We start from the raw sequence: 57,077 nt of genomic DNA, 5'->3' as shown, positions 1-57,077 counted from the left end.
GGTGTCGGAGTCAAATTTTCGAATATATAATATGCCAGCGTAAAAGTCTAAGGATTGTTTCACCGTAGCGAATGCGACCTCACCAATTTTGGTTTCCTTGTCCACTCCCTGGATTTCTTCATTTAGTTTACTTGACTCGGCAAGCACCCAATTGAAACTTTCGATATCTTTTTTCGTGCGCTGTATATCGATATTGAGTTTTGATGTTTCTTTTGCTCGCTTGGTTAACTCTCTAACAGCGCGTATAATGCGGTTGTAGATATATAAAAAGATCAATAAGGGGAGTGCTACGAAAATAAAACATCGCATTTTTAACCGTGCGATCTGTTGGGTGACATCGGTAGTCATGTTATTTCGCTCACGGGTAATACTCGTTTGCAAAGACAAAAAGGATTTGTTGATTTCTGAACGTTCTCGAAGGATCTTATTCTGGGTTTGCTGCAGGTCTGTGTTTTGGACAGAATCGACACGTAGGGACTCTTCGGTGATATGCTGTAACGACTGAAGATCACTTAATAGACTACTGTTGGAGTCGATATTCGCTTTTAGATTGGTAAAGGATTGTTGAATTTGCGCGCTAAGTCTTGTGAGGGCTGTTAAATCGACTTGCGAATGGTTTAATAGATAGCTCGTTTTGGTTTGAATCCCGGTAAAAATATCTGCATCTATTACGTCAACCGCATGCTCGATTTTGTGGAAACGTTGGCGCTCGAATTCGAGTTTTTTAAGTTCTGTTGATACGTTATTGAAAAAATATATCGTAGTACCAATTATAAATAAATAGGCTATAATGACTCCTATGAACAATTCCCACTTTAGGATTGATTCGTTTTTTAGTTTCATGTCAATAAAAAATTACATCCTTGTTAATCGAAGATACAAAGTTCTTTTAAAGAAAGTTCTTCCTTGGTAATCATAAATTTAATGATTTGTACGACTTTTTAGGGAAGGGGGGGCTCCATGCATAAAAAATTAATAATGGCGGGACAGAAGTTCTTTTATCGGACTAACACAAAGAAAGGGTGAAGGGGAAGGAATTATCCACAATAACCTGAAATTTAATTTGGGATTACGGTTAATGAAATGCGGATTATTGGGATAAAAATTTTATCTTTAGCCTATTACTTAAAACCGTAAATTTATGGATCCAGGAATTAGTTTGATATTGATTATCGTTGGTGGTGTGGTTGCATTTTTTCTGTTGCTTTACCTGTTACCGGTTAACCTTTGGTTTACCGCGCAACTTTCCAACGTAAAAATAAGTTTGTTAAATTTGGTGTTAATGCGTTTGCGTAAAGTGCCGCCCTCCCTTGTTACCAATGCAATGATTATTTCTTCCAAAGCAGGACTCCGGTTAACCTCGAATGAAATTGAAACACATTATTTGGCTGGTGGAAATGTGAACAAAGTGATTAAAGCGCTTATTTCGGCAGACAAAGCGAATATACCGTTAGATTTTAAATTAGCGACGGCTATCGATCTGGCTGGGCGCGATGTGTTTGACGCGGTTCAATTGTCCGTTAACCCGCAAGTAATTAATACGCCGCCCGTTGCTGCAGTTGCAAAAGACGGGATTCAACTTATAGCAAAGGCTCGTGTGACGGTACGTGCAAACATTAACCAACTTGTTGGTGGTGCTGGTGAGGAAACGATATTAGCTCGTGTTGGTGAAGGTATTGTAACCACGATAGGTTCAGCGGTGGACCACAAAGCTGTTCTTGAAAATCCCGATGGCATTTCTAAGACGGTGCTGTCGAAAGGTCTCGACTCGGGTACCGCGTTCGAGATTTTGTCCATAGATATTGCAGATATTGATATTGGGGAGAATGTAGGAGCGAAGCTGCAAACGGATCAGGCAGAAGCCGATCTTAAAGTTGCAAATGCAAGAGCTGAGGAACGGCGTGCGATGGCTGTAGCGACGGAGCAGGAGATGCGTTCCAAGGCTCAGGAAGCCAGAGCTAAAGTGATTGAAGCAGAATCGCAAGTGCCGTTAGCAATGGCTGAGGCGTTTAGAAATGGAAATTTGGGTATCATGGATTATTACAAGATGCAGAATATTCAATCGGACACGGAAATGCGTGGCTCAATTGCGAAGCCGCAAGGTGGTAGCAATAAAGATAAATCGTAGTGTGATTTTATTATTTATACGAAGGCCGATTGATTTTAACAAGTCAATCGGTTTTTTTATGAACATTATTGACAATAGCAACGTGTGGTGTGGATTGCCGCGTGCTTTTTCGCGACTAAAAGCGACTTTATTAGGATTAGAAAACAGAGGAAATGCATCGCAGAAAGAAGAAGTGAACGATCGAAGGGGTGCGTATTTATGCGTGTTTGATGTCTGAGTTGTACTTAAAAATGCGTAATAGACGTGTTTAGATTCTGGTTTTCGTTTAAAGCCTTGGAAATGAATGGTGTGCCTTCTGTTTGTAATAAAGTTGTTGTAAAAACAAAACCCTGACGATGGGCGCCAGGGTTTGCTACTAACCAATTATAAACCTAAATTATGAAAAGACAATTTTATACGTACCCAGTGATGAATCATTGAATACAATACAAAGGTACATCAATTAGCGACATTGTCAAACGTTTTGTCTAATATAGTTTCCCGCACAACTACTTTCTGACATTTTACTGATATTATGGCTAGAACTGATAAGAAAGTGACGGAATTGAATTAAGTGTATAAACATGTTGCGTGTGTTTGCGTCTTTTTATTTATTTTTGATGATATGGTTTTAAAAAAATTCGAACAGATTAAAATGTTGTTTCTCGACGTTGACGGCGTACTAACCGACGGCAGGGTGATGGTTACTGAGCAAGGAGAACAATTGCGCGCGTTTTCGATAAAAGATGGCTATGCCATGCAACTTGCGATCAAGGCGGGACTGGAAATAATTGTAATCAGTGGCGGTAGATCGCAAGGGGTAAAACATAGACTTAGGGGACTCGGATTAACCAATATTTATTTAGGCGTGGGTGACAAATTTCAACTGATGAAAGAAATATTGCAGGAACGATCATTCCGTTTGGAACAAGTTGCTTTTATGGGCGATGATATTCCAGATCTCCAATGTATGCAATATGTTGGTCTGGCACTATGTCCCCAAGATGCAGTTGAAGATATCAAACGGGTTGCAGCCTATGTTTCGCCGTTTCCGGGTGGGGGAGGTTGCGTGCGTGATGTGATCGAAAAAATGCTTCGGCTACAGGATTTATGGTCAAATGGGTTGGGTATTAAAAGTATTTAAGGGATATGATTTTGGAAGCATTAAAAAATATACGGGTGGTATTGGGGTCGAAATCGCCTCGCCGAAAAGAGCTATTAGCAAAATTAGGAATAGATTTTCAAGTATTGGTCGCCGAAACCGACGAATTTGTCAATCCTACGTTATCATCTGAAGAGGTTGTGGTTGATATCGCTCAAAAGAAGTTAGAAATGTTTCGTGGCGAGGAATTTTTTGAATCATTAGTTATTACCGCCGATACGGCCGTGGTTCATAAAAATGCGCTTCTGGGTAAGCCTAATGATGCCGATGATGCCTTCGCTACCCTAAAACCTATGCAGGGACAAACGCATACCGTTTACACGGCAGTTGCATTAGCCTATCGGGCGAAAACACGTACTTTTCTAGAGGAAACTATAGTTGAGTTTTACCCGCTCTCGGACCTGGAGATCCAATATTATATAGAAACATTTGCACCTTTAGATAAAGCTGGATCCTATGGAATTCAAGATTGGATAGGACTGATTGGTATTAAACGTATCGATGGCTCCTATGAGAATGTCGTTGGACTTCCCACGGCGCGGTTGTATCAAGAATTAAAAGACATTTTATCTTGAAGAGTCCGTAATCCTACTTACCGATTTGATTCGATAGACTGTCTGTTACTCAAATCGTTTGTAAGCTTCACCAAGAATCTACGTGTAATTAGGGGGATCCCGGTATTCAAATATTAACTCCACATGATTCGGGGAAAGAAAAAGTGTTAGCCGGGTGCAGCGGTTTTGGGACCTCTCGATACAGCGCAACGCCTGATCACATTAGTAATCAAGGGCATTGCGCCTAATTGTTCTTATTTGATCGTATAGCGTATTCCTGCATAAAATAGTCTTCCAGAAATAGGTCCCCACAACAAGTTCGTGTCGAAATAGTCGCCAAAAGGGTCATCGAAAGCTAGAATAGGATCTTTTTGGTAAAAGTTTGTTAAGTTTTCCCCACCGACATACACAGTGAAGTTTTTGCTCGCGCCCAGTGATTTGCTTACCTGGGCATTCATTGTGAGATAACTATCCGAATAATCGGATAACTGGTACCGTTCGGGATTCCCTTGCGTGGACGGAAGCCTTTTTTTACCAACAGCATTGAGTGTGTAATCAAAGCTCCAGCCTGTGTGTAGATTATATGCTAGATTCATGAAACCGCGGTGCTTTGCTGTTAACGCTTTTTGTAAACGTCCTTTTTGATAATCGGTCTTCACGTCCAGTAATCGGTAAGCAAAACGGGCTTCTAGATGCGCTACGGGCATAAACCGGAAATCCGTTTGAAGACTATTGGAATATGATTTTCCGGTTAAGTTATAAAAAGAAACTGCGCTGGGATCTTCTAGATCGACTAATACTTGGTTGCTGAAACGGTTGTGAAATAATTCAACTGAAATTCCTGCTTGCCGTCCCAGTAGCTGAAATTCTTGGTCGGCCGTAATTCCAGTATTCCACGAAACTTCTGGATCGAGTCCATATGCGGTACCATCTGTGGTTGACAGCTCTGTTAGATTGATCGATCGACTCGAAGCAAATATCCCCATGTTTTCGGCAAATATATTCGCCGTACGTTGTCCTCTTCCTGAACTTAAACGAAGTGTCATCCCCGTGGTGGGGGCGTAGCGGACGACAGCTCTTGGTGTGGTAAACCATCCATAGATGCTATTGTAGTCTTGGCGAAGGCCGAGGATGGCATCGAAATTTTCGGTTGGCGCGTACGTATATTCCGCAAATGCACCGGAAACAGTTTCCGTCCTTTTAAAGCGATTATTTAGAATCGATTCATTGTATTTGTCGTAGGAAACAGATAACCCGGCTCTATATTTATGTTTTACACTACCGATTACATCCTGATATAAGAAGTTGGCGTAACCACTCTGCTGCTCATTATCGTATGTGGTCAACCCAAAATAGCTATCCTGCTCGTAGTGTGATCCCGAAAGTTGAAGTCCGATGCTGCGTAAGCGGTGATTGGGGAAAATATACCCAATCTTGGCAAATCCTTCTACACGCTTAATATCAAAGCCAAGTCCATAGCGGTTGGTCGTCAATTTATCGGTGTTTTCATTGAAATCAATCTCGCCGCCGGTGCGATCATCGCGAAGGTATTTTACTCCAAATTGTGCGATCAGTCCCTGCCCATTTTCGTATGTCCAGCGATTTACTCCAGAGAAAACATTACCTGCGGGAATATCTCTATAGCCGTTATCACTAAAGTTTACATCTTTTTTGAACATAAAATTGTCGTGTAGTAGCATGCCTACCGACCATTTATCATTTATTTTATGCGCTAGGTTTAGGTTGACATCACCACGGCCCATATTGTTTGCATACAAATTAAAGTGAAGCTGGTCCGTGTTATTAGGCTTCTTAAGTTCCACATTAATTTGCCCAGACATACTTTCAAATCCATTCGCAACAGAGCCCATTCCTTTGCTGATTTGGATAGATTCAATCCAGGGGCCCGCCATGCTGTTTAACCCGAGTGGTCCGGCAAAACCACGTGGTCCTGGCATGTTTTCAACAGTTAGTTGCGTATAAACGCCGCTTAACCCCAGCAGCTGGATTTGCTTGCTTCCGGTGACAGCGTCACTATTGACAACGTCAACGGATCCATTTGTTTCGAAGCTCTCACTTAGGTCACAACACGCGGCTTTGAAGAGTTCCTTTGCAGTGATCGTCTCAACGCGATTGGTGTTGAGTTTAGAAATGTAGTTTGTTCTCTGCGCGCTAGAAACGACGACCTCTTCAAGCACGTTATCCTTTGCATGGATTACGAGAATATCGTGTAAGTTTTTTACAGTTATTGTATCGGCCTGCATTCCTACAAAACTGACTACAATGGTCTCGAATCCCGGTTCATGTTTAAGCTCGAACACACCACTTTGATTTGATTGAATTGTAATATTTGGGTTTTCAAGCCAGCTGATATTGACACCGGGGATTGGGGTTAACTCGGCTTTATCGTTTTCTTTTACAACCACACCACGTAACATGTGTTCGTGATCGCTATGTTCTGTAGGGTGCTCATTTGCTGCAGCGCCTTCTCGTTGGTATTTGCAGCAGTCTGGTAAGGCGAGATAGGTGTCGTCAGGTGCTTTGAAATCGTCTGTATCATGACCTTGTTGAGCGATGGCTTGTTTTATTTGCGAGGCATTTGTTGTCGAGCCGTCAAATGTGACGGTTGTTATGCCGTTTGTTAGCTCCCATTCGACTTCTTTAACCCCATCGATACGTGCTGATTCTTCGATGCGTTTTTTACACATTTTGCATACCCCACTGGTAGGAAATGAAATCGTTTGGATGCCTGTGCTTGAAACACCAAGTGCCATCCCGGTATGGTCATTCCGTGGTAAACGTTCATACAGACAGCATTCGTGAAGCTTTTCATAAACGTCGTTTTCCGCACGTATCTCATCGGTGTCATGCCCGGCTTCGGCAATAGCTTGTTTAATAGCGGTAGCGGTAGTTTTTGATGAATCGAATTGAATGTTTGCCATTTGGGTCGCTGCGGTCCATTCTGCCGAGGCAACGCCTTTTATCTTTGCAGCTTTTTCAATTCGCTGTTTGCAAAGGCCACAGTTTCCTGCGACTTTAAAAGATATATTGGTTTCTGTTTGCGCATATGTTGATAGTATTAAAAACAAAGACAACACAGATAAAGTCAGTCTTAAGAGATGTTTCATATTATTTGAAATTCAAGTAAATTGTCCATTATTAAGGAGGTAGTCCCCCACAAGTGACTAAAATCTACGAGAAATCAAATTCTGAAATTACAATGAATAAGGTAAGTTGGTGGATGATGCCAAGCAAGGAGCTTTGGTAATTCCGGTTTGTTCCCGGGGCTGTGCGTGCCAATAAATTGTTGAAACAGCGATACCCAATAAACAGACGTGATCGCAGGGGAGAAGTTTAAAAAAGAAAGTGCCGTGGCCGAATTCTCAGCTTTAAGCTTCTTTAGTTCAATTTTGACGTCCTTGCAACAGTCATGTTGCCCCGTTGTGTCACAATTATGGTTTTCGTGGGATTCAGTAGCATGGCCTGGATGTTCTGCGCACATGGGGCATTGCTTGTGCGCCGCGATGGACTCTTGTTCTTGGATACTAAGAACAGGCGTGCCGTGACAAAAATGCATATATACAGTCGCTCCTGAACACGTTACCGTATAAAAGAATAAGAGGATATATGCAATTAGTCCGCGCATGTACGCAAAGGTAGTAAAGAAAATGTATTTATTCAACTTGTTGAACCGCTGTTCTCTGGAGGCAACGTTGAAAATATCAAAATAGATTGTGGATTGTGGAAAAATAAATTTTTACGGGAGCTTAAGTTTAAATACATTTATACTTAACTAAATAAACCGTACCGTTATGGAAAAATTACTTTTTGAACCAGAGATCTCTTTAGCTTTTGCAGTGATACTTCTTGTTTCCGCTGTTGTGGTGTTTCGAGTATACTCTAAATTTGTTAAACATCACAAAATGTTCCGGTAGCTACAAGGCATTTGTTAATTGTCTTTGCTATAGTAATACAAAAAACGCTATCACTGATAATTGCGCTTTTTGTATTGGTACTAGAAGATTCTTTGTGCGTTCCTTTGTTCTGCCTTTTCACTAAGGAGCCGGGAAGATAATATTATTGATGAAACCTTCGATCTTATCCTGATAATTTTGTTGTCCAAGTATGTTTACGAATGCAGTGCCTATGATAGCGCCAGTGGCGTAATCAGTTGCTTTTTGAAAAGTCTTGGCATCGGATATACCAAAACCGATGACTAGCGGACTTTTTAACTTCATGGATTTTAAACGCTCGAAATATAATTCCGCTTGGTTATTTACGTGAAGATTTTTACCAGTAGTTGCATTCGAAGATAGAAGATAAATAAAGCTATTCGATAAGTTGTCTATTTTTCGAATTCGCTCATCCGATGTTTGTGGTGTAACTAAAAAGACATTGCTAATGCCGTATTTCATGAACGTTTCTTGATACAGTTCTTCGTACTCATACAGTGGTAAGTCCGGGATGATAACCCCCGTGACGCCGACTTCACGGCATGATTTACAAAAATTTTCTACTCCAAATTGAAGAACAGGATTGAAGTACCCCATCAAAAAAACAGGGATCGTTACACGGGTGGATAATTCTTGTAATTGATCGAATAGAGTTTGTACAGTCATTCCATTCTCCAGTGCTGTTTGAGAGCTTCGTTGAATAACCGGACCATCGGCTACAGGGTCGGAGTAAGGGACGCCTATCTCTAGGAAATCAACTCCAGATCTTTCTAGTTGTTCTGCGATATCTAAGGTTGAATCTAATGTGGGGTAGCCTGCGGTGTAATAAATAGATAATAAACGCTTATCGGTGCCTGTGTTGATTATGTTTTCTTTTTGCATTTTCTTAAAGTCCAAAATATTTTGTGTAATTGTCAAGGTCTTTGTCACCTCGACCTGATAAGCAGACGACGACCGTTTCTCCGCCTCTAAAACTCATTTTTTCCAGGTAGGCTAATGCATGCGAACTTTCTATGGCCGGTATAATCCCTTCGAGCTGCGTCAATCGTAAACCGGCTTGCATTGCCTCATCATCGGTTATGCTAACATAGGTTCCACGACCACTTTTAAACAACCAAGCGTGCTGCGGCCCGATACCGGGATAGTCTAGTCCGGCAGAAATAGAATACGGTTCTATTACTTGTCCATCAGCAGTCTGCATGAGAAGCGATCGACTACCGTGGAGAACTCCTTCTTTGCCCAGCGCCGTGGTCGCGGCAGATTCTCCACTTTCTACGCCATGGCCCGCAGCTTCAACGGCTATCAGTTTTACGTCCTCTTGATCGAGGAAATGGTAAAACATACCCGCAGCATTCGATCCCCCGCCCACACAGGCTAAGACATAATCTGGGGAATCATTTTGTGTTTTTTCTAAAAGTTGTCTTTTTGTTTCTTGGGAAATAATCGACTGGAATTTCGCTACCATATCTGGGTAAGGGTGCGGACCTACAACGGACCCTATAATATAGTGTGTGTCTACTGGGTTATTTATCCAATCTCGTAGCGCTTCATTTGTCGCATCCTTTAGTGTACGGCTACCAGATTGTGCCGCGACAACTTTTGCGCCCATCATCTTCATGCGTGCCACATTTGGTGCTTGACGAGCGATATCTACTTCGCCCATGTAGACAACGCATTCAAGCCCTTTTAACGCGCAGACTGTAGCGGTAGCAACACCGTGTTGGCCGGCACCCGTTTCAGCGATGATTCGCTTCTTTCCTAACCGTTCAGCGAGTAGGATTTGTCCGACCGTATTGTTTATTTTATGTGCTCCTGTATGGTTAAGATCTTCGCGTTTTAAATAGATATTTACACCGTAGCGCTGTGAAAGGCGTTTTGCTAGGTATAACGGAGAAGGGCGTCCTACATAATCGTGTAATAATTCATTGAATTCTTGTTGGAAGCTTTCTTCCTGTATGATTTCAAGGTATTTCCCTTGGAGCTCTTCCACGTTAGGATAGAGCATTTCGGGAATATAGGCTCCTCCAAAAGGTCCGTAATAGCCTTTTTTATTTACTTGGTACTTATTCATAAACTATTCGATTCAGTGCTTTTTGTAGTTCTTTAATATTTTTTAATCCGGGCGTTATTTCAAATCTGGAATTTAGATCCAGGCCAATTAACCTATTGTCTGTGATCAGGCTTGCCGAACGAATATTTTCAGTTGACAATCCGCCGCTCAAAAAATACGGTGTGGATAGATTATAACCTTTTAATATTTCCCAGTCAAATGTCCGGCCAGTTCCCCCATACTGCTTACTTTCGGTATCGAAGAGAAAATAGTCTACGTGCGTGGAGTATTGTGTTAATTTCTCCCAATCGAAATCTTCGTGAATACCAAATGCTTTAATAACTTGAACGCCCATATGGCGGACTTGTTCACAAATTTCCGGGTTTTCCGCACCATGCAGCTGCACGAGCTGTAATCCTGCTTCCTTTATTTTTTTCTGAATCTCGGTTACCGTCTGGTTAACAAAGACGCCTACCTTTCGGATTGACGTCGGTATCTCTACCTCTGGCATTTGTTTAACGCATCGCTGTGACTGGTTATAGAAAATAAAACCAATGTAATCAATCGGTAGTTTTGCGAGCTCGCAAATGTTATCGGCATCTTTCATGCCACAGACTTTAATTTGTAAAGCCATGTTAGTTTTTTATTAATTTTTGGAAACTTGATAGCGCTTTCAACCCCATTAGTGAATCTTGTGCTTTAGCGTAACAATCACTAAAGCTCTTCTCGGGGTGTATCGTTTTTATCGCAAAAGCCGCGTTTGTAGACACGACTTTATTTTGAATATCGTTTCCCTCCCCATGGATTATTGTGTGGAATATCTTTGCCGCTTCTTCAACGGTATCGCCCCCGGCGAGCGAAGCTGCCTGAATGGGTTTGAGCTCAAGATCTTCCACTTTATAATACTTTTCTCCTTGATTGTCGATGATTTTGAAATCACCGGTTAAAGAAATTTCGTCGTAACCGTCTAAGGCGTGAATTATACTGTATTGTTTGTCGGTGCTTTGGTATAAATAATTATATAGTCTGGCAAGCTCTAAACTAAATACACCGACAGCCTGATACTTGGGGCTTGCTGGATTTGTTAATGGTCCCAACATATTAAAGAATGTTTTTACACCAAGTGCTCGGCGTATAGGTGCTACAGTTTTCATCGCAGGATGGAACAAAGGAGCATGAAGGAAACAAATATTTGTTTCGTCCAGCTGACGACGTAGCTCACTCACATTAGTGGTGAATTTGTATCCCAGATATTCCATTACGTTGGACGAGCCACAGCCAGAGGAAACGCCGACGTTACCATGTTTTGCAACCTGATAGCCTGCACCAGCAACTATGAACGATGCGAGTGTCGAAATGTTGAATGTATTTTTGCCATCGCCTCCTGTGCCGCATAAATCGATTAGATCATAACCCGGTAATTCGACTTTATTACACAGATCATACATTGCCTGCCGGAACCCGCTGAGTTCTTCCACCCGAATACTACGCATGCCGTAGATTGACATAAAGGCTGCAATCTGATGGGAATCGTATTTTCCTGTCGTAATATTTGTTAATATCTTATATGCTTCCTCTTGAGTAAATGTTTTGTATTCAAATAAATGTGCTAATATCTTCTTCATGACTTTGATGGACTAAAATAAAAAAGCTTGCCTAATTTAGGCAAGCCACTATTCTTTGAGATGAAAAAAATCAAGCAATAGGTTTTTGCCACAACATTAATTGTTGTGCCACCACCACGCTTTATTTTTCATTATTAAATTCATTATTTTTCTGTTAGTGACAAATTAACAATATTTATTACTTAGCTCCAAATATTTATCAAAAAATTAATAGGTTACGAAATGAGCGAGGTTGTTCCCTTTAGATACTAGTGTAAACGAACCGATCTTACCGTTTTCTAAATATACGGCAAGCATTAGCCGGTCGTTGTAGTAAAGGAAATACATTTTACTCGTCGGTTTGCCTTCCGGATCGATATCACGTTTGTCCCTACGAGAGAGCTTATCAAATGGGACGTAGTCGATCGTTTCTATATTTTTGGTTTGTAGATTTAAGCGTATTTCGTCGATACTCGCTTCCAAGTAATCATATTCTTCGTTCGTAAGTGATTTTTCGATTTGAACGTGTTTCGCTAGGATGACATCGGCTCTAGTTTCTGGGACTGCGATATCATTGAGAAACGCTTTCACAATGAGAACGTCATCTTTACTTGTTTGTTCTTGCTGCGCATTACTTGACGAAACGAGGAGAATTATCAGTGCAAGCGCGAATAGTATTTTGTTCATGTCATTCCTTTAAAAATAAGACACGAAAAATGTCCTAAGGATTAATTTGCTATTTTTTTAATAACAATTGCGGCCGGCGTACAGCAGGACAGCCTAATTTTTTTGCCTGTTTTTGGTAGATAATTATATAAAGTAGGCCCAGTGGGCGTGTGGAAGGCCGTTAAAAATAAAAAACGCCTTCGTGGGCGCTTTTTATTTTTTAATATTCGTCTTCGTTGAAAAAGAAGTCATCCTTTGTAGGATAGTCTGGCCAGATCTCTTCGATGTTTTCATAAGGCTCCCCATCATCTTCAAGTGCTTGAAGGTTTTCAATCACTTCAACAGGAGCGCCGGAACGAATAGCATAATCGATTAACTCATCTTTGGTTGCAGGCCATGGAGCATCTTCTAAATGAGATGCCAATTCTAGTGTCCAATACATACTCTAATTTATTTAAATTGCTATTTTCCGCAAAAATAACATAATTATTAAATAAAACAAGTCAAAACAATGTTATGAAATTGGTGTATTTTTAAATTGCTGGTTATAAGTTGTTTAAAATTATAATTTTTAAAAATCGGATCCCTTTTCCTTTAGTGGATCTAGGCGGGGAACGATCGATTTGATTGACGGGTTGGGATAATCGTCTTCAATCAGACCGTCGCGCATGCGAACGATGCGGTGAGCATGTTGTGCAATATCTTCTTCATGGGTAACCAAAATAATGGTATTGCCTTTTGTGTGGATATCTTCGAGTAAGCCCATGATCTCAATCGAAGTCTTCGTGTCGAGGTTTCCTGTAGGCTCATCGGCCAAAATAATAGAGGGGTCATTGATAAGTGCGCGTGCGACCGCGACGCGTTGCCGCTGACCACCAGACAGTTCGTTAGGACGGTGATCAACTCGGTTACCTAGGCCGACATTTTCTAATGCTATCATCGCACGTTTTCCGCGCGTGGCTTTGTTAAATCCAGCATAAATTAAAGGGAGTGCAACATTTTCCAGTGCCGTACTTTTGGGCAAGAGGTTGAATGTCTGAAACACGAATCCGATTTCTTTGTTGCGTACTTCGGCAAGTTCATCTTCGGTCATTTCCGAAACATTAATTCCGTTCAGTGTATAGGAACCACTCGTAGGGGTGTCAAGACAGCCTAAAAGATTCATTAATGTAGACTTTCCTGAACCTGAAGGGCCCATTAAGGCTACGAATTCTCCTTTTTTGATTTGCAGGGAAACGGATTTAAGGGCGTGAATTTTTTCAGAACCAATAATGTATTCTCTGCCAATATCTTCAATTTCTATTAAAAAGCTGTTGTCCATTTGATTGGGAATATAACTGCGATGAAGTTACAAAAATATTGCGAAAAGCTCTCTCCTTTCTAAATTCGTGTTTGCGTATATTAGTTATTTTTATCCCAAACTTCCTTCATGCGCAAAAAAACGGATCGCTCCAATGCAGTATTACTCTGTTTGTCATACTCTTTTACCTCTAGTGGGGAAAGTACTTTTACGTGTATCGTTCCCGGTTTGGAACCATGTTTTTTACCGTCGTCCCATAATATTTTCCATGCATCTTGGATCACAATAGGAAGGATCGGAATCTTGTTTTCTGTTGCTAAACGAAACGCTCCGGATTTGAACGGATGTAAATTCGGCGGAAATCCATCGTCGATCTTGCCTTCGGGAAAAATTACCACCGATTTGTTGTCTTGTAGGTGTTCACTAGCTTTTTTGTAGGCTCGGAATGAAGACATTTTACTGCCACGTTTCACAGGAATATCAATCGTTTTAAAGAATACCCGCGTCACTGGATTCTGCAGCAATTCCTCCTTACCCATAAATGATATTGGGGCATGGCAGAGGAAAGGTATAATTGCAATGTCGAGTAGTGAAGTGTGATTAGGGCAGAGCACATAAGTTTGATTCCAATCGATTGGTTGCTCGTATTCGACTTCAATTTTGAAGCCTACAAAAGAAAGGCTTCGTATGCATAGAAAGCGACGAATCGATGCAATCTTTTCGAAGTGCTTTACCGGGTTTTTCGCGAGAAAATATAATACGGGGAAGCAGCAGCAGAACACAATGAAAACGGATCCTAGGTATAACAACCGATGAAGATTCTTAAGTAGTTTTTTCATATAGGCATTCCAAATCGCGGTATCTTGGTTTGTGTTTGCGCGAATAAATTAAAAAAGGCATTACAAGCGAATAGCTTGTAATGCCTTGAAAATTATTTACTTAATTCGGCGTAATATTTGAAAAATGCAGGGATTGTTTGAATACCCATAAGGTAATTTTCGACACCATATTTTTCATTTGGAGAATGAAGGTTGTCACTATCGAGACCGAATCCTAACAAGACCGTTTTTACGTTTAATTCTTTTTCGAATAGCGCTACAATTGGAATGGAGCCTCCACCACGGGTAGGGATAGGTTTTTTTCCAAAAGCTTCTTCAAGCGCTTTCTCAGCCGCTTTGTATGCGATACTATCCGTTGGCGTTACAACAGGTTCGCCGCCATGATGCGGTGTTACTTTCACCGTAACATATTTTGGAGCAGTTTTCTCAAAGTGATTTTTGAAAAGTTCGGTAATTCGATGCGAATCTTGATTGGGAACCAGACGCATGGAGATCTTTGCAAAAGCGCTTGACGGTAATACCGTTTTAGCTCCTTCACCAATGTAACCTCCCCACATTCCATTAACTTCTAAAGTAGGGCGAATACCGGTGCGTTCAATTGTGGTATAGCCATCTTCGCCCCAAAGTTCCGCTACCCCTAAATCTTCTTTATACGTTTGAACGTCAAATGGCGCTTGGTTTAACGCCACGCGTTCTTTTTGACTTAGTTCGACCACATCATCATAAAAACCGGGAATCGCAATGTGATTGTTTTGGTCATGCAGCGAGGCGATTAGTTTTGCGAGTATCGTAGCGGGGTTTGCAACAGCCCCACCGTACACACCCGAATGTAGGTCTCGATTTGGTCCGGTTACTTCAACTTCGACGTATGAGAGCCCTCGTAAACCCGTTTCTAGCGATGGTTGTTCCAGGCTTATCATAGAGGTGTCCGAGATTACGATTACGTCATTTTTTAAACGCTCACGGTTTTCTTTAACGAACGTCCCTAGGTTTACTGAACCGACTTCTTCCTCACCTTCAATCATGAATTTAACGTTACAACTTAATGCGTCGTTAGCCGTCATATATTCGAAAGCTTTAACGTGCATATAAAACTGCCCTTTATCATCGGCCGCTCCGCGCGCATATATTTTACCTTCGCGAATTGTCGGTTCAAAGGGGGGGGTATCCCATAGTTCGAGGGGGTCGGCGGGTTGGACATCGTAATGCCCGTATATCAATACAGTCGGCAGGGTCGGATCGATTATTTTTTCACCATAAATAATCGGATTGCCAGCTGTTGGACATACCTCCACAATATCGGCCCCAGCAGATCTTAATTTTTCTGCAACAAAATCAGCAGTTTTGATGATATCGTTTTTGAATTGAGGATCTGCGCTCACGGACGGGAATCGTAGCAACGCGAATAACTCTTCTAAAAATCTATCCTTATTGGATTGGACATATTCTTGTATTGTTTGCATGTTGTTGTGTTTTTACAAAGCTACCAATTAAAATTTAATCTTCTCGGCAGCTTAATACGTGCTCGAATTGCGTTAACGCACAATTACCAAGGCGCAATAAATGTTAAATAGTGTTATATTGTTTCTATTTTGATTGATTATTTTTGTAGTTTAGTACTATACTACATGTTAACTTGATTTGACCCGAATAGACCAATGAATAAGATCCTTTTCGTATTATCCGTATGCCTATTTTTTGTGCAGCAGCACCTCAATGCTCAATCTTTAATAAAGGGCGAAGTCGTCGAAGGAGGCGATATAACAAAAAAGTTGTCGAATGCTTCAATTGTACTATTAAACGCAAAAGATTCGATCTTACTTGATTTTACAAGAGCAGATGAGAATGGAAAATTTTCAATAGCTATACCCGATACTACCGCGAGCTTATTAATTGTGACCTACCCTAAATTCGGAAGTTTCTATCAGGAATTTTCAGAGCCTGGAGACGTTAATATTGGCCAAATAGCTTTATCGAGTGTTGATCATTTAATCGAGGAGGTTATAGTTACGGGGAAAGTTCCTGTTGTGATAAAAGGCGATACGATCGAATATGACGCGTCTAGCTTTACTGTAGAAAAAAATGCGAAAGTGGAAGACCTGTTAAAAGTTTTACCTGGACTTTCGGTTGATGCTGACGGAAAAATTACTGCCCAAGGTAAGACAGTGGAGAAGGTATTGGTAGATGGCGAAGAGTTTTTCGGCGACGACCCTACCCTTGTTACACGAAATATCCGATCGGATATGGTTGATAAGGTACAGGTTTATGAAAAGAAATCAGAAGAGGCTGAGCGGACGGGAGTAGACGACGGTTCAAGGACACAAACAATCAATGTAACACTCAAAGAGGATGCAAAGAAGGGGATATTTGGGAAAGTAGAAGGGGCCGCGGGTAAAGACAAACAGGAAGACCGATATCTTGGAAAACTTGCTATAAATAAGTTTAATGGAAGTCAAAAAATTGGAGCTTTCTTCCTAGTGGCGAATGATGGTAATGTGGGACTGGACTGGGCCGAAGAAGAAAAATTTGGATTATCAGGTGATAATTTGCAGGTTTCCGAAGATGGAGGGGTATATTTTACCGGTGGATCGTGGGATGAATTCAGTAGGTGGGATGGACGGGGGAGTCCTAAAGCGCTAAATACCGGCTTTAACTTCAATGATAACTTAGATGATGGTAAACATAAAATAAATATTGGGTACAAATATGGTACCATTGAAAATCAGCTTGAGGAGGGGAATATTGCGCAAAATAATTTAGAAAGTGGACAGATAAATACGACGAATTCGACCGATCGTCATTCCGACCTGGAGAAACATCGTTTTAATGGCAAGTATGACTGGAAGATCGACTCATTGAGTACTATAACGTTTAAAGTCTCTGGTTCCACCGGAAAGCTAGAGGTCAATGAGAATACCTTCGCCTCGACGATGAACGCCGATATGGATCTTGTCAATACTAATCAGCGGGCACAAAGCACGACATCTGAAAATTCGAATGTTTCATACGACACGTACTATACCCGAAAATTTAAAAAAGCGGGACGATCGTTATCCTTACGTTTAGCGGGAAACCACACCGATGATGACGGGGAAAGTTTATTGCAATCGTTGACTTCTTTTTATGAGAGCGGTCAAGACTCTACTTCGACTACGATCGATCAACTAAAAGATATAAAGAGTAATTCCAATAATCTACGCACTTCGGCGACTTACACCGAACCATTGACAAAAGCTTTAAGCTCGTCGCTCGGCTATGAATATAATAACTCTCGCTCAAGCTCCTCGAACGACTCCTACAACCAAGACAATGACGGGAATTACACCGAATTCGATACGGAATTTAGTAATGATTTCGATTACCGGACGATTCGTAATGCGGTAAATTTAACGCTCAAATACAAAGTGGAGAAAATAGATGTAACCTTTAACAATTCGTTTCGCAATGACAATATGTTTCAAGAAAACAATTACGAGGGCATTTCTGTTAATAGGGACTTTTTCACATACAACCCGAATGTACGTATAACATATAATATTACGAAAAACAAATCGATTGGCGGGAATTACTCCAGATACAATAATTTACCTTCGCTTTCTCAAATACAGCCTTTGAAACAAAACACGGACCCGCTAAACATAATTATCGGTAACGAATCCTTAACACCGTCAAATACCGATAACTATAGTCTCTATTTTAACAATTATAATATGTTGAAAGGCTTTTATCTATATGTGAATGGGGGCTGGCGGCAAACGAGAAATTCAATTCAACAAAATGTCGATATTGATCCCCAAACGGGTGTGCGTTATTTGACATACCAAAACCTGGAGGATTATGTTGATAACAATGGCTGGGCATGGGCAGGAATGGGATTTGATTTAATAAAAAAGCACAAGATCAAAGGGAGCGTAGGTGTTAATGCAAATTATCGTAATAATTACAATTTTATCAATAGCGATCTAAATGAAAACACTAACTTCGATTATGGTTTTGATTTTAGCGTGCGAAAAAATACAACGAAGAATATCGATTTTAGATTGAGCTTTGTGCCGGGCTGGCGAAAAATCGAAACATCGCTACAGCCCGAATTTAACAGTTCAGGTTTTACATATCAATCGAGCTTATGGTACAGTTGGCATCTACCATTAAAAATTAGTCTTTACGGCGATCTTAGTTACGATTATGAAGCACCTACGAAAGCCTTTGACGAAAAATTTGAAAGGGTGTTGTTTAAACCGGGCATTTCGCGCAAATTTTTAAAAGATGAAAGTTTGGTCGTAGATTTTTATGTTAATGACATTTTTAATGAGAATGTCGGTTTTAGAAGATATCAATCAGGAAATATGATAACACAGAACACATACAACACGATTTCACGTTATTTCATGTTGAAGGTAAGTTGGGATTTTACAACGATGAAAGGAGGAGGGCAATAATGAGGTTTTATCACTATTTCGCGATGCTCATGTTAGTTTTGCTGGGTGTATCGGCAAAAGCGCAATATGCTTTTTTTCCGCAAGAAGGAACGATTGAGTATGACAAGACCGTTCACGTGAAAAATCTTTTGCAACGGTATATAGGAACTTTAAAGGATGATGATTTTACGAAAAAATACTATTCGGAGATTTTAGAAAAAGTAGAAGAAAAAACTGTGTTTAAGAAGAAATTATCCTTTCGAGGGGATGAAATGAGTCTAGAGAGCGTCGATAGCACCTATTCCCCGCTGGTGAATAATTTGTTGAATGGTGGGCTGCTGGATTCTCGTTCGGCGATATACCAGGATTTGAAAAAGGATCAAGTCATATCAAAATTTGATATCTCGGGTTCTACCGTTTTGATTCAAGATTCGCTCCTTGATGTGAAATGGAAGATTACAGACGAATATCGGGAAATTGCGGGTTATCAATGTAGAAGGGCTAATGGTGTTGTACTAGACTCCGTCTATGTGGTCGCTTTTTATACGGATCAGATTCCCATTTCTGTCGGACCGGGAACGATACATGGGCTTCCAGGAATGATTATGGGCCTTGTAATTCCGGAGCAGCATTATAATATTTACGCTAGTAAAGTAAGTGTAGCCGCGCCTGAGATAAAGGCTGTAACGGGTAAGAAAAAGGATAAGCCTATGACGCGCATAGAAGTGCGCCAAACGTTTAAGGATTTATTAGGTCGTTGGATGAATGATCGTCAATTTAACTTGTTTATTGCACCCATGTTCCTTTAGGGAGGGGGGACCAACAAAAAGGGGCTATCTGACGATAGCCCCTTTTTGTTGATTCAATATTAAAACTATTTTTTCTCGTCGTTTTTCTTAGCCGTTACTTCGTTACGAATTTCTTGAGCTAGTGTTTTGATGTCTTGTAAACCTTTACGTACACGCGTACCGGCAGCAGAATTACCATTGTTGTAGAACTTGTCAGCATCGGCTTCGATACCCGCAACTAAGCTTTTTAATTTGTTGTAATTTTCCATTTTTTAAATATATAATTTTAACTTCTATTAACTACTGTTCTAAGATATCATAAATATACAAAAACAACGAAGTAAAGCATAATTTTTGTATCTAAAACAATAAAAAAATGTTTTGTCGGCTTCTATTCGACGATATTGAGTTCTTCAATGATGTTTTGCGCATTCGCAAATTTGTCAATAATGAACAGTACGTAGCGGATATCGACCGATATAGTTCGTTGTAAAACTGGGTCAAAAATGACGTCTCCGGCCATCGCTTCAATGTTTCCGTCAAAGGCTAGGCCGATTAGTTCTCCGTTTCCATTTAATACAGGAGAACCGGAGTTACCACCAGTAATATCTTGATCACTTAGGAAATTTACAGGCATGTAACCGGCTTTGTCGGCATACCGTCCAAAATCATTTGCCTCGTATAGTTCTTTTAGACGCACAGGTAGATCAAATTCTTCGTCGCCAGGCTGGTATTTTGCAATCGTCCCTTTAAGTGTTGTGTAGTTGTTGACAACCGCATCGTTGCGTGGATCTTTGGGTAGTGCCCTGATTGTTCCGTATGTTAACCGTAGCGTGGAATTTGCGTCTGGGTAATATTTCTTTTTCGGATTTGCTTCTAACCTACCAGCAATGTATTTTCTGTATGCAGCTTGGTAATGATCGGCCAGTTCTTGTGATTCGGGTGTTGATTCACGGTATTTGTCCATTAAGGATTTTGAAATCAAGTATAAGGGATCTTGTTCAATGATGTCGACTGAAGGATTGTCCAAGTAGGCATTCAGCTGATCTAATGAAGTAAACATGCTTTTTGCAAATGCTGATTTTATAACTGTCTGAAAGTTGCCGTTATTGGCATCTGCTAACTCCTTAATGTACGGTGCGATGCGCCCCCCTTTTTCTGCGTAAAGTGACAATTCATCGGCTAGGACATCAATTTCTAGCGGGAGATATAAGTTCCCAAATTGCTCCTCTAACTGAGCAAGTAAGGTTGGGCGCATTTCCTCTCGTTTTGCTTGTGACGCATCATCATATTTCTTCAACGCTGCTCCTAAGCTATACGGCATTGCTGCGAAAGTGGATGAACGTAACATACCGATGAGATAATTGTCATGTCGTGCCTTTTGATTGGTTGCTTCATAGTAGGTGTTAATTGTTTTTAATACATCCCCATATTTGTCGCGATTTGCTTTTTTGTTTGCCCATTTTTGAAATTTAGTTTCCTCTTTTCGTTTTGTGCGCGCCGTCTGATGCTTTGTTAATGCATCGATCATTCCTTGGCGGTTCTTCCAATAGTTGGCCACACCTGAATAGGTAGAAGCGTAATTTAATTTTACAGCTTGATTTTGGTCCATGTGTTTTTTCATCGCGTCCATTCCAACTTTGGAGGCTTCAACCCACGCGGGATACGCGAAGTTTACATTTTGATCAATACCGGCTGCCGGCATCCAGCGATTAGTGCGGCCGGGGTAACCAAGAATCATCGAGAAGTCTCCCTCTTGAAACCCTTTAATGCTTATTGGTAGTGAATATTTAGGTTTTAACGGTACGTTACCAGTCGAGTAGTCCGCAGGGTTTCCGTCTTTATCTCCGTAAACACGAAATATTGAAAAATCTCCCGTATGACGCGGCCATTCCCAATTGTCCGTATCTCCACCAAACTTGCCGATGCTGTTGGGAGGCGTACCAACTAACCTTACGTCCGTATAATCTTCGTAAACAAAGTAGTAATATTCATTTCCATTGTAGAATGATTTTACCGATACAGTGTATTTACCGCCTTCGCTATTTTCTTGTTCTATTTTTGCGATTTCTTGATTGACGATTTTTTCGCGTTCCCTTTCTGTCATCTGATCATTCACGAGTCCAAGAATACGTTTGGAGACGTCATCCATACGTACGAAAAAACGTACATAAAGGGATTTGGGTTTTAATTCTTCTTGCAGGGATTTTGCCCAAAAACCATTCGTCAAATGGTCGTTCTCAGGTGTGGATAGTTCGGCAATAGCGCCATAACCGCAGTGATGGTTCGTGAATACTAAGCCCTGCCCCGACACAATCTCGGCGGTACAGCCACCATTAAATTGGACTATAGCATCTTTTAATGAAGAATTATTAATGCTATAGATTTCTTCTGCCGTTAATTGGAGGCCCTTTTTCTGCATATCGGCTTCGTTTAGGCGCTTAATATGCATTAGGAACCACATACCTTCGTCGGCAAACGTGGTCATGCTCAGAATACTCAGGAGCATACAAATAAATATTTTTTTCATAATCAACGAAATTTTATAGAGCAAAGTTGATTTAAATCCTCCTTAATTCAAAATTAAACCGGATTTACTTCACTCTGATGTATTCGAACGGTGCCGATAGGATATAAAATTATTGGCGTTCAGTCTTTTTTTTCAGTGCCGGCTTGTCGTTCAACAACAGAAAAATTGCAATATGAAGTGGATGGTTTTCTTTATCTTTGCCTCATATGGCATCGTTCGAAGATTTTAAGTTAAATAAGCAATTGCAAGATGCAATTGCAGAAGCTGGATACAAGGAACCGACTGAAATCCAGCAGAGAGCAATAATGCCTATATTGGCCGGTCAAGATATAATGGGGGTTGCTCAAACTGGAACCGGAAAGACGGCTGCATTCGTGTTGCCGATGTTAATGAAACTTAAGTATGCACAAGGGAATGATCCTCGCGCGCTTATTTTATCGCCAACGCGTGAATTGGCGATGCAGATTGATGAGCATATTCGTTTGTTTTCGGTTTATCTAGACCTACGTACCGTATTGTTATATGGTGGTTTAGGGCCAAAGACCCAGAAGGAACAACTTGCTAAAGGTTGTGATATTATCGTTACCACTCCGGGGCGTTTTCTGGATTTATACTTAGAAGGTGATATAATCACAAAATCATTGAAGGTACTGGTCATGGATGAGGCGGACAAGATGATGGATATGGGGTTTATTAGTAAAATTCATCGTATTCTGGAGGTGGTACCACGTAAGCGCCAAAACTTACTTTTTTCTGCAACGATGGGAGAACTGGTTCGCAAAATTGCAGGTGATTTTCTTGCATTTCCTACCGTCATCGAAGTTACCGAACAAGCAACGCCAGCGACAACGGTAACGCAGTCGCTATACGATGTGCCGAACATGAAAAGTAAGTTAAATCTCTTACAACATCTCTTGAAGAATGATGAGTCATTCCATCGGGTCATGGTTTTTTGCAAAACGAAAACTGTGGCTGATAATGTATTTCATTACCTCGCACGCAAACATGGTGAGGAGCAGGTTCGGGTTATCCATGCTAATAAGGGACAGAATACCAGAATCAATTCAATCAATGCTTTTAAAGAAGGTAATATTCGTATTTTAGTCGCAACCGATGTCGCTGCGCGAGGGCTTGATGTCTCTAATGTGAGTCATGTGATTAATTTTGACGTGCCGATTGTCATTGAAGATTATGTGCACCGCATTGGTCGTACTGGAAGGGCGCGGAACATTGGTGACGCCATAACGTTTTGTAACCCGGGTGAACAATATTATATTCGGAAAATCGAAAAGTTAATTCGGCAGCCGATCCCAATACTGGAGGTGCCTGAAGGCGTATTTATGGAGCCGACTGGTTTTGAGGAACGTCAACAAATAGCGCGTGATATCGACGCGCAAATTCGAAAAGAGAACCCCGATTTTAAAGGGGCTTTCCACGAAAAGAAACATCCGAGAAAAGCTAAGTCGAACGTCGGTACTTCGAAGAAAGGCGCCACTGGCATTAAGAGGAAAGGTAAGGCGTTCAAAAAGCGATAGTTAATGAAAGTTACACCATTAAATATTACGTTGGCTTGTGTGTTGACTTGGATTATCTCCGAATGGGGGAATGGACAGCTGAATTTATCCGCATGGGGCGTCGTACTCTTGGTGCTGTTGTTAATTGTTGTGGACATTCTTTTTAGGATGATGTTTAAAGAAAATGGAAAATTATGGATGGGTGAGATTGGGTTTATCCTAGTGACATGCATTCTGTTATTGATAATAAAAATTGTATAGTGTATATGAAAAAAGCGGAAATAAAATTGAATGTTACCTTAGACGAACAGAATATTCCAGAGTCTATCGATTGGACTTCAACTGACGGTGAGACTTCTGATCAGATGCCTGCAAAAGCTATGTTTCTAGCACTTTGGGACGCGCAGTATAAAAATTCGTTGCGTATAGATCTATGGACAAAAGATATGCCTTACGATGAGATGAAGCGATTCTTTTACGAAACTTTACAAACCCTTGGAGACACTTTTGAAAGAGCATCTGGCGGTGACGAGATGGCTGGAAAGTTGATTGGAGACCTTCGTGATTACTGTGCCCATTTCGCTGAAAAAATGGAAGTGATCGAAGAGGGAACAAACTAAGTTATTCTAATCTTTATTTAATCGGATTTTATGAATTATTTTTTAGTCAAATCTGAACCATTCAAATATAGCTGGGAACAGTTCAATGAAGACGGTCAAACATTTTGGGACGGAGTCAGGAATTACCAGGCGAGAAACAATTTAAAGGCAATGAAAGTAGGTGACCTAGTGCTTTTTTACCATAGTAACGAAGGTAAAGAAGTTGTCGGACTTGCTAAGGTTGTAAAGGAGTTTTATCAAGATCCGACCACGGATGATGAGCGCTGGGTTGTTGTTGACCTAGCGCCCGTTGAAACGTTTAAAAAGCCTGTGACGCTCGAGATGGTAAAGGCTGATGATTTTTTACAAGATGTGGCATTAGTTCGTCAAGGTAGATTATCGGTCATGCCCTTAAAAGTAGAAGAGTTTGATCGTATTGTTGCATTAGGGAACGAAGAATAAAAATAGGAGTTCGACTCCTGTTTTTATTAACCTTTTTGCGCAACTTTTAGCAGGTTTTGAATGCTAATCGCATGTTCCGCACTAAGTTTTCCTCCTAATATTAGTCGAAGTTCACGGCGTTGGGAAGCTTTTTCAAAAAGTTCTTTTTCAAGATCCGTTTCCGGCATAAGCATGGGGACTTTTGTAGGAACGTTTTCTTTGTCGATGGCGACAAAGGTATAATACGCCTCATTCGATTTGTCTCGTGTGCCTTTTGGTAGATTTTGTGCGAAGATCTCCATTCGTACCTCCATGGAGGTAGAAAAGGCTCGGGTGACTTGTGCTTGTATGGTCACCACTTCACCGATTTTGATTGATCTTTTAAAGGATACGTTATCAACAGAAACTGTTACCACGGGGCTGTTTGAATGTTTTTGTGCCGCCATCGCGGCACAAATATCCATCCAATATAAAAGTCTACCGCCCATTAAATTCCCGAAAGTATTTGTGTCGTTAGGAAGCACGAGTTCGTTCATTTCCGTATAGGATTCCTTTGCAAATTTCTTATCCATAAGTTTCTAATTGTTGTTCGATAATTTCAAAAGAACGGAGTACTGTCGTCGGCTGGAAGTCGAGTTCCTGCCGTGATTTTGTCAAAATAAATCCTGTCTTTGGCGGCCGGTTGTCGGCTTGTCCGATTGCCTCCGCCGAAATTGCCGTAATTAATTTAGTGTCCAAAGCCCAGAATTGTGCAACTTGCCGAACAAATTCTAGTATACTAAATAATTGATTTCCTGATATATGAAATATACCTTGACCATTTTTATCTACGGATAAGAGACAAGCATCTGCTAAGTCGTCCACCCACGTAGGCATTCGCCACTGGTCGTCCACCACAGAAATTGACTCTCCAGCACTTAACTTATTTTTTGCCCAAAGCACGATATTTGATCTATTTTTGTCGGCAATGACTCCGTAAACAAGTATCGTTCGAAGTATGGCGTGTCGGCACCCCGACTGGATAATGCGCAGCTCGGCCTCAAGCTTGCTACGTCCGTAGGCATTGCACGGGTTCGTCGCATCGTCTTCCCGATAGGGGCCATTATGACCATCAAATACAAAATCGGTGGAAATAAAAGTAAGGTGACATCCCTGTTTCTTGCAGTATTGCGCTATTATCTCTGTCGTAAGGACATTCACAAGTTCACAGTTTTCTGGGTTATTTTCACACGACTCGACGCTCGTTATTGCTGCCGTATGTATAATGTGGCTTGGTTTAAAGCTTTCGAGTATGCCGGTAAGGGCATCAAGCTCGGCAATATCTATTTGTTGAAAATTGTCCGCTGGAAGGTCCGGATTTCGGTTTTCACTTTTCGATATGCCTAATACCGATACTCTCGGTTTATTCGCTAATTTTTCGATTAGTTTATGTCCAAGAAATCCATTAGATCCGGTTATTAGTATACGCATGTCTTGGGTGATCAATTTGTCCATATAAAATCCATTTTGGGTTGTTCCATCGACCTATCGATTACTTTTATTTCTAATTCTATGATTGCCCGCAATGATTCGTAGTCGATTTTCTCCGGATCGTCACCCGGCCTGTGGTAATCTTCGTGTCCGCCAGTATGGAAAAAGAGCACCGGTATGTCCTTTTTATAGAATGAAGTTTGGTCTGATCCACCGTTTCCGTCCTTACTGACGAAGAACTTTATATCACTTGTTAGGCCCTCAAAAATTGCCGGAAATTTCGAACTGGTACCGTGTCCAATTATCGCTAATCCATTTTTAGGGTTATAGCGTCCAATCATGTCCATGTTTAACATCCAATGTATGTTTTCTACTAGCACTGTTGGATGTTCTGTGAAATATTTGGAACCAAGTAGGCCTAATTCTTCCGCGCCGAAGGCAATAAATAGGAGATTGAATTTTTCTGTTAGATTATTGCTCGAATAGTGGCGAGCGAGTTCCAGAAGCCCCGCAACTCCCGAAGCATTGTCATCAGCACCATTGTGAATTTGTCCGACACCTAGTGAATCGAGTGAGCTGCCTTGATATCCTTGGCCTAAATGGTCGTAGTGTGCACCGATAACAATTGTGTGAGGAGCACCATTATCGATCAGGCCGATAATATTGTCAGACTGACGGATACTATCTTTTACCGCCACGCGTGTGACCTTAGCAACAAAGGACTGCCTATACCCATTTTCTCCTTTGGGCTGAAGTGCATATTCTTGAAATTTATCCTCAATATACTTAGCGGCCTTGTTGACTTCTTTAGATCCCGTACCACGGCCTTTCATCTTGTCGGAAGCAAGAGTAAAAATATGCTTTCTTAATTGCTCTGTGCTGACTTGTGCGTGCGCAGGTTTTACCAAATAAAGGATTGTAAAAGCTAATAACAGGCCGCTGCGTAGAAAAGAATATTGTTCCATATCATCAAAGATACAAATCAAAGGGATTATAAATGCGTAATAGAACACATGACGTGAAGTTTTAATCTTCGAGTATTTCGCTATTGACGCTTTCCTTCTCAATATGTTCCTCTTTGAAGTAACGGCGTTGGAATAACAGTATTAATACCACACCGACTGATATTGCTGAATCCGCTACGTTGAATACTGGTCGGAAGAATAAAAAGTGTTCACCACCCCATATCGGGAGCCATTCCGGAAAATTACCTTCAATCAAAGGGAAATAGAGCATATCAACTACCTTACCATGGAAAAACGAAGCATACCCTCCATCGGACGGAAATAATATGGCCTGTTGGTAGAATGTACTTTCACTGAAGATCAAGCCGTAAAAAGTTGAATCTATGATGTTTCCGGTTGCACCTGCAAATATGAGTGCAACGTTCATGATGAATCCGCGATGGTATTTGTTTTTGACCATAAAATGTAGGCCATAGCCAATTCCAGCAACCGCTATAATTCGAAATAATGTTAAGAATAATTTACCAAATTCGCCACCGAACTCCATTCCGTAAGCCATGCCATTATTTTCAATGAAATGGATTAGAACTTTGTTGCCTATAACATTGAAATCTTGACCGATGGTCATATTGAGTTTGACCCAAAACTTAGAAATCTGATCGATCAGTAAGATGATCGTTATTAGCAGGACAGGTTTGGTATATGCTTTCATATAGTAAAAAAATGAGCTGGTCTCAAACTTGTTTTTCTGAGACCAGCCCATTTAAAGTGGTTTTGTTTCTAATTAATATTGTTTGTTTTTTGCCTCAATACTTAAGGTGGTATGCGGTACCGCCTTCAAGCGTTCTTTTTGAATCAATTTTCCCGTCTCGCGGCAAATGCCATAAGTTTTGTTTTCGATTCGCACGAGGGCAGCATCAAGGTTATCAATAAACTTCTTTTGGCGAGCAGCTAGCTGATTTACTTGCTCTTTTTCTAAAGTTGCCGATCCATCTTCCAGTGTTTTGTATGTTCCAGCGGTGTCGTCGGTACCATTGGCATCACTGTTACTTAATGTAGAAGTTAGAGCAGCCAACTCTTCTTTGGCAACGCGAATTTTTTCTAATATGATATTTTTGAATTCTTGCAACTCAGCGTCACTATAACGTGTTTTTTGTTTATTTGTTTCCATAATTAAATTTTCTCAATTAATACCTTTAGTTCGTTGCTGTCAATCTCTATTACATCTAAATCATCTGGCAAATCGTTTTTGAAGTCTATAGAATCCGCTAGAATTTCCGTGCAAATATACGACAAATTATGATTTATAGCTTCTTGTATGTCAGTATTTTGAGATAATGTGACTATTATCTTATCGGTAACCTCAAAACCTTTGTCTTTGCGCAGATTTTGAATTCTATTCACTAATTCTCTCGCCAAACCTTCTTTTTTCAAGTCTGCGGAGATGTTTATATCTAGGGCTACGGTTAGGTTACCTAGATTAGCGACCTGCCAACCAGTAACGTCTTCGGCGATAATTTCAACATCTTGTGGGGTTATCAGGTGGCCTGTGACTAACATGAAATTGCCCTCTTTTTCTAGGGTATCAATGTCCACGTCGTTCAGCGTTTGGATAGCCGCAGAAACGATTTTCATATCTTTCCCCACCTTTGCGCCCAATGCTTTAAAATTTGGTTTAATCTTCTTTTTGATGATACCGGTCGTATCGCTAATGAACTCAATATGTTTTATGTTTGTCTCCGATAAAATCAACTCTTGAACAGTCTCTACCTTTGATTGAAACGAACTATCAAGTACCGGAACCAAAATCTTGTTTAGTGGCTGACGAACATTTATACCTGTCTTTTTGCGCAAGGAAAGTGTAAGTGAAGAAATATCTTGAGCCAATCCCATTCTTTCTTCTAAACTTTTGTCGACCAGTTTGCTATCATAAACTGGAAAGTCAGCAAGATGTACCGATTCAAAGGGTTCTTTTCCCGTTTGCGAATTCAGGTCTAAGTATAACCGATCAGAGAAGAATGGTGATATTGGTGATATAAGTTTCGCTATGGTACTTAAACATGTATATAAGGTTTGATAGGCAGAAATTTTATCAATACTATAGTCTCCTTTCCAGAATCTGCGGCGTGATAAACGAACATACCAGTTACTCAAGTGTTCATCGACAAAATTTTGGATTGCGCGCGATGCCTTGGTTGGCTCATAATCTTCGTAGTAGGTGTCCACCTCTTGTGTTAAGCTGTTCAACAGCGAAATTATCCAACGGTCGATTTCTGGACGTTCGTCAACTTCTGGCTCCGCATAATTAAAGTTGTCGATGTTCGCATATAGCGCGAAGAAAGCGTATGTATTATACAATGTGCCGAAAAATTTGCGTCGTACTTCATCGAGCCCTGCCTCGTTAAATTTCAAATTGTCCCAGGGGGCCGCGTTACTGATCATGTACCAGCGTGTAACGTCTGCACTATATTTTTCGATCGTAGCAAATGGATCCACGCCATTACCCAAGCGTTTAGACATTTTATTTCCGTTCTTGTCTAATACGAGTCCGTTGGAAACGACATTTTTGAAGGCAACGGATCCCTGAAACATCGTCGATATCGCGTGAAGTGTGAAGAACCATCCTCTTGTTTGGTCAACCCCCTCGGCGATAAAATCTGCGGGAAATGCTTCTTTGTATCCGTCTTTAAACGGTGCTTGTTCGCCACGTGCTAACTTCTCGTGATCCAAGCCCCACTGTGCGTACGGCATCGCACCAGAATCGAACCAAACATCAATTAAATCCGGTTCCCGAAACATTTTTTGACCGTTCGGCGAAACAAGTATAATATTATCTACGTACGGACGGTGCAAGTCGAAGGAATCTGTGTCGAAATTTTCGAGGTACGCTTGGTTTACCTTTTTCTCTTGATCGCTCAATGCCTCAGCAGAAACGGAATGCTCCAAAAGTGCGCGTAATTCAGGAAGAGATCCAACACAGACTTCTTCATTTTCGTCCTCCGAGCGCCATATTGGCAGCGGCGTACCCCAATAGCGCGAGCGAGATAAATTCCAATCGACTAAGTTTTCAAGCCAATTTCCAAAACGTCCAGACCCCGTAGTTTCCGGTTTCCAGTTAATTGTTCGGTTGAGTTCGACCAACTTTTCCTTGACTGCAGTCGTGCGGATAAACCAACTGTCCAATGGGTAGTAGAGGACGGGTTTGTCTGTTCGCCAACAATGTGGGTAGGTATGTTCATATTTTTTAACGTCAAACGCTTTGTTCTCCTCTTTCAATTTAATGGCAATAAGCACATCGGTACCTTTAAACTCTTTGTCTTCTCGTTCCAGGTCACTATAATATTCTTCCTTTACAAAACGACCAGCGAAATCGGAAATCTCGTTAATAAAACGACCTGTGCGATCCACGGTGGGTACCTCTTTACCATTTTCATCACGTACGAGGATTCCTGGTATGCCATTTTCTTTACACACCCGAAAGTCATCTGCTCCGTAGGTCGGTGCAGCATGTACGATTCCTGTTCCGTCTTCAGTGGTAACAAAATCTCCCGGAATTATACGAAATGCTTTTTCTTGAAGCTCTTCATTTGTGATATATGGAAGAAGCTGCTCATAGCGCAGGCCTACAAGTTGTTCACCTTTGATTGAAGCGACGAGCTCCCAGGGGACTATTTTGTTGCCGACATTGAAGTCTTGGAAAGAAGCGTTTTCGCCAGCAGCTTTAAAATGTTTGCTGATTAGGTTTTTTGCAAGTACAACTGATACAGGTGCTCCTGTATATTGGTTGAACGTTTTAACTTTTACATATTCAATGTTTTTACCAACGACGAGCGCAGTATTACTTGGAAGGGTCCATGGCGTAGTTGTCCAGGCAATAAAAACAACGTCTTCAGCGTCAGATTCGAGCAAGATGTCCAATGCCGGGTGGATTTGCGTTTTATCGAGGCGAAATTCCGCAACGATCGTTGTATCTTTCACATCCTTATACGTGCCAGGTTGGTTTAGCTCATGCGAACTTAGCCCGGTGCCTGCAGCAGGTGAATAAGGTTGAATAGTATATCCCTTATACAGGAGATCTTTTTTATATAGCTCTTTAAGTAAATACCAAAGCGTTTCGATGTATTCGGTGCGGTAGGTGACATATGGACTCTCTAGGTCGACCCAATAGCCCATTTTTTGCGTAAGGTCATTCCACACATTCGTGTATTTCATTACTTCTTTTCGGCACGCATCGTTGTAGTCCTTGACAGAAATCTTTTTACCAATATCTTCTTTCGTGATACCGAGCATTTTTTCAACAGCGAGCTCGATAGGAAGACCATGGGTATCCCATCCACCTTTACGTTTAACCTGAAAACCCTTAAGTGTTTTATAGCGGCAGAAGATATCTTTGATGGAACGACCCATCACGTGGTGGATCCCTGGCATTCCATTTGCCGAAGGAGGCCCCTCGTAGAACGAATATGGTTTACTCGTAGGGCGATTGGTAATACTTTTTTCGAAGATGTTATTTGCTTCCCAACTTGTTAAAATTTCCTTACCTATTTCTGGTAGATTTAACTGTTTATATTCCTTGTACATCCGGATTTCCTCTGTTTTATTAAGGTCGCTAATTTAACGATTTTATCTTTAACAAAGAATAAGGAAAATCGATTGATTTTTGATTCTAAGAAACGGGGTAGACTCCGCCAAATGCGGTTAAAAATTATGGGGCATTTTTTTATGAGTCGGGGATTTTCGGGCGGTAGGTGTGGGGTAAAGGTTAAAAAAAGAAGGAAATGAGATCCTTCTTTTTTTTGTCGTTTATTATGTTGCAAATGAGCTGCCGCATCCGCAAGTGCTCGATGCATTCGGATTGTTGAAAGTGAATCCGCGAGCTTCTAAGCCGTTTTTAAAATCAATCTCCATGCCGGCCAAATAGAGACCGTGAGCTTTGTTCATGAACAGACGAATGCCTTCAAGTTCATATTCCGTGTCACCGTCTTTCTTTTGATCGAAACCTAATATATAACTCATACCCGAGCAACCACCACCTTCGACACCTACGCGTAAACCGAAGTCGTTGCTAATTTCTTGTTGATCAATTAATTTTCTTAGCTCGTTCACAGCTCCTGCGGTTAATGTTACTGGAGCAACTGCTGTTGTGCTTTCTATACCCATCTTACTTTATTTAAAACCTGTTAGATATTACAAATTTACGTTTTTTTAACGATAATAATCGATGAACATAATTTTTGACATTGGAGTGAAAAAAATATTCGGTTAGTCCCCCTGCCTGGAGCTCGTCGATAGAATGGGAGTTTTATGTAGGGAAATGGGGTGAATCGACATAGGTCAACCTTTTATTTAACATATGTATTGCTTAGCTTGCTGGAGAGATCCTCTGGTACACTATTGCTTGTGGAGAATCTAGATGAAGGCTGGCTGGTAGAGGAAATGAGGCCCGTTTTTCGAAAAGATTCCGGTTTGATTGACGTGTTTTTGTTTGATTTATACTATCTTTGCGTCGAAATTAGAAAATTAATAGCATATACTTCTTAATTATAAAATAATGGAAAGAGATCAGGTCGTTTTTAATCTAATTTCTGATGAGTTGAAACGTCAGGAAGAAGGAATTGAGTTAATCGCTTCAGAGAACTTCGTGAGTAAACAAGTGATGGAGGCGGCAGGTTCTGTGTTGACTAATAAGTACGCTGAAGGTTTGCCGGGAAAACGCTATTATGGCGGTTGCGAAGTCGTCGATGAAATTGAGACAATTGCAATTGATCGCGCAAAAAAACTATTCGGTGCTCAATGGGTTAATGTTCAGCCGCACTCGGGTGCGCAAGCGAACGCAGCCGTTTTTTTAGCAATCTTAAAACCTGGCGATAAGATTTTAGGATTCGACCTATCACATGGAGGACATTTAACGCATGGTTCTCCTGCGAATTTCTCTGGTAAATTATACCAACCTTTTTTCTATGGTGTAAAAGAAGATACAGGTCTTATTGACTACGAAAAGCTTGAAGAGGTTGCGCGTCAGGAGAAACCAAAAGTTATAATCTGCGGTGCCTCTGCTTATTCGCGTGACTGGGATTATGCGCGAATTCGTAAGGTGGCCGACGAAATTAACGCTTTGGTTGTCGCTGATATCTCTCATCCGGCAGGTTTGATCGCTCGCGGTTTGTTAAATGATCCACTTCCACATTGTCATATCGTTACTACAACGACGCACAAAACGTTGCGTGGTCCACGTGGAGGAATGATTATGGTTGGTCAGGATTTCGAGAATCCTTGGGGCATTAAAACGGCTAAAGGTGAAATCCGTACGATTACCCAGCTGTTAGATCTAGCTGTTTTTCCAGGTACGCAAGGTGGCCCTTTAGAGCACACGATAGCGGCAAAAGCGATTGCATACGGCGAGGCGCTTTCAGATGAGTATTTAACTTACATTCAGCAGGTTAAATCGAACGCTTCTGTGTTAGCGCAGTTTTTTGTAGAGAAGGATTATAAAATTATTTCTGGGGGTACGGACAACCACTTAATGTTGGTTGACTTGCGTAACAAAGATATTTCAGGTAAAGAAGCTGAAGCGGTGTTAGGTAAGGCTGGAATTACAACGAATAAAAACATGGTTCCTTTTGATACGCGTTCACCATTCGTGACCTCTGGAGTTCGGTTTGGTACAGCAGCAATAACATCAAGAGGTGTTAAAGAAATCGAAACCCTTCAAATCGGCGAGTTAATTGACGAAGCATTGAAGAGTCGCGCTGATGATGCAGCGCTAGCAAAAATTCACGATAAAGTACGTTCATTAATGGCTGATTTTCCGTTGTACAAATAAAAATAACACTAAATATTATCTCACAAAGGGCCCTTCATTTAAATTGTTGGGCCCTTTGGTGTAACAGGAATGTGACTAAATGTGAATAAATGTTAAAAATCATTGCGTAAATTTGATTATTCGTAATTTTTAACGTGATTTGGAATATTAAATCAACTAAAAGGGAACGCCTATTGAAAACTATACTCTTAAAATATAATTCAAACTAAATCTAGGAGATTTGTTATGAAAATGCAAAAAGAAAAGAGTGATCTTGAACTAATTCAAGCGTATATAGCGGGGAATGAGAGTGGTGTTGAGGAATTGTTGAACAGATACAAGTCAAAAATATATACCTCCATTTACCTGCAAGTAAAAGACGAGTATCTCGCAGAAGATATTTTTCAAGAGACGTTTATAAAAGTCATAAAAACGTTAAAAGCCGGTCGTTATAATGATGAGGGGAAGTTTCTCCCTTGGGTAATTCGAATTGCACAGAATATGGTTATTGATCATTTTCGTAGGCAGAAAAGAAACCCGACGGTAGTAAGTAGCGAGGGGTATGACATTTTTGGTGTATTGGAATTTGCCGATGAAAGTCAAGAGTCGAAGTTAATGATCAACCAACGAGACGTTGATTTGCGTAAAATTATTCAACGTTTGCCCGATGATCAGAAAGAAGTGTTGATTATGCGTCATTTTTGTGAAATGAGTTTTAAAGATATCGCCGATATTACTGGTGTAAGTATAAATACCGCGCTCGGGAGAATGCGGTACGCTTTAAATAACTTACGTAAAATGATTGAGGAGCATAACCTGATGCTAAACATAAGTTAGGATATACTTAAGATTCAAAATATTAGACCATTCTCGAATTGAGGATGGTTTTTTATTGTCATGAAAAATTGTCAGAACAAAACGATATTAACTCTTGGTAACTGCCAAAATGAATGCAATTTCGTATCTTCAAGCGCTAAATAAGGTACTGGACCAGAAATTGAACTGCAGCCTTATGTAAATTAGAACGAAAAACACAAACATATGTATTGGATTATATTTATTGGTATTGCATTGGTAAGTTGGATTGTGCAAGCGAGATTCAAAAGCAAATTTAAGACTTATTCTGAAATACCGTTAACATCGGGTTTATCCGGTGCGGAAATAGCGCAAAAAATGCTACATGAAAATGGTATTAATGATGTTGACGTATTGGTGGCTGAGCAGGGACAACTTTCGGATCATTATAATCCGGGGAACAAAACGGTTAATTTAAGCCCCGAAGTTTATCACGGTCGCAGTGTTGCTGCCGCGGCAGTTGCCGCACACGAATGTGGGCATGCCGTTCAACATGCAACAGCATACGGCTGGCTTTCTTTCCGTTCAGCTATGGTTCCGGTTGTTAGTGTCGCGTCTCGATTAACCTCATGGGTGTTGATAGCTGGGGTGATCATGATGTTTGCCGCCGAAAGTCCAATATTACTAGCCATCGGTGTAGGGGCATTGTTTTTGACAACGTTATTTTCATTCATCACGCTTCCCGTAGAATTTGATGCGTCAAATCGGGCGTTAGCGTGGTTAAATACCGCGCAGGTTACGCATTCAGTTGAGGAGCATGATGGAGCTAAGGATGCTTTAAAATGGGCTGCAATGACCTATGTCGTCGCTGCGTTATCGGCATTGGTCACCCTGTTATACTATGCCTCTTTGCTCTTCGGGCGTAGAGACTAAATTTTTGAAGAGATATTGAATATTAATGCGGCAAGATACTTTGCCGCATTTTTTATGGGGACAAAGGTGTGGTAGCTTTCAGCACTATTTTGTACATTTGTCACTTAGCATAATTTTAGACGAAAAACAAACATGTTTCAGAATTTACAAGATAAACTGGATAGAGCCTTTAAAGTATTAAAAGGACAGGGAAGTATCACTGAAATAAACGTCGCCGAGACGATGAAAGAGATTCGCAAGGTACTTTTAGATGCCGACGTGAATTATAAAACAGCCAAAGCATTTACAGATGATGTTAAACAAAAGGCGCTGGGTCAAAATGTATTAACAAGCATATCACCAGGTCAGTTGTTAACCAAAATCATGAATGATGAGTTGACGCAATTGATGGGAGGGACGGTTACTGAACTTGATATAAGTAGTAATCCAACGATTATTTTAATTGCCGGGCTGAATGGTGCAGGTAAGACGACCTTTTCGGGGAAATTAGCAAATTATTTACGGGAGAGTAAGGGCAAAAAGCCATTATTGGTAGCTGGAGACGTCTATCGTCCGGCAGCCGTCGACCAGTTAGAGGTCCTTGCTGGGCAAGTTAACGTTCCGGTGTATGTAAATAGGGATTCCTCAGATCCAATCGCAATTGCGAGAGAAGGTGTCGAACAAGCTAAGCGTGATGGTAATAATGTAGTTATCATTGATACCGCGGGTCGTTTGGCAATTGACGAGGCATTAATGAAGGAGATTACTGCTGTTCGAGATGCCACACAGCCAAATGAAATTTTGTTTGTCGTCGATTCAATGACAGGGCAAGATGCGGTAAATACCGCAAAGACGTTCAATGATCGCTTAGATTTTACAGGAGTAGTGTTGACCAAATTAGACGGTGATACTCGTGGTGGAGCGGCATTATCGATTAAGTCGGTCGTTAATAAACCGATTAAGTTCATTGGTACGGGCGAGAAGATGGAAGCGCTCGACGTATTCCATCCGGATCGTATGGCTTCTCGTATTCTTGGAATGGGAGATGTCGTGTCTTTAGTCGAACGAGCGCAACAACAATTTGATGAAAAAGAAGCGGCGGAACTTCAAAAGAAGATACGTAAAAATAAGTTTGATTTTAATGACTTTAAATCCCAAATTCAGCAAATTAAGAAAATGGGTAATATGAAAGATTTGATGGGGATGATTCCTGGGGTTGGAAAAGCGATGAAAGATGTCGAGATCGACGATAATGCTTTTAAGCCGATTGAGGCAATCATTGATTCGATGACACCATTTGAGCGTGAGAATCCGGATGCAATAGATACAAAGCGACGGTCGCGTATTGCCAAAGGCTCCGGAACCGACATGAATGAGGTGAATAAGTTGATGAAACAATTTGCTGATATGCGAAAAGTAATGAAACAAATGTCGAACCCTGCAATGGCTGCAAAAATGATGCGAGGGATGCCAAAAGCACCAGGACGTCCATTTTAATCGAATTTCGACGTAGTGAAAGAAAAGGGAGGCAATTAGTCTCCCTTTTCTTTCTTGTAGTCATGTTAACCGTATTCACGAGGGCTATAAAGCGATGTTGTTTTAAATCAGTAAGATACCGAGCTCCCGTTTTGGGATGTCCAGTTAATATCCGTATATATTTTATATGGTAATACTTATTTTTATTGGTATTATTTAGTAATTTTGCATTATGGATGACCCTGCGCAGCTTTCGGAATACGGCAAAATATTGCTTGTAGGAATAATAGGAGTTCTATTGACTTGTGCGACGATCCTTTTGGCAAAGATCCTCTCCCCAAAGAAACCTAGTCCTGGAAAGATGAGTACTTACGAATGTGGTGAAGAAACCACAGGAAGTGCTTGGATCCAAATCAATCCTCGTTTTTACGTGATCGCGCTCGTATTTCTATTATTCGACGTTGAGTTAATATTTGTATTTCCGTGGGCTACTGTTTTTGGTAATGCGGCGTTAAATGCAGCTGATTCTCGTTGGGGCTGGTTTACGCTGGCCGAGATGGGTATATTTATAGGTGTTTTGGTGATGGGGCTAGTGTATGTTTGGAAACGAGGTGATATTTCTTGGATTAAGCCAACATACAAAGTGCCCGAAATTTTGGTCGGAATTCCTAATTCTGCCTATGATGCGTTGAACCAGAAGGACTACACTGTCCGTGATTACCGAGCAAGTGCTAAATCACTGGACAATCAGATTGTAGAAAAAGCGGTCGTAACGTCGTCCCCTGGATTTAGACCCAAATTTAAAAAAGCAAATTCCTAATCTCATGAGTACAAGTCAACATCAGACACAAAGTGGCGGAGTTATCGTCGCTAAAATGGACGATTTACTAAACTGGGCGCGTTTATCTTCGATGTGGCCCGTAAGCTTCGGTATCGCATGTTGTGCTATTGAAATGATGGGGGCGATGGCCTCCACTTATGACTTGGATCGGTTGGGCGTGTTTCCACGCCCCTCACCTCGGCAGTCCGATGTGATGATAATTGCTGGAACAGTGACCTTTAAAATGGCTGATCGAATTAAAAGGTTGTACGAGCAAATGCCAGAGCCCAAATATGTGATTTCGATGGGCTCTTGCTCGAATTGTGGAGGACCTTACTGGCAACATGGGTATCATGTTGTAAAAGGTGTAGATAAGGTCATTCCTGTAGATGTGTATGTTCAAGGGTGTCCTCCTCGTCCTGAGGCATTGATAGGCGCCTTTTTGGAATTACAAAAGAAAATTGAATCCGAAAGTATTTTACGGGACCAGTTTTTTATAGAAAAAGCTTAATATATTTTAAAAACATTATGATAAAAGACTTTTATGGTGAGTTGCAATTAGGGATTCTTGGTGGCGGTCAATTAGGACGAATGGTTATCCAAGAAGCTATTAATTACAATGTGAATGTGCACATATTGGATCCCGATAAAAATGCACCATGCCGTAAATTATGTAATCGCTTTGAATGCGGTTCACTTAACGATTTTGACACCGTGTACAATTTCGGGAAAGATCTCGATATGATTACCATTGAGATAGAAAAAGTTAACGTCGATGCACTTGAGAAATTAGAGAACGAAGGCGTGTTAGTATACCCACAATCGCGTGTTATACGTTTGATTCAAGATAAGGGTATGCAGAAACAATTCTTTAAACAAAACGATATTCCAACGGCTGCCTTTCAATTGATTTCTAGTAAGGAGAATCTTAAAGAAATCAATATCCAGCTGCCATATATTCAGAAATTGCGTAGAGATGGATATGACGGTAAAGGTGTCCTGCGTATTAATGATGTAAAGGATCTTGAGCGGGCTTTTAATGAACCATCGCTAGTCGAAGAATTGGTAGATTTTGAGAAGGAAATTGCAGTGATTGTTGCGCGGAATAATCATGGTGACATCGAAACGTTTCCTTTGGTGGAAATGGAATTTAATACAGACGCAAATTTAGTTGAATTTTTAATATCTCCATCTACGCTTTCGATTGATATTCAGACAGGAGCGGAGGAAATTGCGAAGAAGATCGCTGATGATTTGCAAATTGTAGGTTTGTTAGCCGTGGAGATGTTTTTGACAAAGGATGGCCAAATTCTGGTAAATGAACTTGCTCCACGCCCTCATAATAGTGGCCACCATACCATCGAGGCAAATATAACATCACAATTTGCACAACATTTGCGTGCAATATTTAACTTACCACTCGGCTCGACAGCAACATCGACCAATGCCGTGATGGTTAATCTACTGGGGGAACTAGATTATGAAGGGTTGGCAAAATATGACGGAGTAGAAGAGGTGCTTGGCGTCGAAGGTGTATATGTGCATCTTTATGGTAAAAAATATACGAAACCATTTCGAAAAATGGGACATGTATGCGTTATAAACAATGACCGGCAAGCGGCGATTAAAACTGCACGTTGGGTCCAAGAAACACTTAAGGTAAAGGCATGAAAGATACAGGAACGGCATTGGTTGGTATAATAATGGGTAGTAAGTCCGATTTACCAGTGATGCGAGATGCGATTGACATTCTGAAAAAGCTCGAAGTAAATATTGAAGTCTCTATCGTTTCCGCGCATCGGACGCCGGATCGTATGTATGACTACGCAAAATCCGCGGCAAATCGTGGGTTAAAGGTAATCATTGCGGGAGCGGGAGGAGCCGCCCACTTGCCAGGCATGATTGCTTCTATCACGCAACTCCCGGTAATTGGTGTGCCGGTAAAGTCATCCAATTCAATTGATGGCTGGGACTCAGTTCTTTCCATATTACAGATGCCAAATGGTATTCCCGTAGCGACAGTTGCGCTAAACGCTGCAAAGAATGCTGGAATACTAGCGGCGCAAATTTTAGCGACTTCCGACGAAAATCTTACACAGCGCGTAATAGAATTTAAAGAAGAACTACGTTCCGCTGTCGAAAAGAATGCGGCCGAAGTCGAACGCATGAAATTCTAATAACATCCTATGGGCCGTAAAGACATAAAAAAGAGAGCAATCGGAAGACTGCTCTCTTTTCATGTTCGCTGATGATATTATTTAGTGATATAGTTTTGGACGTAATCGAAACTCTTCTTTAAGCTTTCGAATTTATTTGGAAGATAGATATCGTCCTGTTCAACCATGGCATATTCTAGTCCTGCCTTTTCTGCGTATTGCGCAATATTTATATAGTCTATTGCGCCGGTTCCCACCTCTGTATAGCGTATTTTAGCGAAAATGCTATCAAGCGGTGCTTCGTCATAAGCTTCACCAATAATTGGTGAAGTGAATTTCTTATCCATATCTTTTAAGTGCCATAGCTTAAAGCGCCCTGGATATTTTTCAAAATAGGACTGTGCATTTAATCCGGCTTTTTCAATCCAATAGATATCGAGTTCAAAGTCTACTAAGTCCGGTTCGGTGAAAGCGATTAATATATCAAGTCCTTTTGTACCGTTTGCAAAGTTTCTAAATTCCCAAAAATGATTATGGTATGCGATTTTGATACCAGCTTTTTTCGCCATCTCACCCACTTTATTGAGTTGTTCAGCTGCATATTGATAATCTTCAACTTTTAAGTTGTTCAGGTCATCCATCCCCATCACCGGTGCAATTACATATTTTTGATCTAATTGATGCGCTATCTCAATATATTTTTCAAGATTTTCGCTTTTTGTGTATTTTGAACTAAGGTATTTAGACATATCATAATGACCGCTGTGGGTTTTTATATTATTGTCGTTTAAAACTTTTTTGAGTTCAGCAATGGAGAGTCCCCAATATGTACCAGCCTGGGCGTCGACCCCGAAGGTTTCCACATGCTTGTAACCAATTGTTCCTATAGTTTTTAATGTTGTTATCGGATCTGCATTGACGATATCACGAATAGAATATAGTTGAAGTCCTAAGTTGTCGAAAGGGCCGTTTCCGATCTTTGATTCGCAAGAATTCAAATATGGTGTTAAGAATGCAGCGGATAACCCCAGTCCTGCCTGCCTCAAGAATTTTCTTCTACTGTTTTGCATGTGTTGTTTACATTGGTGACTTAAAATGTAAGATATGGAAAAATCTGAAATGAAAAAAGGATTCTTTTTAGAATCCTTTTTTCATTTCAGATAATATGTTGAAAATCTTTAGACAGTCATGATGTCTTTCTCTTTCAATTCTGATAACGCATCTACTTTTACTATATAGGCATCAGTATGTTTTTGTACTTCAGCTTCCCCCGCTTTAATCTCGTCCTCAGAAATACCGTCATTTTTTAACTTTTTAATTGACTCATTAGCATCTTTACGAATATTTCGAACGGCGATCCTTCCTTTTTCAGTTTCTTCTTTTACTTTTTTAACAAGGTCGCGTCGTCTCTCTTCGGTTAAAGGTGGGATTGCTAATCGTATGATTAAACCGTCATTTTGAGGGTTCAGTCCTAAGTTAGAATCAATGATAGCCTTTTCAATAGCTCCCAATGTGTTTTTTTCCCACGGTTGAATAACGATGGTTCTTGCATCGGTAGTGTTGATATTACTCACTTGAGAAAGGGGAGTCATACTGCCATAATAATCGATAGAGACACCGTCCAACATTGAGGGCGTTGCCTTCCCCGCTCTGATTTTCGTCAACTCAGATTCTGTATGAGTCAATGCTTTAGTCATTTTCTCTTTGCAGTCATCAAGTTCTAAGGAGATTAGTTCATTCATATTATTTATATTTCTTGTGCAATAGCTTAGCGAACAACCGTACCAACGTGGGTACCATCTGCTAATTTTTTTAGATTCCCTGGTTTATTCATATCGAAAACAACTATTGGTAAATTGTTTTCTTGGCATAAAGTAAATGCCGTCATGTCCATTACATTTAAACCTTTTTCATATACCTCTTGAAAAGAGATCGTATCGTAACGTTTTGCGGAAGGGTCTTTTTCAGGGTCTGCGGTATATATTCCGTCTACACGTGTACCCTTTAATACCGCATCTGCATTGATCTCTATAGCCCGTAAAGAAGCCGCCGTATCGGTTGTGAAATAAGGGTTACCCGTTCCTGCTCCAAAGATGACTATTCTTCCTTTTTCAAGGTGTCGAACTGCCCGTCTACGAATAAATGGTTCGCATATTTGTTCCATTTTGATAGCAGTTAACAACCGAGTTTTAATACCAACCTTTTCGATCGCATCTTGTAATGCCATGCTATTGATAACCGTTGCTAACATCCCCATATAGTCTGCTTGCACACGATCCATTCCAGACTTTTCAGCACTTAGGCCGCGATAGATATTTCCACCTCCGATTACAATTGCAATTTCTAGACCTTGGCTATGAATTTCTTTAATGTCGTTAGCGTATTGCATCACCCGATTGATGTCGATGCCATAGCTTTGATCGCCCATTAGAGCTTCACCACTGAGTTTTAGTAAGATACGTTTATATTTCATGATTGTTTTTTTGGAGCATTTCCAAAAGCCAAAGATAAAACATTTTTTCTTCGCATTAACTATAATCTAAGCTTTTTTCGTGGACTGTATTACTTCTTGATAATAGGATTCATATAACGGGAGAATTCGTACGAGGTCAAAATCTTTTGCCCGTTTGTATGCCGAGTTTTTAAAGGTGGATAGCCGATCGTCGTCTTCAAGAATTTTTAATGCGTTTTTTGACATCTCCTCGATATCCCCAATGCTACTTAAATAGCCACTTATACCGTGTTGGTTTAGTTCGGGTAGCCCGCCAACGTTACTCGAAACTACAGGGACATGGCAAGCCATTGCCTCGAGTGCAGCGAGACCAAAGCTCTCCGAGGATGAGGGCATTAGAAATAAATCGGATACAGATAAAATTTCTTCAATTGCGTCCTGTTTTCCCAAGAATCGTACATCGTGACTAATCCCCAAATGACGTGCTAGCTCTTCGGTCTCGCGGCGTTCGGGACCATCTCCGACCATAAGCAACTTGCTTGGAAGCGCATCATTTATTTTTTTGAAAATACTAATAACATCCTTTGTGTTTTTTACTTTTCGGAAGTTGGATGTATGCGTGATGATTCGCTCATTACCTGGCGCAATTGCTTTTTTGAAATGTTCTTTGTTATTATTGTGAAAACGGGAAAAATCAATGAAATTTGGAATGACGCGAATATCTTTTTGAATGTCAAAAAACTCTAGTGTTTGTGCTTTCAGGCTTTCTGAAACAGTCGTTACTCCGTCGGACTGATTAATTGAAAAAGTCACAACTGGACTAAAGCTTTTGTCTTTTCCAACAAGTGTAATATCGGTGCCATGTAAAGTAGTCACAACGGGAATATGTATGCCGTGGGTTGCTAGGATTTGTTTAGCGAGATAGGCCACCGACGCGTGCGGAATTGCGTAATGTACATGTAGAAGATCTAGCTTTTCAAATTTGACAACGTCCACCATTTTACTAGCTAATGCTGATTCATAAGGAGAGAAGTCAAAAAGTGGGTATTGTGCAACGGCAACCTCATGATAATAAAGGTTTTCGGAAAAGAAATCCAATCGCGCCGGTTGCGAATAGGTAATAAAATGGATTTCGTGGCCATTCGAAGCCAACGCTTTTCCAAGTTCTGTCGCTACGACACCACTTCCTCCAAAAGTAGGATAACAGACGATTCCAATTTTCATATTTTTATTTTTTGACCTTTATGTTTTTAGGTGTTGTGCGAAATGTGAGCGTGAACACTATTATATAGTAATGAGTCCAGTGCATATGTTGAACCTTTTCTAAGGTATTCAATTGTACGCCCGATTAATTTTCGGTAAATATAAGCATGCTTATATAATTGTTTTGCAATAATTTTGTTTGGAATAATCTTAAATTTGCCACTATGTTTTTGAACAAAGATCTAATTTATCCAGAATTGCATTTCAAGACATCTCGTTCGGGGGGAGCGGGGGGGCAGCATGTGAATAAAGTTGAATCGAAAGTTTCACTTTTTTGGAATGTTTGGGATTCAGCATTTTTCACTCAGCCACAGAAGGATGTCATTTTAAGAAAGTTATCGAATCGTATTACTAACGAAGGAGTTTTACAGCTAGATGCATCCGCCGACCGGAGTCAGTTGAAGAATAAGCAGATTGTGGTGGGACGATTTTTCAACTTGTTAGAACAGGCACTCGAGCCTGAGAAGTTACGAAAGGCAACCAAAGTCCCTCGGTCTGTTATATTAAGACGCCTAGACCGAAAGAAAAAGCAGTCTCATAAAAAGCAGTCTAGACGTAATCGATTTGATATAGAATAGCTTGTTTTTCTTCCCTAAAGGTTTTCAATTAACTATTTTTTAATACCTGAATTTCTTGTTGTAATGTCTTTATTTTAGATAACAGATTCTGTGCTACTTCAATGCCGGGGAAATTCATCTCTAACTCATAATGCCAGCTGGTAAATTGTTCCAATGGGAGTAGTTCTTCTTCCATGACATACATTTCGCCCTTATCTATAACAAGCGCAATAAGTCCGTATTCAGATAGTTTTTCGACGAAATTGATTTCTATTTGATGTGACCTACAAAAGTCTACGATTCGTATCATCTGTGTTTCCATTTTACTATTTTCTTAGTTCTACAAGCCTTTGTATTAGTGTTTTTTCTTCATCCGTCAATGCGACCGGCAATTGTGCTTGAAGTTTGACCAACAAGTCTCCGAATTGTCCTTCTTTTTTGTAGAGCGGAAAACCTTTTCCTTTTAGGCGAATCACCGTCTCATTTTTTGTTTCGGGTTTTACTTTGACTTTTATTTTTCCGCCAAACGTATTTATTAATATCTCCCCGCCGAGTAACATCGAGTATAGATCAACTGGTATATCGGCATAGAGATCGTTTCCTTTACGCGTAAACTTAGCGTCGGGGAGAATATGTACCGCGATATATAGATCACCTGCAGGTCCACCGTTAATACCAGGCGTACCTTGACCTGCTAGACGAATCCGTTGCCGATCTGCGATTCCTGCAGGTATTGTAATCCGTATGTTTTTACCGTTTATATTGAATGTTTCTTGATGCGTCGAATATGCTGCTTGGAGTGTGAGCTCTAGATTCGCATTTATATCATTTCCTCTAAATTTTGGCTGGTGGCCGCCACCTCGTCGACTTCCGAACATCTGCTCGAAAAAGTCAGAAAACTGTTCCTCATCATAGTTTCCCGAATAACCATAATCTTGGGATTCAAATGGTGAGTATCCATCGTTATTCGCGTTGCGTGATCCTTGCTGAAAAGTGTCCCCATTTTTCCAATTTTCCCCGTATTGGTCATATTTTTTTCGTTTTTCCGTGTCCGTCAGGACTTCATTAGCTTCATTAATTTCTTGAAATTTTTGTTTGGCTATTTCATCATTCGGGTTGATGTCTGGGTGGTATTTTCGTGCTAGTTTACGGTACGCTTTTTTTATTTCTGCGAGGCTTGCTTTCTTGTCCACCCCAAGTATAGTGTAATAGTCTACGAATGCCATTTTGAATCTATTTTAATTGATTAACAAATTAATGTTGGTATTGTTCTGGTGGTCAGTGTTCATCAAGGTGGAGACTCGGTACGAGTTGTAGTAGGCTACAACGGGTGTAACACTTTGGTGAAAAATAGCCGTGTCGGACCATGCCGTAGGTGGCTATTAGTTTAGCCGCGATCTTTCGCTGATTTTAAAATACAAGGCCTCTTTAAAATTCGAAAGAGGCCTTGTTAAAATTAGTGTAGCTGGAAGGCATTAATTTTACTGTCCTTTCTGCGTTATTCTTTGTTGCTGTCTACTCTTAAACGCTGGTCTCTGTTTGCAACTTCCCACGCTGTGTGGAAGACGAGTTTAGCTCTTTTAACCATCATTGAAAAATTGATTTTGTCCACGGTATCCTCTGGTGTATGGTAGTGTGGATGTAACCCCGAGAAGTAAAATATTACTGGAATTTTATGTTTCGCTAAGTTGTACTGGTCCGAACGGTAGTAAATACGCATCGGATCTTTAGGATCGTCATACATGTAATCCAGTTCCATCTTCGTGTAGCTATCGTTGGCTTGACGATTGATTGCATAAAGCTCAGAGCTCAATTTGTCGGAACCTATTACGTGAATATAATTGTGATTTCCTTCAAGATGTTTGTCGTCTATTCGGCCAATCATATCAAGATTGAGACAGGTTACGGTGTTTTCTAAGGGGAATACCGGGTTTTCGGAGTAGAATTGCGAACCTAATAAACCTTTTTCTTCTGCAGCAAAGCCAATAAATAGTATGCTCCGGCGTGGACCCTTCCCATCTTTTTTTGCTTGCGAAAATACTTTGGCAAGTTCTAACACACCAACCGTTCCCGAGCCATTATCATCTGCTCCAGGGAAGATTGTACCGTCGGGTAAAATACCGTCGTGATCATAATGACCGGAGATGATAACGATCTCATCTTTAAGGTCTGTTCCAGGCAATAATCCTAGGACATTTGGATCTGAAAAGTTTTCTTTAACAACACCCATTTGCGCATTCAATGCCGCATTAATGGCAAACGTTTTAGGCGCTTTTTTTTGTTCGCTTATCGACGTGTTGTTTGCTGATAATATCTTGTCAGCAACGTTTTCCGAGATATTTACTACCGGTGCACTTAAATTAGTAGCTGGCGGCCCATCCTCTTTTTGGTCAATCTCAAAACGACCTTGAGTTATTCTGCTACCGAATCGTGAAATCGTTGATGCAACTGCGCTTGACGTTGACAGGATTAATTTTGGATTCTTTTTTACTAGTTCTTGCAGCCTTTTGACACGGCTTGTCGACCATTCGGACAGTTTTTTTGTACCTGTTAGGACTGAATTACCAGAAACGTCCATGGGTTCGCCTTCGTTGATTAAGAGTACGATTTTATTTTCAATGTCAATATTCGCAAGATCATTATGCTTTTCATCTTGAATACCATAGCCGATAAATATTATTTCCTGTGTCTGGAAATCAGTGACTTGGTTGTCGCCCAGAACATAAAAATCGCGGCCATTTTTATATTCTTGATCGTTGATTGAAAAGTTCCTAACGCTATATGTTTTACGAATTAACGATAAGGGCTGAAAATAGCTACCATCGACAGGGGCTTGTAGACCCAACGTTTCAAAATTATCTGCAATGTAGCGAGCAGCCTTTTTCCCACCCTCTTGTCCGGTACCTCGTCCTTCAAATTCCTCGGAAGTTAGTGTTGTTAAATGTACCTTCGCAGCCTCTTCTGTGAGGAAGTTGGCATACTTTACTTGAACCGGATCCTGAGCGACAGCACACCCATAAAGTACCGGAATTAATAAAAGGGTTTTTAAGCAGTTTTTTATCATTGCAATTGTTTAGTTACAAGAAATTTTATTGACGCGGGTAGCATGACGGCCACCTTCAAATTCAGTTGTAAGAAAGGTTTTAACGATTTTCTTTGCTAATTCAATATCGATGAATCGCGCCGGTATACATATGACATTGGCGTCGTTATGCTGACGCGCTAATGCGGCTATTTCATTTTGCCAGGCGATTGCTGCGCGAATATCTTGGTGTTTATTGGCGGTTATTGCCACGCCGTTTGCACTTCCGCAAATTAGAATTCCAAGTTCGCTTTTTTTCTCCTCAACGCTTGAAGATACTGGGTGTGCGAAATCTGGGTAATCCACAGAATCAGCAGATGCGGGACCGAAATCGTCCACAGTATAGCCTTCTAATTTTAAAAAGTCAACGATAGCAACTTTGTATTCAAATCCTGCGTGATCACTCCCTATTGCAATTTTCTTTGCCATTTTTATTTCGTTTTAATTTTTATAAAATTCTTTTTCCGCTTCTAACTTCCTTTTTTTAACATTCGCAGAAACTGTAATACTTAATTCATACAGGATAAACATTGGTGCACTTACCGTGAGTAACGTAATTACATCCGCAGTTGGCGTGATAATAGCAGCAATAATTAAGATGATTACGGCAGCATAACGTCGACTGGCGCGCATAAACTCTGGAGTCATAAGTCCTAATTTCGACATGATGAACACAATTATTGGCAATAGGAATACAACCCCACATCCGAGCGTTAGGGTTGCAATAGTCGAAAGATACGAGTCGATTGTAATTTGGTTCGTGATTTCCACGCTTAGCGAAATGTTCGCCAGAAAGTTAACCGAAAGCGGTACTACAATATAGTAACCGAAAAGGGCACCTAGGATAAAAAGAACGGTTGCATAAAGTACGAACCCACGGGCAGAGCGACGCTCGATATCAGTGAGCGCGGGTTTGATGAATAGCCATACCTCGAATAGGAGGTAGGGGAACCCCATTGCGACAGCCATTATTAAACAGGAGTTTATCTGTAACATGAATTGGCCCGCTAGTTCCGTATTGATGATGTTGAATGGAATTTTTTCTACGCAAAATCCCTCTAGACTTAATAGGTCTCCAACCTTACACATCATGCGATATGTCCAGAAGTCTAGGTTCTTCGGGCCCATGATGATTTGGTTGAATACAAAGTCGTAAAAAGTAAAAGATAATACCGCAAAGACAACAATTGCGAGTACTGACCGTATAATATGCCACCGAAGCACCTCTATATGGTCAAAAAAAGACATCTCTGACTCGATTGATTTTCCCTTATCTTTTATAGCTTGAATTAGTTCGTTGGATTTAGACATTTTAATTTTATATTTCCGGACCGAAACAAAAATACCATTCTTATTGGTAAGAATGGTATTTTATCCCTATGTAAAAGAAATTTTTCAATTTTCTTCTTCTGGATATTCTGTAAGGTCAAAAGACTCCATGAATTTCGTGGTAAAGTTCCCTGCTCTAAAGTTTGGATCACTCATTAAACGCATATGCAAGGGAATAGTCGTTTTTACTCCTTCAATGACAAACTCACTCAATGCACGTTCCATCGTGTCGATGGCTTCTTCTCGAGTTTGCGCAACGCAAATGAGTTTAGCGATCATGGAATCGTAGTTCGGCGGAATAGTATACCCCGCGTATACGTGGGTATCTACTCGAACACCATGACCACCAGGTGAATGGAAATTTGTGATTTTACCTGGAGAAGGACGGAAATTATTGAACGGATCTTCCGCATTTATACGACATTCAATCGCATGCATGGACGGTTCGTAATTTTTACCCGAAATAGGAATTCCTGCAGCAACTTTAATCTGTTCCTTAATTAAATCAAAGTTTATAACCTCTTCAGTTACCGGGTGTTCTACTTGAATTCGGGTGTTCATTTCCATAAAGTAGAAGTTACGATGTTTGTCAACTAAGAATTCAATCGTACCAGCACCTTCATAATTAACTGCCTTTGCTCCTTTAATCGCTGCCTCACCCATTTTTCTGCGTAATTCAGGGGTGATAAACGGAGAAGGTGCCTCTTCAACTAATTTTTGATGACGTCGTTGAATGGAACAGTCTCGTTCGGAAAGATGACAAACTTTTCCATATTGATCACCAATTACTTGAATCTCGATATGGCGAGGTTCTTCTACATACTTTTCTAAGTAGATACCGTCATTACCAAATGCTGCCGCAGATTCTTGGCGCGCTGAGTCCCAGCTGTGTTGGAAGTCTTCGTCTTTCCATATAATCCGCATTCCGCGACCGCCACCACCGGCAGTAGCTTTAATTATAACTGGATATCCGATTTCCTGCGCTAATTTGATACCTGCCTTAACATCAGGAATCAAGCCTTGGGAACCAGGAACGGTGGGCACGCCTGCTGCTTTCATCGTTTCTTTTGCGGATGCTTTGTCACCCATGCGTTCAATTTGCGACGCAGTTGCTCCAATGAATTTGATGCCATAGTCGGCACAAATGGCCGAGAATTTTGAGTTTTCAGAAAGAAAACCATACCCTGGATGGATAGCATCGGCATTCGTTAATTCGGCTGCAGAAATTATATTTGGTATGCTTAAGTAGGAGTCTTTACTTGCCGGAGGACCGATACATACCGCTTCATCAGCGAATCGCACATGAAGACTATCTCGGTCGGCGGTTGAATAGACGGCTACACTCTTTATACCCATTTCGCGGCATGTACGAATGATACGGAGAGCGATCTCACCTCTATTTGCTATTAGTATTTTTTTGAACATAGATTATTAATGATATTACTTGCAATTGCTCGCGTAATTTTTTGCGGGCGTGCAATTCATGATGATTCTTGCGAATCATTGAATATGCTGACGATGGCGAATCTAGCTTGGATCGACTAAAAATAATGGTTGATCGAACTCAACAGGTTGTGCATCATTCACTAATATCTTTACGATTTTACCCGATACTTCAGATTCGATTTCGTTGAAAAGTTTCATTGCTTCAATTATACAAATAACTTTACCCTGTGTTATTTCATCACCGACGTTTGTAAAGTTTGGTTTTTCAGGACCAGCGGCGCGATAGAATGTACCGATCATTGGTGATTTAACCGTTATTAAATTAGATGATTCTGGAATTGGGGCTGTTGAAGTAGGTGTGCTTGATACTGTAGTCGGTGCTGGAGCAGCAGCTTGTTGTGTAGGTAAGCTAACAGGTGTAGGGATAGACGCTGTAACATACGTAGGCTCCTGGTTCGTCTTTATTGTGATTTTAAAGTCTTTTTCTTCAATAGCTACCTCATTTACTCCCGATTTGGCGATGAACTTTATTAGGTCTTGAATTTGTTTAATATCCATACTCATATCTCGTGTATTTTATTTTATTATAGTTTTTTGATGAATCGATAAAGTTAAGGAAATATTATGATTTTGTATATGCCCACTTTAGGTAGATAGAACCCCATGTGAAACCTCCCCCAAATGCGGCTAAGATTAGTTTATCGCCCTTTTTAAGTTTGTCTTCCCACTCCCATAAACATAACGGAATAGTACCGCTGGTGGTGTTCCCGTATTTATGAATATTTACCATTACTTTCTCCTCTGGTAAGCCAGCTCTTTCTGCCGTTGCATCAATAATACGCTTGTTTGCTTGATGAGGCACTAACCAGTTAACATCGTCCGAGCTTAAATTGTTTCTTTCCATAACCTCCACTGCTACGTTGGCCATATTTGTTACTGCGAATTTGAATACAGTGCGACCTTCTTGATAGGCATAGTGTAACCCCGCATCGACGGTAGCATGGCTTGCTGGATTCAGGGATCCGCCCCCTTTAATATTTAGATAAGGGCCACCTGATCCATCGGTTTTTAACACCGAATCCACGAATCCGTTACCTTCCTCATTTGGTTCCAAAAGTACGCAACCACAACCATCTCCGAAGAGGATACAAGTGTTACGGTCCTCATAATTAACAACAGACGACATTTTATCCGCACCGACAACTAAAACTTTTTTATGTTTTCCTGATTCTATAAATTGCGCGGCAGTCGTTAGGCCAAATAAAAAGCCTGAACATGCCGCTTGCAAGTCGTATCCCCAAGCGTTTTTAGCACCTATTTTTTCGGCAAGTATATTGGCCGTTGCCGGAAACAGCATGTCGGGTGTACTGGTACAGAAGATAATAAGTTCAATTTCATCAGCCGTGATCCCTCGTTTCTCTAAGAGCCCCTTGACGGCAGGAACAGCGAGGTCTGAAGTCGCCTTGCCTTCCCCTTTAAGTATTCGTCTTTCTTTGATACCTGTACGGCTAACAATCCACTCGTCATTGGTATCGACCATGGTTTCCAATTCTTGGTTTGTTAGTACATAGTCCGGTACATATCCATTTACCGCAGTGATTGCAGCATGTATTTTTGACATAAGTTATTAGTTGAAAACGGATCTGATTTTATCGATGAATTTTGATTCTATCATATCCTTTGAGTGTAAAACCATGTTTTTGATAGCCTCAGGGGTGGAGATTCCGTGACCAATAATAACTGGTGCGTTTACACCTAATATTGGCGTTCCTCCATAACGTTCATAGTTGAACCTATCAAAAAACTCATCCTTGAAACCCTTTTTCAATGTTGTGATATAGAATGATTCAGCGAGCTTTAAAACTATGTTACCCGTGAAACCATCACAAACGAATACATCGGCCGTGTCCGTGAATAGTTCACGACCTTCAACGTTACCAATGAAATTTATTTTAGTGTTTTCTTTAAGGAGAGGGTAGGTTGAGATTGTTAAGTTGTTTCCTTTTTCTTGTTCTTCGCCAATATTTAATAAACCAATTTTTGGTTTATTAATTCCATAAATGTATTCAGCGTAGATACTTCCTAGTATAGCAAATTGGTTTAACATTTCAGGCTTGCATTCTGAATTTGCCCCCACATCTAAGAGTATCCCAAATCCACTTTTTAACTTGGGTACATTTGTAGCGATTGCCGGGCGTATTATACCTGGAATTGTCTTGACACTAAACACTGATCCAACTAACATTGCTCCTGTATTTCCTGCGGAAGCAAATGAATCAATTTCTCCTTTTTTAAGTAAATCAAATCCTACAGCAATACTGGAATTTGGTTTTTGAGTAATCGCTTTAGTCGGATGATCATGCATGCTAATCACTTCTGGAGCATGTACATAATCAAATTTGTCAAGATCGACTCCTGCCTGCTTTAATCTTTCGGTCGTATCCTTTTGGTCGCCGATTAGGACGATCTTTTGATCTCCTTTTAGTATTTTCTGGGCTTCTATGGCTCCAGTTATCGTAGCGTTAGGTGCGTAATCACCACCAAGAACGTCCAAACCAATCTTCATTCGTTATTATTTTTATAATCAATAATACGCAAAAACATCCCAAATTAAAGTATAAAAATTGACTTTTACACGTATTTGGGATGTTTAATTTCTTTGATTGATGTCGTTAAACAGCAGCTGTGTTTTCAATAATCAACTTTCCGTTGTAGTATAAATTACCATCTACTGAGTATGCACGGTGAGGAGTATGAACTGCTCCAGTTTCAGTACAAACAGTTAAAGTAGGTTTTTCTGCTTTATAATGTGTTCTTCTTTTGTCTCTTCTCGATTTCGAAGTCTTACGCTTTGGATGTGCCATCTCGTATTTTTGTTTTAGTTATTTTTAATTTTCTTTAATATATCCCACCGTGGGTCAATTTTCGATTCTTCGTTGCTCTCAGTTGTATCGTCTGAGCTTATCTTTGCGAGCATCTCTGGATCACACGTGATATTGATCCCTTGCTCAACGCATCTGCTATAATAGGGTACGCGAACATTAATGTACTCATATAATAGCGTCGCGACATCGAATTCGTAATCCGTTTTTGATAATGTGATGACTTCTTCCGTTTCGCTGTCCCAATCTTCTTCTGTGAATTTTACTAACACTCTTTCCTTAAAATCGAGTGGTGAATCAAACTCTGCGAGACAAATGTCACATGTCAATTTTATTGTGCCCGTAATCTCAAAGATTACAATTAACATGTTCTCCTGCTTTTGTAACGCTACTTCCGCTTTTAGTTTTCCCTTTTTAACAAGAGAATGTTCAAAGCAGTCAAAGAACTTATCGTCAATATCAAATTCAAATTTGTGTTTCCCAGAAACAAGTCCTGAAAAAGGAATTCTATATTGTTTTAGATATTTTAAAACCTGCATTTGAGCCTGCAAAATTAATTATTATTTCAGTAAAAAGGAAACTTTTTGGAAATTTATTCTTGTTCGTCTCCGTAGTAGTATTTTCCCAGTTCGATTTTCTCCCTGTTATTCGCCATTCTCCATCGATTGGTGTCTCGTAGGGAGTACGCACAACCACAGTATTCTTGCATATAGAAGTTTTCTTTTTTGCTAATTTCCAACATACGTGAAGATCCACCTTTTTTGCGCCAATTATAGGTCCAGTATTCCATGTTGGGATAACGTGACGATGCGCGTAGTCCGCAGTCATTGATTTGCTCCATGTTTTTCCATCGTGAGATACCAAGTGAACTGGAAATAACATCGAAACCGTGCTCTGCCGCATATTCTGCCGTTTTTTCAAAACGCATATCGAAGCACATTGTACATCGGCTGCCTCTTTCAGGTTCGTTTTCCATGCCTTTGGCTAATTCAAACCAATGATCAACATCATAATCTGCATCGACAAATGGAATGTTATGTTTGTTTGCAAAACGAATGTTTTCCTCCTTTCGTAAGTCATATTCCTTACGCGGGTGGATGTTTGGATTGTAGAAGTAAATGGTAAATTGTATGTCAGATGCGATCAACGCTTCCATAACTTCCCCGGCGCATGGTGCGCAACAGGAATGTAACAGAAGTTTTTTTCCTTGATTAGGCAATTCTAATTTTTGCCTTTGTAATCCCGTGTTTTCCATATTAAATTAAAGTAGGAGGTCAAATACTCGCTCCACAGCATACATTGTTCTTACACTGCGTTACGACGTAACCATTATCCAATAGGTTCTGAGAATCTGATGCTTGCATACAAAGTTGAATATTGTTCTTGCCAATTCGTGTACGTGCGTATATTAATCCATCATATTCCAAATGCAATTTTACGGAATTTGTATGATTAAACAAAAATCCTCACGAGCGCTGTCGCAAGAATATAATTAAGCTCGTTTTATTTATTACTTTTGTAAAACAAGATGAAGATTATGTTTAAGGTTAATAATATAGTATATAAGGTTGTAGCGGTAATCGCATTGTTGGTTGGGTTTTACGCCTGTGAAGAAGATGATGCTGAGCCTAAATTAGATGTTAAGAAATTTTCCAGACTTTACGTGTCTTTTGAGGCATTCAATAGTTCTAATGCGGGCGTTTCCGACACAAACATTCGTATTATTTACCCGGCGGATTCGTCAGAATTCAAATATTCATTAGGAAATGTTTCAGAAGCTAGGGGAGGTGGAGTTATATATTTTAACCCATTCTTGAAAGGCTTGTTTCAAGCGAGTGCAAATTTACCGGGACTGGTTGATACCGCCGTTTACATTATGAATGTGGGGGAAAAGACAGGTATTTTGTCGAATACCGGAGCAATCCGAAATGAATTACTCTCTAATGTTCGCGGGCTGGCATATAATCGTGGCTATGACGAGATGTATATTGTTAATTCATCAAGTGGTAATCCTGGGATTTATGTTGTCGATCGCCCTAAAACGCGGAGCCAACCTCAAACGAGGCCGCTGAAAAAATTGAATGCACCAGGTATTGAAATGTGGGGCGCTGCTTATAATAGTGGTGAAGACCGGCTTTTTACTTCCAAGCTCGGACAAGATGCTGCAATTTATGTTTTTAAAGACTTAAGTACAAAAAAAGTGTCAGATGTCGATTCTACTGCCCGAATAGAGCCGTTTCAAACACTGTCCATCGCCGATGCTTCGAATTTGCGAGGTTTGTTTTTTGATTCGGTAAAAAATGTACTGGCGATAACGGATTTTGGCGACGGAACGACCGAAGGTACTGGGCGCATTCTCGTTTTTGATAATTTTACAAATACCGTAGGTACAGACGGAAATCACGCCATTACGCCCTCTCGCATTATTACAGGGGCAGCAACTGGACTAACGCAGCCTGTTGATGTCGCTATCGATACGCGGGAAACTGGTGTATACCTCTACGCTGCGGATCGGCAAGCGAAAAAGGTGTTTCGGTTTAAGCTTTCGGATGATGGAAATGTAGAACCGGATAAGGTGCTTCAGACCGGAAGCCAGATTCCTGTTGGTTTAGCATTAGATACACGTGATGATTCTACGTTGCCTCAATAAGATCCAATAAGAGCTGGACGTCGTCCCTTTTGTCGACATTGTCTATCTGATTATATGCGGCGATTAAATTTCGCAACACGCGTTTTATAATCGATAAATTATCGCACGGTTTCATGAATTCGTCACTTGCGGGTAAGCTTAGTTGATCAAGGAAAGCCTTAATGTCGCTTTTTCGCATAATTTGACCTCGGTTAAAAACATTGATATAAAAGAGGACTTCTTCGGGCGACTCGTCATTCATGTAAGCCAGCATAAAGTGTTTTGGAAGGTTGACTCCGTATACCGGGATGTCGAGCCGCTGTGCCACCAAACTATAGATACATGCTAACGATATTGGATTTCCTTTTCTGGTCTCAAGAACTTTGTTTATGAACGAATTTTGGGGTGCGTGATAGTCTGTGGTGTTTCCTGAAAGTCCAAACTCTCGAAAAAGCACATTGTTTAATAGCTTTATCTTATCCACCGGACTCATTTCATACATCAGATAATACCAAGTGTCTCGCCGGAGTTCCGCTAATTTTGCATGGATCTCTTCATCTGCTAAATTAGGGTATTGATAACGATTGATAATCAGTAAGCCCTCGAGCAGGTTTTCCTGATTGCTAATTTTCCAAAGTTGGAGATCTGTCTTTACTTCATTAAACTGGATTTTATGAACGATCTGTTCAATACGTCCTTGAAATAAAATGTCAAGCGATGCTTCCCAGGATTTTTCAAGCATAGGAATTACTTCTGGACCACAAGTGATCAATTTATCTTCAAGTTCCCGGTATATCTCGGTATCCGGATCGTCAAGTAAGGAGATTAGTGCTTTTAGTTCCCGCTCATTCATTGTTCGAAAATACAAAATTTTCGCATAATCGAGCGAAAGTACTTTGTAGTATTCGCTATGGGCGGAAAAGTGTATTTTTGCAATTATGCTGTACCACCTAGATTTAATCGGACATTTTCTTTCTGCGCATAGTCGTCATGGAACGCATTCCCCGTTTGTTTACAAATTAGCAAGTCAGGTGATCTATTCTAATAAATTCGACAGGGGCGAGGGGGAGATTGTGGTCGACTGCACGTGGAATGATCCACCCCGATACCTTGACTTAGTTAAAGATATCTTGGTCCACTTGGGCATCTATACATTAAAAGATCATGGCGCGGGTGGGGGGTACTGGGCCGATTTTAAGAAAGACCGCGAAACCGAGCTAATTAGTCGAATTGAAAATGGGCAGCTACTCGTGGTTCACGAACCTCATTTGGATCTGCCACAATGGAGAGCATTAACCAAGTATGATGGGGTTACTGTGTCCATCGATTTATTCCACTTTGGTTTAGTGCTCAAGCGCGCTGGGCAACGTAAGGAAAACTTTTCCCTTCGCTTTCCTTATTGGCGCTGTTGCCAAGGAAGATAGGATTAGCACCTGTATTCTTGTAGACTTAATATCAAGACTTTAAAATGCCTCACTGATACTTAAATAAAATCCTGACTGCCTTTTTTCTCCTG

At 40.6% G+C, this 57,077-nt stretch carries 59 protein-coding genes (2 of these 59 running past the window's edge); 21 read left to right on the top strand and 38 right to left on the bottom strand.

The genetic code is table 11. The features are described from left to right. A protein-coding gene (locus tag FM107_RS07025) for a response regulator (RefSeq protein WP_086947792.1) crosses the window boundary here: on the bottom strand, window positions 1–843 show its 5' end (the start). Its footprint begins 2,604 nt before the window's first position; only the first 843 of its 3,447 coding nucleotides appear in the window; its start codon is at window positions 841–843; its stop codon lies off the left edge, out of view. Window positions 844–1,141: 298 nt separating this feature from the next. Between FM107_RS07025 and floA the strand changes: the two genes are divergently transcribed. The 4 genes from floA (at window position 1,142) to FM107_RS07010 (ending at window position 3,844) form a co-directional block, all read left to right on the top strand. Then, the gene (floA, locus tag FM107_RS07020) at window positions 1,142–2,128 is read left to right on the top strand and encodes a flotillin-like protein FloA (RefSeq protein ID WP_086947791.1); all 987 of its coding nucleotides are present in this window, start codon (window positions 1,142–1,144) and stop codon (window positions 2,126–2,128) included. Window positions 2,129–2,186: 58 nt separating this feature from the next. Beyond that, window positions 2,187–2,345: a hypothetical protein gene (locus FM107_RS19490; protein WP_179204419.1), complete on the top strand. Its 159-nt coding sequence runs from the start codon at window positions 2,187–2,189 to the stop codon at window positions 2,343–2,345. Window positions 2,346–2,732: 387 nt separating this feature from the next. Further along, window positions 2,733–3,251 (top strand): HAD family hydrolase, encoded by a 519-nt coding sequence (locus FM107_RS07015; RefSeq protein ID WP_086947790.1) that lies wholly within the window; start codon window positions 2,733–2,735, stop codon window positions 3,249–3,251. A 5-nt stretch (window positions 3,252–3,256) separates the two neighbouring features. Further along, window positions 3,257–3,844 carry a nucleoside triphosphate pyrophosphatase gene (locus FM107_RS07010; protein WP_218778931.1) on the top strand — a complete coding sequence of 196 codons (588 nt, stop codon included), beginning with the start codon at window positions 3,257–3,259 and terminating at the stop codon, window positions 3,842–3,844. A 233-nt stretch (window positions 3,845–4,077) separates the two neighbouring features. On the opposite strand, the gene FM107_RS07005 is transcribed toward FM107_RS07010, so the two are convergent. The 10 genes from FM107_RS07005 to FM107_RS06955 all read right to left on the bottom strand — a co-directional run bounded on the left by FM107_RS07005 (window position 4,078) and on the right by FM107_RS06955 (window position 15,698). Further along, complete coding sequence (locus tag FM107_RS07005) at window positions 4,078–6,951, bottom strand: TonB-dependent receptor domain-containing protein (protein ID WP_086947789.1); 2,874 nt, start codon at window positions 6,949–6,951, stop codon at window positions 4,078–4,080. 927 nt (window positions 6,952–7,878) lie between these two features. Then, a complete protein-coding gene (trpA, locus tag FM107_RS06995; protein WP_086947787.1) occupies window positions 7,879–8,658 on the bottom strand; it encodes a tryptophan synthase subunit alpha in 780 nt (259 codons plus the stop codon). Between the two features lie 4 nt (window positions 8,659–8,662). Beyond that, on the bottom strand, window positions 8,663–9,847 hold the full coding sequence (trpB, locus tag FM107_RS06990; protein ID WP_086947786.1) for a tryptophan synthase subunit beta: 1,185 nt from the start codon (window positions 9,845–9,847) through the stop codon (window positions 8,663–8,665). Beyond that, the gene (locus FM107_RS06985) at window positions 9,840–10,460 is read right to left on the bottom strand and encodes a phosphoribosylanthranilate isomerase (protein ID WP_086947785.1); all 621 of its coding nucleotides are present in this window, start codon (window positions 10,458–10,460) and stop codon (window positions 9,840–9,842) included. Before FM107_RS06985 ends, trpB begins: the two co-directional genes overlap by 8 nt. A gap of 1 nt (window position 10,461) precedes the next feature. Next, window positions 10,462–11,451, bottom strand: a complete 990-nt coding sequence (gene trpD / locus FM107_RS06980; protein ID WP_086947784.1) for an anthranilate phosphoribosyltransferase — start codon at window positions 11,449–11,451, stop codon at window positions 10,462–10,464. A 207-nt stretch (window positions 11,452–11,658) separates the two neighbouring features. Next, complete coding sequence (locus FM107_RS06975; RefSeq protein ID WP_086947783.1) at window positions 11,659–12,117, bottom strand: hypothetical protein; 459 nt, start codon at window positions 12,115–12,117, stop codon at window positions 11,659–11,661. 199 nt (window positions 12,118–12,316) lie between these two features. Beyond that, window positions 12,317–12,538: a DUF2795 domain-containing protein gene (locus tag FM107_RS06970; protein WP_002996718.1), complete on the bottom strand. Its 222-nt coding sequence runs from the start codon at window positions 12,536–12,538 to the stop codon at window positions 12,317–12,319. 129 nt (window positions 12,539–12,667) lie between these two features. Then, window positions 12,668–13,417, bottom strand: coding sequence for an ABC transporter ATP-binding protein (locus tag FM107_RS06965; RefSeq protein ID WP_086947782.1), 750 nt, complete (start codon window positions 13,415–13,417; stop codon window positions 12,668–12,670). Between the two features lie 80 nt (window positions 13,418–13,497). Further along, window positions 13,498–14,235 carry a 1-acyl-sn-glycerol-3-phosphate acyltransferase gene (locus FM107_RS06960; protein WP_086947781.1) on the bottom strand — a complete coding sequence of 246 codons (738 nt, stop codon included), beginning with the start codon at window positions 14,233–14,235 and terminating at the stop codon, window positions 13,498–13,500. A 92-nt stretch (window positions 14,236–14,327) separates the two neighbouring features. Continuing rightward, complete coding sequence (locus FM107_RS06955; protein WP_086947780.1) at window positions 14,328–15,698, bottom strand: dipeptidase; 1,371 nt, start codon at window positions 15,696–15,698, stop codon at window positions 14,328–14,330. A gap of 195 nt (window positions 15,699–15,893) precedes the next feature. On the opposite strand from FM107_RS06955, the gene FM107_RS06950 reads away from it, so the two are divergent. Next, on the top strand, window positions 15,894–18,674 hold the full coding sequence (locus tag FM107_RS06950; RefSeq protein ID WP_086947779.1) for an outer membrane beta-barrel protein: 2,781 nt from the start codon (window positions 15,894–15,896) through the stop codon (window positions 18,672–18,674). Next, window positions 18,674–19,462, top strand: coding sequence for a GLPGLI family protein (locus tag FM107_RS06945; RefSeq protein WP_143559448.1), 789 nt, complete (start codon window positions 18,674–18,676; stop codon window positions 19,460–19,462). The genes FM107_RS06950 and FM107_RS06945 overlap by 1 nt, the downstream gene beginning before the upstream one ends. A gap of 65 nt (window positions 19,463–19,527) precedes the next feature. On the opposite strand, the gene FM107_RS06940 is transcribed toward FM107_RS06945, so the two are convergent. Both FM107_RS06940 and FM107_RS06935 read right to left on the bottom strand, forming a co-directional pair. Next, window positions 19,528–19,710, bottom strand: coding sequence for a histone H1 (locus tag FM107_RS06940; RefSeq protein WP_086947778.1), 183 nt, complete (start codon window positions 19,708–19,710; stop codon window positions 19,528–19,530). Window positions 19,711–19,832: 122 nt separating this feature from the next. Beyond that, entirely contained in the window at window positions 19,833–21,971 is a 2,139-nt protein-coding gene (locus FM107_RS06935) for a S46 family peptidase (RefSeq protein ID WP_086947777.1), read from the bottom strand. Between the two features lie 206 nt (window positions 21,972–22,177). Here FM107_RS06935 and FM107_RS06930 point away from each other — a divergent pair, with 206 nt between their 5' ends. Genes FM107_RS06930 through FM107_RS06915 form a run of 4 tightly spaced genes read left to right on the top strand, consistent with a single transcriptional unit; the run spans window position 22,178 to window position 24,546 of the window. Beyond that, window positions 22,178–23,506, top strand: coding sequence for a DEAD/DEAH box helicase (locus FM107_RS06930; RefSeq protein ID WP_086947776.1), 1,329 nt, complete (start codon window positions 22,178–22,180; stop codon window positions 23,504–23,506). A gap of 3 nt (window positions 23,507–23,509) precedes the next feature. Continuing rightward, window positions 23,510–23,746 carry a hypothetical protein gene (locus tag FM107_RS06925; RefSeq protein WP_086947775.1) on the top strand — a complete coding sequence of 79 codons (237 nt, stop codon included), beginning with the start codon at window positions 23,510–23,512 and terminating at the stop codon, window positions 23,744–23,746. Between the two features lie 5 nt (window positions 23,747–23,751). Next, entirely contained in the window at window positions 23,752–24,105 is a 354-nt protein-coding gene (gene gldC / locus FM107_RS06920; RefSeq protein ID WP_086947774.1) for a gliding motility protein GldC, read from the top strand. Between the two features lie 30 nt (window positions 24,106–24,135). Then, a complete protein-coding gene (locus FM107_RS06915) occupies window positions 24,136–24,546 on the top strand; it encodes an EVE domain-containing protein (RefSeq protein WP_086947773.1) in 411 nt (136 codons plus the stop codon). Window positions 24,547–24,572: 26 nt separating this feature from the next. Here FM107_RS06915 and FM107_RS06910 read toward each other — a convergent pair whose 3' ends face one another. The 7 genes from FM107_RS06910 to FM107_RS06880 form a co-directional block, all read right to left on the bottom strand. Beyond that, window positions 24,573–25,097, bottom strand: coding sequence for an acyl-CoA thioesterase (locus FM107_RS06910; protein ID WP_086947772.1), 525 nt, complete (start codon window positions 25,095–25,097; stop codon window positions 24,573–24,575). Continuing rightward, window positions 25,090–26,019: an SDR family oxidoreductase gene (locus FM107_RS06905; protein WP_256959388.1), complete on the bottom strand. Its 930-nt coding sequence runs from the start codon at window positions 26,017–26,019 to the stop codon at window positions 25,090–25,092. The genes FM107_RS06910 and FM107_RS06905 overlap by 8 nt, the downstream gene beginning before the upstream one ends. Further along, window positions 26,007–26,960, bottom strand: coding sequence for a M20/M25/M40 family metallo-hydrolase (locus tag FM107_RS06900; protein ID WP_086947771.1), 954 nt, complete (start codon window positions 26,958–26,960; stop codon window positions 26,007–26,009). Before FM107_RS06900 ends, FM107_RS06905 begins: the two co-directional genes overlap by 13 nt. 61 nt (window positions 26,961–27,021) lie before the next feature. Beyond that, the gene (locus tag FM107_RS06895; RefSeq protein ID WP_086947967.1) at window positions 27,022–27,672 is read right to left on the bottom strand and encodes a lipoprotein signal peptidase; all 651 of its coding nucleotides are present in this window, start codon (window positions 27,670–27,672) and stop codon (window positions 27,022–27,024) included. Between the two features lie 72 nt (window positions 27,673–27,744). Beyond that, window positions 27,745–28,131 (bottom strand): TraR/DksA C4-type zinc finger protein, encoded by a 387-nt coding sequence (locus FM107_RS06890; RefSeq protein ID WP_086947770.1) that lies wholly within the window; start codon window positions 28,129–28,131, stop codon window positions 27,745–27,747. Between the two features lie 2 nt (window positions 28,132–28,133). Beyond that, a complete protein-coding gene (ileS, locus tag FM107_RS06885) occupies window positions 28,134–31,541 on the bottom strand; it encodes an isoleucine--tRNA ligase (RefSeq protein ID WP_086947769.1) in 3,408 nt (1,135 codons plus the stop codon). A 225-nt stretch (window positions 31,542–31,766) separates the two neighbouring features. Next, window positions 31,767–32,120, bottom strand: coding sequence for an iron-sulfur cluster assembly accessory protein (locus FM107_RS06880; protein WP_086947768.1), 354 nt, complete (start codon window positions 32,118–32,120; stop codon window positions 31,767–31,769). A gap of 391 nt (window positions 32,121–32,511) precedes the next feature. Here FM107_RS06880 and glyA point away from each other — a divergent pair, with 391 nt between their 5' ends. The 8 genes from glyA (at window position 32,512) to purE (ending at window position 39,942) form a co-directional block, all read left to right on the top strand. Beyond that, window positions 32,512–33,783 (top strand): serine hydroxymethyltransferase, encoded by a 1,272-nt coding sequence (glyA, locus tag FM107_RS06875; RefSeq protein WP_086947767.1) that lies wholly within the window; start codon window positions 32,512–32,514, stop codon window positions 33,781–33,783. 225 nt (window positions 33,784–34,008) lie between these two features. Next, entirely contained in the window at window positions 34,009–34,599 is a 591-nt protein-coding gene (locus FM107_RS06870) for an RNA polymerase sigma factor (protein WP_086947766.1), read from the top strand. Between the two features lie 204 nt (window positions 34,600–34,803). After that, window positions 34,804–35,490 (top strand): zinc metallopeptidase, encoded by a 687-nt coding sequence (locus FM107_RS06865; RefSeq protein ID WP_086947765.1) that lies wholly within the window; start codon window positions 34,804–34,806, stop codon window positions 35,488–35,490. A gap of 132 nt (window positions 35,491–35,622) precedes the next feature. Further along, window positions 35,623–36,966, top strand: coding sequence for a signal recognition particle protein (gene ffh, locus FM107_RS06860; protein ID WP_086947764.1), 1,344 nt, complete (start codon window positions 35,623–35,625; stop codon window positions 36,964–36,966). A gap of 211 nt (window positions 36,967–37,177) precedes the next feature. Then, window positions 37,178–37,765, top strand: coding sequence for an NADH-quinone oxidoreductase subunit A (locus FM107_RS06855; protein WP_086947763.1), 588 nt, complete (start codon window positions 37,178–37,180; stop codon window positions 37,763–37,765). Between the two features lie 4 nt (window positions 37,766–37,769). After that, entirely contained in the window at window positions 37,770–38,276 is a 507-nt protein-coding gene (locus tag FM107_RS06850; protein ID WP_086947762.1) for an NADH-quinone oxidoreductase subunit B, read from the top strand. 17 nt (window positions 38,277–38,293) lie between these two features. Continuing rightward, on the top strand, window positions 38,294–39,436 hold the full coding sequence (locus FM107_RS06845) for a 5-(carboxyamino)imidazole ribonucleotide synthase (protein ID WP_086947761.1): 1,143 nt from the start codon (window positions 38,294–38,296) through the stop codon (window positions 39,434–39,436). After that, window positions 39,433–39,942 (top strand): 5-(carboxyamino)imidazole ribonucleotide mutase, encoded by a 510-nt coding sequence (gene purE, locus FM107_RS06840; protein ID WP_086947760.1) that lies wholly within the window; start codon window positions 39,433–39,435, stop codon window positions 39,940–39,942. The genes FM107_RS06845 and purE overlap by 4 nt, the downstream gene beginning before the upstream one ends. Before the next feature lie 77 nt (window positions 39,943–40,019). Here the strand turns inward: purE and FM107_RS06835 are convergent, their stop codons facing one another. The 4 genes from FM107_RS06835 to bshA all read right to left on the bottom strand — a co-directional run bounded on the left by FM107_RS06835 (window position 40,020) and on the right by bshA (window position 43,597). After that, window positions 40,020–40,991 (bottom strand): sugar phosphate isomerase/epimerase, encoded by a 972-nt coding sequence (locus tag FM107_RS06835; protein WP_086947759.1) that lies wholly within the window; start codon window positions 40,989–40,991, stop codon window positions 40,020–40,022. 108 nt (window positions 40,992–41,099) lie between these two features. Continuing rightward, window positions 41,100–41,663, bottom strand: a complete 564-nt coding sequence (gene frr / locus FM107_RS06830; protein ID WP_086947758.1) for a ribosome recycling factor — start codon at window positions 41,661–41,663, stop codon at window positions 41,100–41,102. Between the two features lie 26 nt (window positions 41,664–41,689). Further along, window positions 41,690–42,394, bottom strand: coding sequence for a UMP kinase (gene pyrH, locus FM107_RS06825; RefSeq protein WP_086947757.1), 705 nt, complete (start codon window positions 42,392–42,394; stop codon window positions 41,690–41,692). Window positions 42,395–42,460: 66 nt separating this feature from the next. Continuing rightward, window positions 42,461–43,597, bottom strand: a complete 1,137-nt coding sequence (gene bshA / locus FM107_RS06820) for an N-acetyl-alpha-D-glucosaminyl L-malate synthase BshA (protein WP_086947756.1) — start codon at window positions 43,595–43,597, stop codon at window positions 42,461–42,463. Window positions 43,598–43,800: 203 nt separating this feature from the next. On the opposite strand from bshA, the gene arfB reads away from it, so the two are divergent. Next, on the top strand, window positions 43,801–44,214 hold the full coding sequence (arfB, locus tag FM107_RS06815; RefSeq protein WP_179204418.1) for an alternative ribosome rescue aminoacyl-tRNA hydrolase ArfB: 414 nt from the start codon (window positions 43,801–43,803) through the stop codon (window positions 44,212–44,214). Window positions 44,215–44,242: 28 nt separating this feature from the next. Here the strand turns inward: arfB and FM107_RS06810 are convergent, their stop codons facing one another. The 12 genes from FM107_RS06810 to FM107_RS06755 form a co-directional block, all read right to left on the bottom strand. Then, on the bottom strand, window positions 44,243–44,503 hold the full coding sequence (locus FM107_RS06810) for a chaperone modulator CbpM (protein ID WP_179204417.1): 261 nt from the start codon (window positions 44,501–44,503) through the stop codon (window positions 44,243–44,245). Window positions 44,504–44,519: 16 nt separating this feature from the next. Next, window positions 44,520–45,419: a DnaJ C-terminal domain-containing protein gene (locus FM107_RS06805; protein ID WP_086947754.1), complete on the bottom strand. Its 900-nt coding sequence runs from the start codon at window positions 45,417–45,419 to the stop codon at window positions 44,520–44,522. A gap of 272 nt (window positions 45,420–45,691) precedes the next feature. Continuing rightward, window positions 45,692–46,423 (bottom strand): M28 family metallopeptidase, encoded by a 732-nt coding sequence (locus FM107_RS20195; RefSeq protein ID WP_373407993.1) that lies wholly within the window; start codon window positions 46,421–46,423, stop codon window positions 45,692–45,694. Between the two features lie 843 nt (window positions 46,424–47,266). Continuing rightward, the gene (gene rpiB / locus FM107_RS06795) at window positions 47,267–47,704 is read right to left on the bottom strand and encodes a ribose 5-phosphate isomerase B (protein WP_179204416.1); all 438 of its coding nucleotides are present in this window, start codon (window positions 47,702–47,704) and stop codon (window positions 47,267–47,269) included. 12 nt (window positions 47,705–47,716) lie between these two features. Next, a complete protein-coding gene (gene tatC / locus FM107_RS06790) occupies window positions 47,717–48,586 on the bottom strand; it encodes a twin-arginine translocase subunit TatC (RefSeq protein WP_086947751.1) in 870 nt (289 codons plus the stop codon). Between the two features lie 84 nt (window positions 48,587–48,670). Continuing rightward, the gene (accC, locus tag FM107_RS06785; protein WP_086947750.1) at window positions 48,671–50,029 is read right to left on the bottom strand and encodes an acetyl-CoA carboxylase biotin carboxylase subunit; all 1,359 of its coding nucleotides are present in this window, start codon (window positions 50,027–50,029) and stop codon (window positions 48,671–48,673) included. A gap of 102 nt (window positions 50,030–50,131) precedes the next feature. After that, window positions 50,132–50,614, bottom strand: coding sequence for an acetyl-CoA carboxylase biotin carboxyl carrier protein (gene accB / locus FM107_RS06780; protein ID WP_086947749.1), 483 nt, complete (start codon window positions 50,612–50,614; stop codon window positions 50,132–50,134). A gap of 58 nt (window positions 50,615–50,672) precedes the next feature. After that, window positions 50,673–51,671 (bottom strand): beta-ketoacyl-ACP synthase III, encoded by a 999-nt coding sequence (locus tag FM107_RS06775; protein WP_086947748.1) that lies wholly within the window; start codon window positions 51,669–51,671, stop codon window positions 50,673–50,675. Window positions 51,672–51,677: 6 nt separating this feature from the next. Next, the gene (gene plsX, locus FM107_RS06770) at window positions 51,678–52,616 is read right to left on the bottom strand and encodes a phosphate acyltransferase PlsX (RefSeq protein WP_086947747.1); all 939 of its coding nucleotides are present in this window, start codon (window positions 52,614–52,616) and stop codon (window positions 51,678–51,680) included. A gap of 106 nt (window positions 52,617–52,722) precedes the next feature. After that, window positions 52,723–52,914: a 50S ribosomal protein L32 gene (gene rpmF / locus FM107_RS06765; RefSeq protein ID WP_086947746.1), complete on the bottom strand. Its 192-nt coding sequence runs from the start codon at window positions 52,912–52,914 to the stop codon at window positions 52,723–52,725. Window positions 52,915–52,928: 14 nt separating this feature from the next. Further along, window positions 52,929–53,471, bottom strand: coding sequence for a DUF177 domain-containing protein (locus FM107_RS06760; protein WP_086947745.1), 543 nt, complete (start codon window positions 53,469–53,471; stop codon window positions 52,929–52,931). A 53-nt stretch (window positions 53,472–53,524) separates the two neighbouring features. Further along, entirely contained in the window at window positions 53,525–54,187 is a 663-nt protein-coding gene (locus tag FM107_RS06755; protein ID WP_086947744.1) for an epoxyqueuosine reductase QueH, read from the bottom strand. A 273-nt stretch (window positions 54,188–54,460) separates the two neighbouring features. Here FM107_RS06755 and FM107_RS06750 point away from each other — a divergent pair, with 273 nt between their 5' ends. Continuing rightward, complete coding sequence (locus FM107_RS06750; RefSeq protein ID WP_143559447.1) at window positions 54,461–55,582, top strand: hypothetical protein; 1,122 nt, start codon at window positions 54,461–54,463, stop codon at window positions 55,580–55,582. On the opposite strand, the gene FM107_RS06745 is transcribed toward FM107_RS06750, so the two are convergent. Further along, the gene (locus tag FM107_RS06745) at window positions 55,566–56,414 is read right to left on the bottom strand and encodes a transglutaminase-like domain-containing protein (RefSeq protein WP_086947742.1); all 849 of its coding nucleotides are present in this window, start codon (window positions 56,412–56,414) and stop codon (window positions 55,566–55,568) included. The two genes, FM107_RS06750 and FM107_RS06745, sit on opposite strands and share 17 nt — an antisense overlap. A gap of 85 nt (window positions 56,415–56,499) precedes the next feature. Between FM107_RS06745 and FM107_RS06740 the strand changes: the two genes are divergently transcribed. Further along, window positions 56,500–56,985, top strand: coding sequence for a hypothetical protein (locus FM107_RS06740; RefSeq protein ID WP_086947741.1), 486 nt, complete (start codon window positions 56,500–56,502; stop codon window positions 56,983–56,985). A 39-nt stretch (window positions 56,986–57,024) separates the two neighbouring features. Here FM107_RS06740 and FM107_RS06735 read toward each other — a convergent pair whose 3' ends face one another. Beyond that, window positions 57,025–57,077, bottom strand: partial view of a BamA/TamA family outer membrane protein gene (locus FM107_RS06735; RefSeq protein ID WP_086947740.1) — the end only. Its footprint extends 1,108 nt past the window's final position; 53 of the gene's 1,161 nt are visible here — the last part of the coding sequence; its start codon lies beyond the right edge, outside the window; the stop codon is at window positions 57,025–57,027.

Source organism: Sphingobacterium sp. JB170, assembly GCF_900163865.1.
Taxonomy (GTDB): Bacteria; Bacteroidota; Bacteroidia; order Sphingobacteriales; family Sphingobacteriaceae; genus Sphingobacterium.
The sequence above is the reverse complement of the archived record's forward strand: the minus strand, read 5'-3'. Positions and strand labels throughout refer to the sequence as shown.

What these genes read in the sequence shown, in the direction of transcription:
- FM107_RS06865 (WP_086947765.1), top strand. Translation starts at nt 34,804, where the DNA reads ATGTATTGGATTATATTTATTGGTATTGCATTGGTAAGTTGGATTGTG.
- FM107_RS06740 (WP_086947741.1), top strand. Translation starts at nt 56,500, where the DNA reads ATGCTGTACCACCTAGATTTAATCGGACATTTTCTTTCTGCGCATAGT.
- purE (WP_086947760.1), top strand. Translation starts at nt 39,433, where the DNA reads ATGAAAGATACAGGAACGGCATTGGTTGGTATAATAATGGGTAGTAAG.
- trpB (WP_086947786.1), bottom strand. Translation starts at nt 9,847, where the DNA reads ATGAATAAGTACCAAGTAAATAAAAAAGGCTATTACGGACCTTTTGGA.
- FM107_RS06810 (WP_179204417.1), bottom strand. Translation starts at nt 44,503, where the DNA reads ATGATACGAATCGTAGACTTTTGTAGGTCACATCAAATAGAAATCAAT.
- FM107_RS06775 (WP_086947748.1), bottom strand. Translation starts at nt 51,671, where the DNA reads ATGTCAAAAATACATGCTGCAATCACTGCGGTAAATGGATATGTACCG.
- FM107_RS06935 (WP_086947777.1), bottom strand. Translation starts at nt 21,971, where the DNA reads ATGAAAAAAATATTTATTTGTATGCTCCTGAGTATTCTGAGCATGACC.
- FM107_RS06850 (WP_086947762.1), top strand. Translation starts at nt 37,770, where the DNA reads ATGAGTACAAGTCAACATCAGACACAAAGTGGCGGAGTTATCGTCGCT.
- FM107_RS06985 (WP_086947785.1), bottom strand. Translation starts at nt 10,460, where the DNA reads ATGGCTTTACAAATTAAAGTCTGTGGCATGAAAGATGCCGATAACATT.
- FM107_RS06890 (WP_086947770.1), bottom strand. Translation starts at nt 28,131, where the DNA reads ATGGAAACAAATAAACAAAAAACACGTTATAGTGACGCTGAGTTGCAA.
- ffh (WP_086947764.1), top strand. Translation starts at nt 35,623, where the DNA reads ATGTTTCAGAATTTACAAGATAAACTGGATAGAGCCTTTAAAGTATTA.
- FM107_RS07015 (WP_086947790.1), top strand. Translation starts at nt 2,733, where the DNA reads ATGGTTTTAAAAAAATTCGAACAGATTAAAATGTTGTTTCTCGACGTT.
- rpiB (WP_179204416.1), bottom strand. Translation starts at nt 47,704, where the DNA reads ATGGCAAAGAAAATTGCAATAGGGAGTGATCACGCAGGATTTGAATAC.
- FM107_RS07010 (WP_218778931.1), top strand. Translation starts at nt 3,257, where the DNA reads ATGATTTTGGAAGCATTAAAAAATATACGGGTGGTATTGGGGTCGAAA.
- FM107_RS20195 (WP_373407993.1), bottom strand. Translation starts at nt 46,423, where the DNA reads ATGGGTGTTGTTAAAGAAAACTTTTCAGATCCAAATGTCCTAGGATTA.
- FM107_RS06940 (WP_086947778.1), bottom strand. Translation starts at nt 19,710, where the DNA reads ATGGAAAATTACAACAAATTAAAAAGCTTAGTTGCGGGTATCGAAGCC.
- floA (WP_086947791.1), top strand. Translation starts at nt 1,142, where the DNA reads ATGGATCCAGGAATTAGTTTGATATTGATTATCGTTGGTGGTGTGGTT.
- FM107_RS06755 (WP_086947744.1), bottom strand. Translation starts at nt 54,187, where the DNA reads ATGGAAAACACGGGATTACAAAGGCAAAAATTAGAATTGCCTAATCAA.
- FM107_RS06870 (WP_086947766.1), top strand. Translation starts at nt 34,009, where the DNA reads ATGAAAATGCAAAAAGAAAAGAGTGATCTTGAACTAATTCAAGCGTAT.
- pyrH (WP_086947757.1), bottom strand. Translation starts at nt 42,394, where the DNA reads ATGAAATATAAACGTATCTTACTAAAACTCAGTGGTGAAGCTCTAATG.
- FM107_RS06970 (WP_002996718.1), bottom strand. Translation starts at nt 12,538, where the DNA reads ATGTATTGGACACTAGAATTGGCATCTCATTTAGAAGATGCTCCATGG.
- gldC (WP_086947774.1), top strand. Translation starts at nt 23,752, where the DNA reads ATGAAAAAAGCGGAAATAAAATTGAATGTTACCTTAGACGAACAGAAT.
- FM107_RS06905 (WP_256959388.1), bottom strand. Translation starts at nt 26,019, where the DNA reads ATGGACAAATTGATCACCCAAGACATGCGTATACTAATAACCGGATCT.
- bshA (WP_086947756.1), bottom strand. Translation starts at nt 43,597, where the DNA reads ATGAAAATTGGAATCGTCTGTTATCCTACTTTTGGAGGAAGTGGTGTC.
- FM107_RS06925 (WP_086947775.1), top strand. Translation starts at nt 23,510, where the DNA reads ATGAAAGTTACACCATTAAATATTACGTTGGCTTGTGTGTTGACTTGG.
- FM107_RS07005 (WP_086947789.1), bottom strand. Translation starts at nt 6,951, where the DNA reads ATGAAACATCTCTTAAGACTGACTTTATCTGTGTTGTCTTTGTTTTTA.
- FM107_RS06855 (WP_086947763.1), top strand. Translation starts at nt 37,178, where the DNA reads ATGGATGACCCTGCGCAGCTTTCGGAATACGGCAAAATATTGCTTGTA.
- FM107_RS06760 (WP_086947745.1), bottom strand. Translation starts at nt 53,471, where the DNA reads ATGCAGGTTTTAAAATATCTAAAACAATATAGAATTCCTTTTTCAGGA.
- FM107_RS06845 (WP_086947761.1), top strand. Translation starts at nt 38,294, where the DNA reads ATGATAAAAGACTTTTATGGTGAGTTGCAATTAGGGATTCTTGGTGGC.
- FM107_RS19490 (WP_179204419.1), top strand. Translation starts at nt 2,187, where the DNA reads ATGAACATTATTGACAATAGCAACGTGTGGTGTGGATTGCCGCGTGCT.
- ileS (WP_086947769.1), bottom strand. Translation starts at nt 31,541, where the DNA reads ATGTACAAGGAATATAAACAGTTAAATCTACCAGAAATAGGTAAGGAA.
- trpD (WP_086947784.1), bottom strand. Translation starts at nt 11,451, where the DNA reads ATGAAGAAGATATTAGCACATTTATTTGAATACAAAACATTTACTCAA.
- frr (WP_086947758.1), bottom strand. Translation starts at nt 41,663, where the DNA reads ATGAATGAACTAATCTCCTTAGAACTTGATGACTGCAAAGAGAAAATG.
- FM107_RS06900 (WP_086947771.1), bottom strand. Translation starts at nt 26,960, where the DNA reads ATGGAACAATATTCTTTTCTACGCAGCGGCCTGTTATTAGCTTTTACA.
- FM107_RS06805 (WP_086947754.1), bottom strand. Translation starts at nt 45,419, where the DNA reads ATGGCATTCGTAGACTATTACACTATACTTGGGGTGGACAAGAAAGCA.
- FM107_RS06835 (WP_086947759.1), bottom strand. Translation starts at nt 40,991, where the DNA reads ATGCAAAACAGTAGAAGAAAATTCTTGAGGCAGGCAGGACTGGGGTTA.
- rpmF (WP_086947746.1), bottom strand. Translation starts at nt 52,914, where the DNA reads ATGGCACATCCAAAGCGTAAGACTTCGAAATCGAGAAGAGACAAAAGA.
- FM107_RS06965 (WP_086947782.1), bottom strand. Translation starts at nt 13,417, where the DNA reads ATGGACAACAGCTTTTTAATAGAAATTGAAGATATTGGCAGAGAATAC.
- FM107_RS06930 (WP_086947776.1), top strand. Translation starts at nt 22,178, where the DNA reads ATGGCATCGTTCGAAGATTTTAAGTTAAATAAGCAATTGCAAGATGCA.
- FM107_RS06880 (WP_086947768.1), bottom strand. Translation starts at nt 32,120, where the DNA reads ATGGGTATAGAAAGCACAACAGCAGTTGCTCCAGTAACATTAACCGCA.
- FM107_RS06955 (WP_086947780.1), bottom strand. Translation starts at nt 15,698, where the DNA reads ATGCAAACAATACAAGAATATGTCCAATCCAATAAGGATAGATTTTTA.
- FM107_RS06895 (WP_086947967.1), bottom strand. Translation starts at nt 27,672, where the DNA reads ATGAAAGCATATACCAAACCTGTCCTGCTAATAACGATCATCTTACTG.
- FM107_RS06745 (WP_086947742.1), bottom strand. Translation starts at nt 56,414, where the DNA reads ATGAATGAGCGGGAACTAAAAGCACTAATCTCCTTACTTGACGATCCG.
- glyA (WP_086947767.1), top strand. Translation starts at nt 32,512, where the DNA reads ATGGAAAGAGATCAGGTCGTTTTTAATCTAATTTCTGATGAGTTGAAA.
- accC (WP_086947750.1), bottom strand. Translation starts at nt 50,029, where the DNA reads ATGTTCAAAAAAATACTAATAGCAAATAGAGGTGAGATCGCTCTCCGT.
- accB (WP_086947749.1), bottom strand. Translation starts at nt 50,614, where the DNA reads ATGAGTATGGATATTAAACAAATTCAAGACCTAATAAAGTTCATCGCC.
- tatC (WP_086947751.1), bottom strand. Translation starts at nt 48,586, where the DNA reads ATGTCTAAATCCAACGAACTAATTCAAGCTATAAAAGATAAGGGAAAA.
- plsX (WP_086947747.1), bottom strand. Translation starts at nt 52,616, where the DNA reads ATGAAGATTGGTTTGGACGTTCTTGGTGGTGATTACGCACCTAACGCT.
- FM107_RS06950 (WP_086947779.1), top strand. Translation starts at nt 15,894, where the DNA reads ATGAATAAGATCCTTTTCGTATTATCCGTATGCCTATTTTTTGTGCAG.
- trpA (WP_086947787.1), bottom strand. Translation starts at nt 8,658, where the DNA reads ATGCAAAAAGAAAACATAATCAACACAGGCACCGATAAGCGTTTATTA.
- FM107_RS06915 (WP_086947773.1), top strand. Translation starts at nt 24,136, where the DNA reads ATGAATTATTTTTTAGTCAAATCTGAACCATTCAAATATAGCTGGGAA.
- FM107_RS06945 (WP_143559448.1), top strand. Translation starts at nt 18,674, where the DNA reads ATGAGGTTTTATCACTATTTCGCGATGCTCATGTTAGTTTTGCTGGGT.
- FM107_RS06975 (WP_086947783.1), bottom strand. Translation starts at nt 12,117, where the DNA reads ATGAACAAAATACTATTCGCGCTTGCACTGATAATTCTCCTCGTTTCG.
- arfB (WP_179204418.1), top strand. Translation starts at nt 43,801, where the DNA reads ATGTTTTTGAACAAAGATCTAATTTATCCAGAATTGCATTTCAAGACA.
- FM107_RS06960 (WP_086947781.1), bottom strand. Translation starts at nt 14,235, where the DNA reads ATGAAAAAACTACTTAAGAATCTTCATCGGTTGTTATACCTAGGATCC.
- FM107_RS06910 (WP_086947772.1), bottom strand. Translation starts at nt 25,097, where the DNA reads ATGGATAAGAAATTTGCAAAGGAATCCTATACGGAAATGAACGAACTC.
- FM107_RS06750 (WP_143559447.1), top strand. Translation starts at nt 54,461, where the DNA reads ATGAAGATTATGTTTAAGGTTAATAATATAGTATATAAGGTTGTAGCG.